Below are 44953 nucleotides of genomic sequence, written 5' to 3' on the forward strand. Positions count from 1 at the left end.
AAAGTCCGCGAGAGCGGAGTATGTGAGCAATTCGCCCTTATATGAAAGAGAAGAGTGAATAGTTGTTTTTCACGCTTCTCTTTTTGTTTTTCATTTAATTGTCTTCACTTATATAAAGTTTGCTACCTCGCTCACTACGTGGGCGGTAGCATGGGTAGAAGGGGAAGGCTTGTCGGTAAATTCAGCAATGATGGCCTCACGGAGTTTTTGAGCATCACCAATGGACTCATCAGTAGCGATGCGATGGATAATCTGTAGGGTCGTGTTCTTACTGATAAGAATCACATTCCACAGGTTGCCACTTACGTAGATTTGCTGCGTGATGTTATGCTCATACTCGGCATTGATATGCTCAATGAGCAACAGTTCGTAAGCCATTTTGTCCTGAGAAGTAGGGGCGATTCGCAAGGCAAGTTTCTGAGGGCTGGTACGATCAAGCAGTAAGGTTAGGCGCTCATAAGCCTGTAGGCGCAAGGGAAGCGCCTCTTTTCGCAGGTCTTTTTGAAGAAGCCATTGCCTAGTGCTAGCCTCATTCTTAAAATGCTGTTGAAACAACAAGTAAGCTATCACGGCCACTATGACCGATGGTAAGCAGTAAGAGAGAATTTGTAATAACATTTTTTATAATAGGGTTTTAGGGGTTTAGCATGAAAGGATTATAGCTCCTATAATAACATTTTCTTAGGTTAAGCACGAGCAACAAGCTCACACCAAAGATGATGTATTAGTCACTAGTCATTACTCACTAGTCATTAGTCACTAGTCACTAGTCGTTGGTCACTAGTCACTAATTCGTGTATCCGAATCGTCTGAGCTGTTTCAGATCGGAGCGCCAGTTTTTATTGACTTTGACATAGAGTTCCAAGTGGATTTGCTTACCAAAGAATTTCTCCAAATCATAGCGGGCTTGTATCCCTACCTTTTTGAGGGCTTCGCCACGGTGACCTATGATGATACCCTTTTGGCTCTCACGCTCAACCATGATGATGCTACGAATGCGAATGATCTCTTCCGTCTCACTGAATGTCTCTGTCTCTACCTCTACTGAATAAGGAACTTCCTTCTTGTAATTGAGCAGGATTTTCTCACGGATAGTTTCATTGACAAAGAAGCGTTCAGGCTTATCAGTCAGCTGGTCTTTCGGATAGAAGGCAGGGGATTCAGGCAATAACTCCAAAATGCGATGGAAAAGCGGCTCCACATTGAAGTTCTCCAAAGCAGAAATGGCATAAATCTCTCCCTTGGGCACTTTCTCCTGCCAATAGGCCAAGGCTTCCTTGACGGTAGCCTCATCGGAGCGGTCTATCTTATTGATTAACACAAGCACAGGCACCTTAGCTTGATTGATTTTCTTGAAAAATTCCTCATCCTTGAGATCTTTCTCACCGATCTCTATCATATAGATAAGAATATCAGCGTCCTCAAAGGCATCTTTGACAAAGTCCATCATCGACGCTTGCAACTGGTAAGCAGGCTTGATGATTCCTGGGGTATCGGAGAAGATTACTTGAAAGTCTTCCCCGCTGACGATTCCAAAGATACGATGCCGTGTGGTCTGTGCCTTAGAGGTGATAATAGAAAGCCGTTCGCCTACCAAGGCGTTCAGTAAAGTGGATTTCCCTACATTGGGGTTTCCTATAATATTTACAAATCCTGATTTGTGCATTTTTTAGTTGTTAGTTATTAGTGGTTAGTCTCTTTTGTAGTGAATGGAGCATTTTCCCTACTTCTTCTACTAATGACATTGCTTTTTCTATTTCTAATTCTTTTAGATAATTAATTCTCATACAAAGTAATAATTGGGTTTCTAATTCTGCCTTTGAGCCTTTTGCAATGGATAAGAAATGAATAAATTCTTTGGAAGAGTTCCTTCCTTGTCCTTCAGCAATATTGCTTGGAATAGAGATTACAGCACGTCTTATATGATCACTTAAAGCAAAAAGTTCTTCTTTTGGGAGTTTTTTTACTAAATCATATACCTCAACAACAAGATCCATAGCTCGTTGCCAAAGAAAAAGATCTTTAAAATCTTTAATATTCTCCATAGTATATTTTTCTATTTTTAATTGTTATTCTCTACTAACCACTGACCACTAACCACTAACCACTAACCACTAACCACTGACCACTAACCACTGACTACTACCCCCTCACAAACACCATCTCATTTTCATTAGAGAGATCCTCCGCATACTGATACCCTCCAAGGTGAAAGCCTTTGAGGTCTTCGGGGTCGGTGATTTGCTCTTGGACAATGTAGCGCGTCATAAGGCCTCGCCCTTGCTTGGTATAGAGAACTATGGTCTTGAGAGTGTCGCCGCGCCAGCTCTTAAAAGCCACATGTATGACTTTCGCCTTGAGCGCTTGGGTGTCTATCACCTTGAAGTACTCATCGCTGGCTAAGTGTACCAGAGTTTCCCCTTCCTCAAGTTCTTCATTCAGGGCGTGGGTGATTTTCTTACGCCAAAAATCATACAGGTTAGCCTGTCCTGCTACAGCGAGCTTGATGCCCATCTCCAACCGATAAGGGGCGATAAGGTCTAAGGGCTTTAGAATGCCATAAAGTCCTGAGAGAATACGCAAAGAACCTTGTAGCCTAAGTACCTCCTCTTGGCTCAAGGACGAAACATCTAAGCCCTCATATACATCACCATGATAGGTATAGATAGCAGGGCGTGCATTCTTCTGGGTAAAGGGAAGGGAAAGAGCTTGGTGATATTGCCAGCTAACGTCCGCCAGGCGGGGCGAAATATCCATCAGCTCCGCTAGTGTGGAAGGGGGTAGCTCCTTTAGCACCTTATATACCTGAAGGATTTCCGATTGGAAAATCGCTTGGCTGGGCACTATAGCAGGGTAAGGCGAGTGGCAGTCCATTCGCTTGGCAGGTGAAATAACTATCTTCACAAGAGTTTATTTAAAAAAGGTTTGCAAGTCGCTTAGAATGCTCTGTCCTTTGTCTTGGTTATACCACTTTTGGAGATCTTCCTTGAACTCTGGGGTGAGTTTGCCATGCTCCTTCTTGTAGGCTTCTACCATCTGAGTAGCTACCTTAGGGCGTGGCCCCCATACATGGAGCACCTCAAGGCTTTGGGCATCGGCGATGATAAGAATTGGGATCGCTTTACCGCCATTGGTCAGATACTGGTTCATCAGATCAGGGTTCTCATCGCGAAGAACAATCTTAAGGTCAATAAGCGGGTTGCTTTGGGCGATTTTAGCCAGTACGGGAACAATCTGCGCTCCATCGGCGCACCACGCCTCGGAAATCACCAGCCATAATTGGCCTTTGGCAATTTGTTTAAAAGGAGCAAGCTGCTCAGGGGTAAACTCCAAGGTGTTATCAATACGTTTCATACGTTGGCGATTGAGTTTGGTAAGAGATACCATGAACTCACTCTGATCCTCGCCTGTTGTTTTTCCTTCTAGGAGAAGACGGTCTATAAGGTGTTCAAACCCCTCATAGGATATAGCTTTGGGAAGACTATTTTTTATCATGATAGTTTTTATTTTAGCGTACAGTGAATAACAACTGACTATTGAAAGGCAAAAGTACGATATTCTAAGAGAAAAGTCAAGAAAATAATTAGCTAATTTGTTCATGAGCTAATCAGTGTAGCAGAAGTGGAATTGGCACTGGTTTAATTCAAGTATTTTTTTGCTTGATGTTACCAAGAAAAGATGTATCTTTGCAAGGACAAATGAAGAATGACAAATAAAGATATCAGTATGAAAAGTAGAAGAGCAGCACAACCTATACAACGCCTTACACGGCCTAAGAAGCTGATAGCTTTTGGTTGGTATGGAGGTAAGTTTTCACATTTAGGATGGCTTTTGCCTCAGCTTCCTAATTGTCTGCATTATTGCGAACCTTTTGCAGGTTCTGGTGCAGTGTTGCTCAATAGAGACCCCTCACCTGTGGAAACTTATAATGATATAGATGGAGAGGTTGTTAATTTCTTTAAAGTGCTTAGGGAAGAAAAAGAATCTCTAATAGAGCAAATAGCATTAACTCCTTTCTCAAGGGAAGAATTTGGGGTGGCTTGTCAGTTAGATCCTAATCTCTCTAATCTTGAGAGAGCTAGGCGCTTTTACATTCGTGCGCGACAGGTAAGGACAGGGCTGGCTCAGACAGCCTCTATCGGCCGTTGGGCAAATTGTAAAAACACAAGTAGGGCAGGCATGAGCGGGGTGGTAAGTCGTTGGCTTGGTGGGGTAGAACAGTTGGACTTCATTGCCGAAAGACTCCTGCGGGTGCAAATAGAAAATCGTCCAGCCATAGATGCTATTACACTCTATGATAGCAAGCAAACTTTATTCTATTGTGATCCGCCTTACCTACATGAGACTCGTGGTGATACCAAGGCTTATAGTTATGAGATGGATAATTATGATCATATAGAATTGGCCAAGGTTCTTAACACTATTGAAGGACTTGCTGCTATTTCCAACTACGAATGTGAACTCATGGAGGAATTATATCCTTCCAGCAAATGGACAAAAATTTATAGTCCTGAAAGAACCATTCATTCAACCAAGGATACCAGACAGGAAGTGCTTTGGGTGAATTATAATATAGAAGAATTGAAATCTAAAAATACCTATCCTCTTTCAGGCAATGAATAATATGACTCCTTTAGAGATTTTAGAAAAGATATACCGAAGTGCCAAAGAACACCCAGAAGAAAGCTTCCTTCAAGAAACTATAAGAGATAAGGTTGAGTTTGTTTGTAGATGCCATTCTAACAAAGCTCCTATTCGCTTTCTGATGTCATGCCTGCTTGCCAAGCTTGACCAACCTTCTATTGATATTCGTAAACCATATACAGAGATTGAAGGCAAAGACACCTATTCAGGTCGCTTCTATGATGAGAAATTTGTTGAACTATTAGTTCATAAATACAAATTGCCTTGCAACCCAACCACAGCTTATCTGACCCCTGCCTTTAGAAATCTGAACAGACCACTGACAACAGATCTTATACTTGTAGGCAGACCTAAAGAGGTGTATACCTACACCCTTGAAATCCTAAATATAATCCACTCAAGGGAAGAAAGCCCTGAGAATGTGCTACAGGAAATTATTCGTCTTCTACTCCTTATCAAATCGGAAGATGAAAGGCGAATGAAACAATTAATAGCAGACCTGAAACAAACCGAAGATTCTTTACCCCTGGCCAGTGAAGAAATTGTAACGCTACTAACACAACATTTAAGCTGCAAGGGAACCAGTCGCCTACCTGTTCTAATGGTTGCTTCTGCTTATCAAACCATTAAAGAACAAATAGGAGAAGAAAACAAACCCTTAGAGGATCACCATGCGGCTGATAAGCAATCAGGCTCCATCGGAGATGTTGAAATCCTACTAACTAGTGATAATAGGATGGTAACTTGTTATGAGATGAAAGATAAGTGTGTCACTAAAACGGATCTTGATATTGCTTTACAGAAACTTTCAACATCAGAACACAAGATTGATAACTATATCTTTATTACGACAGACACTATAACTCTTGAAGTGGCAGAATATGCAAAATCACTCTATGAAAGAACGCAGATCGAATTTGTTATTTTAGATTGTATAGGTTTTATACGTCACTTCTTACATTTCTTTCATCGTCAGCGGAATGATTTTCTCAACATATACCAGTCCATGGTTTTGGCCGAGCCTATCAGTTCTGTTTCTCAGCCATTGAAAGAGGCCTTCTTAGCTCTAAGACGAGCCGCAACAATAACAAATGACAATGACCTTTAAAAAATCAACCCTTGAGTATAAAACGATTATTTAAGCATACAGCGATTTATGGGCTGGCTACAGTGATGCCACGGGTATTGAACCTGGTTCTGACACCATTGCATACCAGCGCACAGACCCTTTCTCAGGCGCAATATGGCCTCTATCAGGGACTTTTTGCCTATATGATACTGGGCAATGTACTGCTGACCTATGGCATGGAAACGGCCTTTTTCAGGTTTATGAATAAGGGAGCGGACGCCCAAAAGGTCGCCTCCACGAGCCTTTTCTCCTTGACAGTGAGTTCGTTGGGTTTCTTGCTGGTGGGCTTGCTCTGTAGTGAGTATATCGCACAGTGGCTCAGCTATCCTGCTGCCTATATCCGCTATGCGATATGGATTTTAGCCTTGGACGCTCTGGTGGCTATTCCTTTTGCTTGGTTGCGCAATGCAGGACAGTCGCTACGCTATTCGCTGATCAAGATAGGCAATGTGGTGGTCAATCTGGGGCTTAACTTGCTTTTCCTGCTTTACCTGCCCTACTTAGAGCGACAAGGGTATGAGCTGCCTACCTTTACCTTTATCGCTGACAAGACCCAATACATCTTCATAGCCAATCTTATAGCTAGCTTGCTGACCTTCCTCTATATGCTACCGCTCTATAGGCGGGTAGGCTTGCAGTGGGATCGAGCACTGTGGCGAGAAATGATTGCTTACGCCTTTCCTGTATTGATAGCGGGGATTGCTTTCTCGGTCAATGAGGCTTTTGACCGCGTTTTTATCCGTATGCTCTACCCCGCCGATCAGGCCGATGCTGTGGTAGGTCTATATGCGGGTTGTTATAAGATGGGGGTCTTTATGACACTCTTTATTACCGCTTATAAGCTAGGAGTAGAGCCGTTTTTCTTTTCCAATGCCGCTGATAAGAATGCTCCTGCGACCTATGCAAAGGTAACTGAGTATTTTTCTATCTTTGCGGGGGGGATACTGCTGTTTGTTTGCGTATATATAGACCAACTCAAGTGGTTGCTGATTCCTAACAAAGCCTATTGGGAGGGACTCAAGATTGTCCCTTTTGTACTGATGGCCAATCTATGCTTAGGGCTATACCATAGCATGTCGGTTTGGTACAAGGTAACCGACCGTACCTATTGGGGGGCGCTGATTTCCGTAGTAGGTGGGGTGATTACAGTGGTGGCCAACCTTAGCCTTATTCCGCTGTGGGGCTATATGGGAGCCGCCGTAGCAACCTTCTTGGCCTATGGGGGTATGATGTGCCTATCGGGCTGGCTTGGGCAACGCCAATACCCTGTTCCTTATAATTGGACACGCATCGGTGGCTTCCTAGGGCTATCGGTAGCCTTTTCGCTCTTGTATTTCTATGTGTTGAACAGAAATATATGGATAGGAAGTGGCCTTTTCATTCTTTATACCATTGTAGCTGTCAAATTAATGATGAACTCTAAACTAGCCACTAACCACTAACCACTAATCACTAACAACTAAAAACTAAAAAAACAATCTAAATGAAAAATGAATAGTGAAAAGTGCCATGATTCGTTCGCTATTCACTTTTCACTATTCACTCTTAATTTAAAAGATATGGAAATAAAAATCATCAACCGTTCAGGGCATGCATTGCCCGCGTATCAGACCGTAGGGTCGGCAGGGGTCGACTTAAGGGCGCACCTTGAACAAACCGTTATTCTTGAGCCTATGCAGCGCAAGCTCATTCCCACAGGGCTTTATATAGAACTGCCAGAGGGTTATGAGGCACAGGTGCGTCCGCGTAGTGGATTGGCGCTCAAGCATGGGATTACCGTACTGAACTCACCAGGAACTATAGATGCCGATTATAGGGGGGAGATTTCTGTCTTGCTGATTAATCTCTCAGCGGAGCGCTTTGAAGTGGCCAACGGAGAGCGTATCGCTCAAATGGTCATCGCCAAGCATGAAGTAGCGCAATTCGTCCTCGTAGAGGAACTTTCCCAAACAGAACGTGGCACAGGAGGCTATGGAAGTACCGGAAAAAAATAAGAAAAGACTGTTCTACCACTTTTAGAAACAGCCCTTTCCCCTTTCTTGTATGAAAAAATGCACTTAATTTTCTTTGAAGATCTTTCTTTAGTGAATAGTATTACCTTTCATTTACTATCTCCTTGGGAGATAAAAGTTATATATGATTGTTTAGTTGTCTTATGAATGTTTAGAGAGATAAAGAAATAAAATCTAGTTGCTTGTTTCACGAAAATCCTTGCTAAGGCGACTGACTCCTAAAAGACAATAAATAAAAGGTAATGGTTCACTATTTCATTCTACTGGTATATTGGTTAATCTGAGAATTGCCAAATGTGTGTTTCATCATTTCTTTGCTTTTCAATTAGAGAGGAGAGAGATAAGCCTCTTTTGTGGGAGACTTATCTCCTTACTCTAATCTAAAATAAAAACACAAAAAATCTAATTACTATATAAAGAGATGAAAACTTTCTTTTCTATATGGTTGCGCTTACAGCAAAGAACTAAGCACCTTGTCCTATAATTAGGTATGGGCTTTTAGGTTTAGTTTCTTTTCCTTGGGGGCGAAGGTGCTTTATTCCTCACTGTCTAAAATAAAAAACGCAAAAAAATCTATTCTTTAGAACATAAAAGAAATGTGTCTTAAAACTTATAAAACTACTCTTTCTTTCTGTTTGACATTGCAAAGGTAGTGCTTTTTTTGTACTTGTCAAGAACAAAGCGCGTTTTCGTGCATGAAGTGTAAATATTTGTGCACGAAAGGTAATATGGGGGTGTTTTTAGCTTTCTGAAGTGAGCAAAGGCCACTGTTCGCGAGATACTTGAATACGCAAGCCGCCTTCGAGCCATAAGAACGGACGGTTCATGCGCAGTATGTATTCACGGTTGACAATCGCCTTTCGGGTATTGGCGACAAAGATAGAGAGCTGGTGCTCCACACAGAAGCGATGAATTTCCTCCCAGGTTTGTTTCAGCTGTATGGTCTGCCCAGATAAGCAGTGGAGTACCTTCAGGCGTGGGTTTTCCTCGTCCTGCAAAATACAAAGAATCTGCTTGGGGAAGATACGTACTTGTTGCTTGAGGTAGTTTTCTATGAAAACAGGGGTCTCCTGCTCTCCCTCGGCTAAGGCTTCTGCCTCGGCTATATACTGGGTGAGGTTCTCGGTAAGTTGCTGAAAAATAGGCTTAACGAGGTATTTCTTGACCAAAGGAAATTCGTTAAAGACGATTTGTGGGATTTCGGGGTTCTCCCCTTGGTAGCCTGTGAAAAAGATAATATAAGGGGTATAGCCCGAACTCTGGTGAATATGGGTAAGGATAGGGTAGGCATTGCCCCCGCGAATACTCCAGTCGGAGAAGATAAGGTCAGGGCGATGGGTGTCTATTAGGGTGATGGCCTCCTCTAGGCTGTCTGTAAAGGGAACAGCCTTCCACTGGAGAAACTTCTGCATACGGGCTGAGATGTTCTTCCAGATGCTTTTGTCATCTTCTATAACGAGGTACTTAAAGGTTGATTTTTTCATAATTAATTGATTTCTTGAGTTGTATTATAGTTACAGTGCCTGGGTACTTAGGGTCGTCTTTGTCCTTGTCAGTCATGGAGATGGTGATGGCATCATCAAAATGCTTATCCAAGATTCTAAGAATACGCTGTATGTTTTTCAGTCCTGTGCCATGTCGCTGTACCCCGGCATATTTCTTGGAGGCTGCCACTCCTACGCCATTGTCGGAGATACTGATGCCGTATATATTGACACGTTCCCAGAAGGCAATACGCAGTAGCTGAGGAGGCTCTGTCCTGTGTCTGAGTCCATGTAGTAGGGAGTTTTCCACGATCACTTGTAGGATTCCCATAGGCATACGATAGTCGGAGGGGATAGCCTCTATATTCTCAATCTGTACTTGCAAGTCGGGCAGGAAGATCTCCCGCTGTATGGCAATGGTATTCTCGGTGAGCTTCCATTCCTGACTAAAAGGAATGAAAGGGGTTTGCTCTTGGGAATAGCGGTGCATGATCGAGATATTTTCTCCTATATGGGAGATGATACGCTCTGCATGTGGGTTGTCATAGAGTTCTGCCCCAAGGCTATTGAGGGCATTGAGCATAAAGTGCGGGCGGAATTGCTTACCGAGGTTGCCTATGGTAAGCAGTGCGATTTCCCTGTCCTGCCTATCCATACGCCTCATGTTGTAGAGCAGATACAGTCCAGTGGAGGCAGGAATGAGGATCATCACTAGCCAAAAATAGCTGTTTTGCCAGATGGAACGCTTCACACGGATAGGATATTTCAGCTCCGTATAAGTTCCATCGTTTTGGCAAACGGTTAGTGAGAAGATATAATCGCCTGCCGAGAGGTTTTGATAGCGGTATTCGGTTTCGGTCGTAAGGCTTCCTTGCGCTATGGCTTCCTCTCGACTATCCCTATAGAGGGCTGGAATCACATAGCGAGGCAGATTGTCCTTGCTCTGGTAATGAAGTCGTATCTCAAAGGAGTTCTCATTGACTTCCAATGAGATAGGGTCATCTACACGAGACTTATAGATGTTCTTACCTGTGTTGATAGTCAGGGTAGGCTCTACCTTGAAATCAGCCAAAGAGAGCCATTGGGCAATATCCCAACGAAAAAGCATATTGGAGGAGGCAAACCAGATATGGTCATCCTTGGGGTTACTGGCCACACAGGTACGCTCCAAGGGGTCTTGCAGATTCATTGCATAGGGGTTCAGGTAGCGCACATTGGCTTTGCCTCTGGCAAATTCGCTCAGGGAGACAACAAAGAGCTTATTGGTTACCCCTACGATGAGGTAGTCCCGCCACTGGTGCAGAAACATAATAGGACGGTCATTGCCCAGCAAAAGGGGGTGTTCCAGAAGGTGAAAGTCCGTCTTATCCACTTGTTCCCGATCAGAAGGGGTGTAGTAATAGAGTTGGCCTTTTTCACTGCCCAGCCACAATATACCATGAGAGTCCGCCAGTAGGGTATAGCCCCTAAGGGGGGATTGTTGCTTGTCATACAGAAGTGTCTGCGCCCTATTGGTGCGTGGGTCATAACGGGCAACCCCCTGCATAGAAATTGTCCAAATGTGCCCCCTGCTATCTTGAGCAATACCCTGACAGTGGTTAAGGGTCAGGCCTTGCTTCTTGCCTATAGATTTCCAAGGGATTTGCCGCTGCTCTAGCTGTGCCAAAGGCTTGTAGGCCAGTCCATAATCTTGCACATCGGTATAGAGAACTTGCTCGGCAGAGAGAAAGTTGAAATGAGAGACAATGGTGTCGCTCACCTTGGTATAACTCGTTGGCGACTCAAAGAGGAATAACCCCTTATGAGCACTGCTAAAGAGTACTTTTTCTCCTATGGGAAGCGCTCCATAATTTATCTGTAAGGTCTTAAGTGGACTCTTAATAAGTTTGTCCTGATCAATCACCGAGAAACCGCCATTGTAGCTACCCGCCCATAGCTTGCCCGAAGGGGTCAGCGCAAGACCAAAAAGACGGTCAGTATTGGTGTCATTATACAACCTCGGATAGGTTTTCAAGTAGGTAAATAGGCGCGTAAGCTGGTTGTTACTGCCTAGGTATAGGCTTTTGGAGTCCTCCGAAAAGGCCTTATAGTAGGCCGACTTGATAGTGGTGGTAACCGATATGGGTTCTAGATCTTTTTCTAAATCATACAATATCAGCTCGTTGCCGTCATTGTAGAGGTAATAGCGGCCAAAGTTCTTGTTCTCATTCCTATTCGGTGGCAAAACTTTGGTCGTTAGCGTACGAGCATAGCGAAAAAGCCCATTGTTTTCGGGTTTGATAAAATAGAAATCTCCTATCGAACGCATATAGATAGGGGTAAAAGCCCATGGGAATACCTGAGCCTCTCCCCCTGGCTCTAAGCACTTGATATCGGTATAGTTCTCCCCTAATATGCAGCGATAAGGGACACTATTGACAGAGAGCACATACACATAGTGGTGGTGTTCCTCTAATTCCTGAAAATAACGCCCATCATAGCTCATCAGCTTAAACGATGCTTCTGATGGGGCAATAGCGGTGAAGTAGATCAGCTTATCTATCAGTACAAAATGGGAATAGCGTGCCCCTACATACCCTACCTTTTGCGGTAAGAGCTGTTCATAAGTACTCCCCGTATAGATGCTCTTGCTAAAGCCGAAAAAGAGCCTATCTTGTAGCTTATATTTCTTGAGAAACACCCCCACATCTTCTCCTTTGAAATACTCCTCTACCTCGGTATTGTGCAGGGCATACAATAGGTTCTCCTCAGGGGAGAAAAGCAGTTCCCCCTCATCGCTTACTTGCAAGGGTTGGTTGATGTTGAAGAAGTCTTTACCGATACTATATTGATTATACTGCAAAGCTCTATGCTCCCACAGCGGTTGCGCCAAAGCGAGAGACGTGCAAAATAAGAAACATAGTGATAAGAAACACTTCATAAAAAAGGGTGTAATTTTTTGGTTTTTAATAAGTTAGATATAAAGATGTTTTTTGCTAAAAAACACAAGCCTTGTGGCAAAAATACAAATTTAATTGTTAATTATTAATTGTTTATTGTTAATTATTTTCTTTGTTAGCCATTGGTAAATACACTCACTTGCTAATTGACAAATTATCATTACTTTTGCCCCCTGGTTAGAAGATGTCGACAAAACCGAAGAATGGCTACTGGAAGAACTCCAAAAGCAAAGCTATAACAGCGCCTCCGAAATCTTCTTAGCAGAATACCACAACGGAGAAATATGGGTTGTAAGCTGATTGGTTAAAGAACAAAAAGCGCTGCGCTGATTACGTAAAGTACAAAAAAAGCCAATTAGGTAAAGTACAAAAAAAGATAACGAGGTAAAGGGCAAAATGCTCATCGGCTCATTATTCCCTTGACTTTTCCTCCAAAATGTTGTATCTTTGCCCCTCATTAGTCATTAGTCACTCGTCATTAGTCACTTGTCATTAGTCACTCGTCATTAGTCACTCGTCATTAGTCACTCGTCATTAGTCACTCGTCACTCGTCGTTAGTCACTCGTCACTCGTCATTAGAATTATGGTTATCATAGATTTTGCCCTTGAAAAATATCCCTTTATTGTTGCTACAGGGGTAACGCTTATTGTCTATTTCGTGGTTAAGCGCTTTGCCGATTCCTTAGTGACGAAAATGGGAGCCAAGTCAGAATTCCCCAAAGCACGTACCCAGCTGGTCAAAAAGTATATTGATGTCCTACTCGCGGCTCTGCTCCTTTTGGTGCTCATCTCCATTTGGGGGGTAAAGCCCGACCAGATATTCCTCTTCATCTCCTCTATACTTACCGTAGTAGGGGTAGGCTTCTTTGCCCAATGGTCTATACTGAGCAATGTAACGGCAGGAATCATTCTCTTCTTCTCTTTTCCTTTCAAAATAGGTGACAGAATCCGTGTTATGGACAAGGATTTTCCTATAGAGGCCGAGATCAAGGACATCAGCTCTTTCTATACGCTGCTCAAAACCGATTCAGGAGCGCAAATCTCCATACCTAACAACCTTTTATTGCAGAAAGCCATTGAGATTATAAAATGAAACTACAGATACAATACACAGCCAACCCCGCCATTATCAAGCTCGAAGCCCCAGAGGTCTTAGTCAAGGGCAATTACCAATATGAGTGCGACACACCTGTCACAGACTCACCTCTGGCTCAGGAGCTCCTACAACTGCCCTTTGTCAAGACGGTTTATTTCTCGGCCAATTTTATTGCCTTGGAGGCCTTGCCGATCATCAAGTGGGAGGACGTGGCTCAGGAGGTTACCCAAGAGGTAGAGAACTATCTTTCGACAGGTCGCCCTATTATAGCCCAAGAGACAACCCCTACCCAGGAGCCTGCACCAGCCAAGCGTATTCCTATCACAATCTATGTGGAGAGTACTCCCAACCCTATGGCTATGAAGTTTGTAGCCAACAAGAAGCTCGTCAGCCGTGTGTACGAATATAAGTCCCCCGAAGAAGCGGCAGAGTCGCCTTTGGCTACCGAACTCTTTAAGCTGCCTTATATCAAGGAAGTGTTTTTTGATAGTAATTACATTTCTATCATTCGCCAACCCAGAGTATTATGGGAAGATATCATGATGGAACTAAGGGAGTTTTTGCGCTTGTATCTTATGGAAGGAAAACCAGTGGTGAAAGTCTCCGTAACAGAGCAGGATAGGCCTAAGGGCTTACCGTCCTTGGGCGATGTGTATTCGAGGAAGATTGTCGCTATTTTAGACCAATACGTAAAGCCTGCGGTCTCCAGCGACGGCGGTAATATACAGTTTGTCAGCTATGACAAGCAAAACCAAGTAGTTAAGGTACTTCTCCAAGGTGCCTGCAATGGCTGTCCCTCCTCCAAGCGTACCCTCAAGCAAGGCATAGAAACCATTCTACGCGAGATGATGAAGAACGAACAAATCACCGTAGAAGCAGTTAATTAGTGACTAATGACAAGTGACTAGTGACTAATCCATTATGGTATTAATCACTAGTCACTGTCGTTAGTCACTAATCATTAGTCACTAGTCATTAGTCACTATTTAATGGATGCCTCATAGATACCCTCTATAGAATCAGCGAGGGTTTTATTGAACTCAGCATCGGATTGTTGTGCAGAAAGGCCTTCGGAGAGTGCGCGGGAGAAGCTGGCGATCACACCATGGTTCTTAGCGAGGATCTCATTGGCTTTTTCGCGAGAATAACCTCCAGAAAGGGCTACAACACGTACCACCCTAGGGTGCTTAGTAAGAGGTTCGTAGAAGTTAGCTACAGTAGGGAGGGTGAGCTTAAGCATCACATCGGAAGTGGCAGGAAGTTTGTCTAAGTGTTTGAGGATTTCCTCACGAAGAATAGCCTCTGCTTCGGCTTTGTCAGGAATATTGATATCTACTTCAGGCTCGATAATAGGCACCAATCCAGCAGCGATGATTTGAGCAGCTACTTCGAACTGTTGGTCTACGATGCGGGCGATACCTGCTTTAGAAGCTTTCTTTACTACCGAACGCATCTTGGTACCAAATACATGGTGTTCGTTGGCTCTTTTGAGTAGGTCAGCTAGGTTGCTGATAGGCTTCATTAGCTGTACACCATCTTCGTCTAAGTTTTCAAGCCCTTTATCTACTTTTAGGAAAGGAAGGATATGTTTTTCTTCCCAAAGATATTCGGCGGTGTATTTGCCGTCAATCTTGTTATCCATAGTTTGTTCAAAGAGGATAGCCCCAAGGATTTTCTGGTCATTGAAGGCAGGACTCTTGATAATGCGGGTACGCATCTGGTGGATAAGGTCAAACATTTCGGCATCGTTCTTGTAGGCGCTTTCCTCTATACCGTAGAGTTTCAAGGCTTTAGGAGTACTTCCTCCACTTTGGTCAAGGGCAGCGATGAAGCCTTTGCCGTTTCTCATTTTTTCTATTTTTTCTTTCATGATAAGTAAATATTTAAAAAGAACTTATTGGCACCGACCAACAAGCATTAGGTTTATGATGACACAAAAATACGATTTTTTTCGCTAAAAACCAAAGAATTTTTTACTTTTCACCCACATACCCAGTTCCAAGTATTCGCTGGCTTTACTTTTCACTTTTCATTCTTCACTTTTCACTTTTCACTCTATTGCATACGTCCTTCTCTTCGCTGACAAGCGAGAGCTTCTTATCTGTATATTTGTAGCAGTACTTCCGATTTTTGTCCTTGAAGTAGTAATAGGTAGGAGCTGCTTTGTAGGAGAGGTATAGGGTCATATCCTTAGTAGCACCAACAAAGCTAAGGCTTTGGTAGTCTGTGTGGTTCTTGATACAATGCTCACCTAAGATAAGCCAATCTTGGGTAACATATCCGACCCCTATATCCCTCAAAGGGGAGCTAAGGGGTAGCTCACGAGTGACTTTAATAGGGCAAAAAGGGTGGTTTTTGAACCCTTTTATGTCTTCTATCCACCGAAGGTAATAGAAAACCATTTTACCATCTATGAGAACAAACTCTTCGCCTGGATGAGTGGTGTTATACCTTTCACTTGCTGAGAGTATCTTTTCCTGCAATGGACTGATTTCCATAGGAAAAAACCGATTCTCATACACTACATAATAGGCAAGACCATCGTAATAAAAGAGATATTTGGCCAAAAAGGATTTTTTAGGCATCTCGATAATATGCAATTGCTGAGGATTCTTTACGGCTGAGAGGTCTATCGGACGATTATAACCATCAAGGTCTCGGTGGTAATAATGGGAATAGTCTCTGTAGTACTTTCCGTCCTTTTGGAGCAAATCCAGCGACGCCTCGTAGGTTATATCTTCTCTGGGAATGATAGCAAAGCCTTCACAGAACCACAAGCGCCCCTCATGGAAATCCCAAAAAGCGCCCTTGTGGTGTGTCTTCTGTCCATAACGAACAAGCGTTCCTTCGGTGAATTTTTGGGTGAATCCTTCGCGAGTAAATTCCTCTGTATAATCATTTAACCGAGGAAAGTCATACATAGTTATATAGAAAGTATCCTCGTCATATAGATAATCACATAGGTAACCATAAGAGCCATAACCGCCCTCTACCCAACATACCTTTTGGGCGTCCAATCCCTCTACAACCTCGATACTTCTCTCCATATAGCTCTCCTCTCGGTACATATATACCTTATGGGTGTCCTTTAGGAGTGTTTTTGTCTCAGAGGTATGTAGGACAACCACATCTTGGGTAGGAAAGTCGGTGAGGACTTCTTTAGTAATCTCAATAGGATCTTCGTATGATGAGCGCTTAGCATAGTCAAGATAATACCAAGTTCCTTGGGTGAAATAGATGTGTCCTCTCGCGATTACCTCACTCACTTCTCGGGTGGGAAATAGTGGGATTACTTTCGCTTCCTCACTGTGGTATCCCCAGATGTAGTAGTGATAATCCTCATTGGCAACTATAAGCCAATCTTCATCATAGTTAATCATTTGTACCCCACCAGGACTGATAGGCACCGGTGTCTTAGTACAAGACAAAGAAGTAACCCCATCACCTATGGTATATTGAGTAATTAGATATACCTTTTCTCCCTCTACCTCCACCGAGGCTTCCCAAAAGAGCGGAGGACTTTCTCCCCCTACCTCCGCAAGGGGCTTTCCATATACCCACCCAATGGTGAGGAAGCTAAGAAAATAGAAGAGTTTCATGTTAATCAATGATTAATGCCAATAATGATTAATATACCAGCAGGGGATTTATAATATAGTTAGTGACTTCTTTGTAGGTCTGATTCTTCCCACTTAAATAGCGTGGTTTTATGAAATAGGGTCGTATCAATATTTTGAAAATGAAAGCATTCTGATGCTGAATTTTCTGACTTTATGGTATAAATATACTTGTTATAGGCGTTAAAAATTTCATCTTTATGCTGTGCAAAATCGTCTTCTTTGAAATCATTATTCCAACAACAACTTGTACTTACCACTAATTCAACTTTTTGAAGCAAACTATCCTTAAATAGAAATCTTTTTTGAGATAATACCTTTATAAAACCTTCTTTTTCCTCAATCTTAGTGATATAAAGACTATCATTATTGGGAAAGATTTCTAAATCTTTGTAAGCATTGAATCTTTTTTGAATATCCTTAATCGTAGATGCGCCTAATACAAACGATTTTTCATTGATAAATCCCTTACATAAACCTTTATGACGCATTCCTATACATGATAAAAATGTAAATGGAATCAATATACATATGACTATAATTATTTTTCTACTTGAAATCTCCATTTTACGTTTTTTCTAGGTTGTACAACTCCTCTGCTGGCGCGTTTCTTGCAGCTCGTGCCAGCAAGGGCATGGCATTAATCATTAATGGCATTAACCATTAACCATTAACCACTATTATGGCTGAATTTGTTCCGCCAAAGCCAAAGGAATTAGATAGAAAAGCGCGTATAGGCTGTTGGGTAGTTTGGGTGATGATATGGAGCTTTTGGGAGTCTTCATCAAGTGCTTCTATATTGATGTTCGGGGCGATAAAGTCGTTTTGCATCATCAGGATAGAATACACCAGTTCACTGGCGCCTGCCATCCAGCACTCGTGCCCTGTCATGGACTTGGTAGAGCTTATGGGAGTCTGGCTGCCAAATAGTTGGTAGATAGCCTTTGCCTCATTGGCATCGCCCACAAGGGTGGAGGTGGCATGGGCATTGATGTAGTCTATGTCCTTGGCTTGCAGATGCGCATTGGCCAAGGCTCGTGCCATAGCGGTGGCAGGTCCCTCTACATTGGGGGTGGAGATATGCCCGCCATTGGAGGAGAAGCCGTAGCCCACAATCTCGGCTAAGATAGGCACGCCACGTCGCTGCGCACTCTCATAAGTCTCTAAAACAAGAGTGGCAGCCCCTCCGCTGGGTACCAGTCCGTCACGCCTTGCATCAAACGGGCGGGAGGCCTGCTGGGGGGTGTCCTCGCGAGTGGAGAAAACCCCTAAGCCATCAAAGCTGCCCATACTGTATTTGTTAGTCTCCTGTGCTCCTCCGCATAGGACGATTTCCTGCATGCCACTTTGCAAGAGCAGATAGCCCAAGCCTACCGCATGGGAGCCGCTGGCACAGGCCGCACTGATGCTCATATTAACCCCTCTAAGACCAAAAAGGGTGGAGAGGTTCATCGTTACGGTAGAGTTCATTGTACGGAAGACCGCCCCAGAGCCTACAAGGGTGGTATCGCCCTTCTCGCGTATCTTGTCATTGGTAAGGATCACCGATTCGGCTACACTGTCATTCCCGTAGAGGATACCCACTTCTTGAGCTTTGAGAAAGTCAGGGTCTATACGAGCCTGAGAGAGGGCTTCCACGGTAGCCATATAAGCATATTCGCTCTCTTCTCCCATGGAGATTCGCTCCCGCCGCCCCAATACGCCCTTGAGCTGGGGGGCAGGCACATAGCCAGTCAAGGCAGAACGATAACCGTATGCCTTGCGCTCAGGATCAAAGATGATCCCCGATTTCCCTTCATATAAGGCGTCTCTTACCGCCTCTACAGATGTACCTATACAGGAATAAATCCCCATACCAGTAACCACAACACGATGACTCATAATAAGTGAAAAGTGAAAAGTGAAGAATGAAAAGTGAATAGTGAAAGGAGAGTTATTCACTATTCACTTTTCACTATTCACTTAATAAATTCTTCAATCTGGCTTTTTACCTTTTTCCAAAGTTTGTCAAGGGCATATTCGCTAGCCCATGCCACATGGGGGGTGAGCAGCACTCTGGGGTGAGCGGCTAGTTTCAGTAGGGGATCACCAGCCACAGGGGGTTCGCTCTCGAATACATCGGTGGCAAAGCCCAGTAGTTGCCCTGCTTCTAGCGCCTCATACACGGCTTGAGGATCTACCACTGCGCCACGGGCAACGTTGATTACTAGTGGCTTGCGCTTCATTTTGGCAATAGTACGAGCCGAGATAAGGTGGCGAGTCTCTTCTGTCAAGGGGGTGTTGAGCGAGATGACATCACTCTGAGCCAAGACGGTGTCAAAGTCGGTATATTCTGCGTTGCGTGGCGCTTTTCCCTCACGCTCCGCCCAAAGTACGCGCATACCAAAGGCTTTAGCACGCTCGGTAATGGCTTTGCCAATATTTCCAACCCCTATGATTCCCAAGGTACGAGTGTGTAAGTCCAGAATAGAGGGTTCAGTAAGGCAAAAACGCCCATCGGCCTGCCAAGAGCCGTCGGCTACGGCGGTATGGTAAGGTTTTAGCCCTCGCATAGCGGCCAAAAGAAGCATAAAGAAGTGCTCTGCTACACTCTCGGTGGAGTAGCCCACTACGTTCCTGACTTCTATACCACGCTCCCCAGCGGCAGCCTTGTCTATATTGTCGGTGCCGGTGGCAGTAAGTTGGATAAGCTTTAGCTGTGGGAGCTGCTCCATATGTTCTTTGCCTATTTTCACCTTGTTGGTGATGGCAATATCCGCCCCTTCCAAGTGGCTCACCACTTGGTCGGGACGGGTACTTTCATATACTACCCATTGGGTAACCCCTTCTGGAACAGTTAGTTCCATTTGGGAAGATAGTGTATTTCTATCTAATATAACTGCTTTCATTAGTTCAATACGATATGATATTGTAAGATAAAGTCGCCCCTGCGGCTATCTACTTCTTTTTGTAGGTTGTATATAGGACGGTTTTGGTAACAGAAGCTGAGCTTGTTACTGTGCCCCTTGAAGAAGACATTCACACCAAGGTCGTATGTTACCATAGGATCTTTGAGACCGTCAAATTTGGAATATTGGATACCAAAGTTTGGTTGTATACGAGTATTACAATTTTCGCTCTTACCAAAGAGATATCCTCCTAAGAGGCAAAAAGTACTTCCTGTTCCCATCATAGGATAAGTATTACCTCCTCCGTTGAAATAACCAGTAGCACCTGTATCAGCTACGTTGTTATAGCCTACATTTCTTACATAATCACGACCAAAATCGGTGAAATAGTAACCAGCATTCACGGTAATAGCATCATTGCGCTCGGAAAGAGGGGTGTCTAGGAAGGCTTCAGCAGAGAAGTTTTTGTAATCATAGTACTTAGGTACACCTCCTTGTAGTTCGCTCATCATATCCTTTTGATATACACCGCCCAAGGAGAGGTTCAGTACCTTTTTAGCACCTACATAAGTACCTACTGTATAAGGAGTTTTGTTACTTTCTTTCTCCCAAAAATCGTATTTGAGGTGAGCGGAATACTGCTTGTGAGGAGCATTCTTGGCATAACCTACTACGCCTTCTTTCTCAGCAGTGGTAACAGCATAGGGACTTTTGATGGTAAATACATAACTTAGGTTCTGAATTTGTCCTTTGGCAAATCCCCCAAAACTACGTACGACATCGTCGTTCATACTTACGGTAAAGAGTGGAAAAGCAGGTCCATCTAACCCCATCATGCTACCACTGGCTTTCATAGCGTTACGGCTACCATTCCATCCAAACTTACCCAAACCAACGGTGAACTCAGGGGCAAATTGGTAGTCTGCATAGAGGTCAAGGATGCCGATTTTGTCTTTAGCTTTGCTGGTAAAGTTGTAGTTGTTACCTCCGAAAAGTCCATATACATAGACCCTTGGGGTGAGTTGACCTTGCACGCCTATACGCAAGCGGCGGATAGAGACATCGGTAATACGGCTTACCCCAGATCCATTGACCATGGTGTTGGGGTTGGCATCTATGTATCTTGCCCAAAGGGTAGCCGATACATTGGCCTTGATGTAGGTCTTGCCGTCCTCGCTAAGGTTTTTTCTGAGGTTCTCTTGGCTCCACATCAGTGAGGGAGCAAGCGCTAAAAGTAGAAATAATCTTTTCATATGTGTTTTATTTAGGGTTATAGATTCAGCCGCCAGTTATCAGTAGTCAGTGGCCAGTAGTCTGTTATCAGTTGTCAGCTCTGATTTCTGACTTCTGACCACTGAGGTTTACTGATTAGAAAGTAAGATCAGCAGCACTTTCGTACACGATTTGTCTAATATCAGTTTTTGTACCTGTTTTCTTGTCGGTTTTTGTATAGGTTTTGAATGTACCTTTTACGGTAACTTCTTGTCCTTCTGTCTCAAGTTTGGTTCTGACTTCTTGAGAGAGGGTTTTTTCGTAATCCCTTACATAGAATTGGATAAGGGTACCGTCGGAGAATTTGAAATAAGATCTCTTATGTTTATTTTCTACTTGTACAGTAATCGTACCATGGACTTTCACTACTTTTTCTTCTTGAAAGTCATTCACAGTAGCTGTGGAGGCTTCCAAAGTGACTACAGGTTGCTCTGGTTTGGGTTCAGGTTTTGCTTCGGGAGTTTTACCAAAAGTAAGGTCTGCCTCTTTTTCATAAACAATCTCTTTTACATCATTGTAATTAGTGAAAGTACCTACTACAGTGAGTTCTTGACCTGCGATTTTGAGTTTGTTTTTTGCCTCTTCAGTAAGAGCATCAAAAGTTTTCTTAGGAGCAAAGATTTGGATGAGTGTATTGTCAGAGAATTTGAAATAGGACTTATTTCCTTCGATGACAATATTACCATGAAGTTTTACCGTTTTTCCTGCTTGATAGTCATTTACAGTAGCGGTGGAGGCTTCCAAAGTTACTACAGGTTGCTCTGGTTTGGGTTCAGGTTTTACCTCAGGAGTTTTACCAAAGGTAAGGTCAGCTTCGCTTTTGTAGAGGATTTCCTTAACAACCGTTCCATTTTTGAGGGGGTAATCAGTGAAAGTACCTACTACAGTAAGCTCTTGTCCCACTGTTTTAAGTTTTTTGGTAGTCTCTTCTTTCAAATCTTTGAATGTAGGAGTAAAGATTTGCACCAAAGTTCCGTCACTGAGCTTAAAGTAAGATCTATCATTGTTTACTTCGGCGATTTCTCCATGGAGTCTTACTTTCTCCTTTTTGTCTCGGTAGCTCTCATAGTCGGCTACTTTTAGGTCTTTTGCCTCTAGGGCAGTTGCAGGCTTATCCTCTGGCTTGTCTGTCGGTTTGCTGGGATCCACAGGCGGAATGCCATTCTTATCATCCTTACTACAGGATGCTAATAGCCCAAAAGAAAGGGCTAATAAAAGTAACTTTTTCATGTCGTTATAGTATTTAAATTGTTGTTTATTGTTAGTGTGAATCATACATACCCAGCTCTCAGTATTTGCTGGCTTTGCTATTCACTTTTCATTTTTCATTCTTCACTGTTCACTATTCACTATTCACTTTTTTCTATTCCCTTTATATCATTGATATAGAACTGTGGGTTGTTGTTGTACATGGTCAGTACCCCTGTGATACGCAAGCGACCAGCGGGCACATGGTCTTTGATATAAGCGGCGTAGTTACTGGTAAGGAAGGGGAGTGTACCTCCTGCCTTATCGGTGAGTGTGTAAGTGGTATTATACTGATTATCGGAGGTGTGGAAGGTCTTTCCTACATCTTCGGTTTTGAAATATACCCCATCGAGTACCAGGAGCTTATTGGCTTGTGTACGTGCTTCAAATCGCAAATTGGTAAAAGTAGTAGCCAATTGGCTTATGGAAGCCTTCTCTCCTGTGAGGAGCAATACTTCGGGATACATAGCAGGGGTCAGGTGACCTATCTTGAGGTTACCCCCTGCGGTCTTGCCATAGCCATAGCCTACCTCCAAAAGGGAGTAACGGCTGGCATACCATACAGTGGTGCCTTTGAGCCGTACTTGTACTTTCGCTCCTACAGGGTACTCTCCGTAGAGTCCTTTTTTATCAATGGAAACGGCAATAGTGCCCGACTTATCAGCGGCTTGCACATATATTTTCTTATAGAAATTTCCCCCTTCATCGCTGGAGATTACATAGCCTTCGAAGGCATCGTTTTCCTCATAGGTAGCAAAGGAGGTAGTCGCCTTTGCTCTAAGGGCTTCATAGCTTATGGTACGTCCACTGAAAGCCTTGGCCTTGGCAACTTGCTCAGCGGCAAGGGCTGCCGTATCGGGAGTATCAAAACCTGAAACCTTGCTACAGGAAACACTTAGTGCGATAGGTAGGATAGCAAGTAATATCTTTTTCATGTCATTTACGTTTTAGCATTACAAACTTAAGGTTACATTTAGGTAAAAAGAGGTGCCATATCCTGTGAAATACTTATTGCCAAAGGTAGGATAGCCACTCTTGCGGTCTTTGATCATAGCCTGGTAATCACCCTTGCGTGCTTGCTCGAAGCCGTTGCTCTTGTATTGGGTATTTAGTAGGTTATTGACACTGGCAAAGACGTTGAGGAAATTCCCCTTGATACGCCAAGACTTGCCGGCGGTAGCATTGAGTAAAAACAATCCTGGTAGGCGTTCTTGGTGCAAAAGATTACGTACGGTATCCTCATCAATATTGGTATAACGGCTACCTGTATTGGGATCAAGGTAGATGTTCTCCGTACGCAAGCTAGGGGCGATATCTATGTAATTCTTATCAAAATAATTGGCCGTAAGGGCTACCCACCAGTAGTGAGGGCTTTGGTACTCTATGCCTAAGGAATACACGTGCTCAGGGGCTTGGCCTGCATGGTAGTCCTTGAGATAGCTCACGATAGGCTCACTCACCAAGCGCTTGTCGGAGGACTGGAACAAGAGCGGATTGTTGGTATAGGTGTATTGGTTGAGTGATACTACCGCAGAGGCTTTCCAAGAGGCGGTAAGGTCGTATTCGGCACCTAATTCCATACCAAAATGGAGCTTTTCAGCATCTAGCATGGTCTGGGTAAGAAAACCAGCTGACTCATCACCTAAGCGGGATTGAGTAAAGAAATAGCTCTTTTCGCTGCTGTGCTTTATCTGTGTGGCATAGCCTGTAAGTCGTGCCTTGAATGATGGAATACGAATGATGTAACTACCATCCCATGTAAGTTGGTTCTCAGGTTGTATACGAGCGGGGAGTATGGAGTTAGAGTTACGAATATTTACAAAAACGTTGTTAAGCGGTTGGGCTTCTTCAAAATACCCTGTGTTGAACTGGAGGATATGCCTACCTGTGATGCTGTACGTAAGGCCTGCCTTAGTACTTATCGTATTGAAATAGCGTTGTCCACTCATTCCTTTGGAATCGGTATAGACAGAGTTGTCGGCAAACATACCTTCGCGCTCATAATCCGTATGGGCAACACGCCCTGCTACATAGAAGTCGGCACGGCCATACTTGAAGCGCAACTGTCCGAAGACATGAGCACGCTGAGTGCGGGTCTTGTAGTAGTATTGGTATTTGTCGCCTACCCCAAGGCGTAGGTTTTCTGCCGTATCATAGTTATCTCCTGAGAAATAACTCTTGTTGAGGAAATATTGTCCCCCCAATAGGTCATTAATTTGTGCGTAGTTCTCGGTACCAATATGCTGATAGGAGACACCACCATTAAGGGTGATATTGGGGGTGAGCTTAGTGCTTCCCAATATGTTGGCTGTAAGAGTTTGAGTGTCAATAATATCTTCGCTGAGGGCAAACATGCTTTCTCCGCCTGCAAGACTATTGGCTAAATAGAGTTTGTCCCATTCCAATTGCTTATGAGAATAGAAATAATCAATCTGCTGAGCAGTTTTGTTCCATGCCAAGGGGTCACCTTCGCCTGTTTGGGCGTCATACATATTATAAAAATAAGTAGGCATATTGGTATAATAGGTAGGCTCAGGATTTTGAGATTTCACATATTGCAAACGGGTATCTCCTACTTGCCCAAACTGATAACCCAAGTGAGCAGTGAGCTTGGTGTTCCCCTTTTGGTAGGTATTGGAGAGGACAAAGAGTGGTTCGGCGATACGCTTCATCTTGGCATTGCGCAATTCTCCTGCCTGATAGCCCCAATTGGGGTTGTAGTTCCTACCGCCCAAAGCGATGGCCTCTTGAGTTAGAGGAGCAGACTTGCCACGGTTGTTATAGGAGAAGATCCCCATCAGGTTGGTCTTGAAGTAAGGACTGGCCTTATATTCTACCGCTGCTGCAGCTCCATAGGCCTGATAGACCATACCTTCGGTGTTGGGGACAAGGAATGTTTTGCCATTGCCTCCACGATAAGAGCCTGAAACCATATAGCCCCAGCCACTGGGGAGGGTTCCTGTATTGTAGGTAACCATACCACGCCCAAAGTAGTTGCGATTGGTAGCAGTTCCTGTGATACGTAGGCCATTGCGCAGCTCCGAGGGTGCAATTGTATAGGAAGTATTACCGAATACCCCTCCGAAATCACTCTCTGAGGCTCCTACTCCTGTGGTAATCACTTGGCCACGCATGGCATCGTTAAGTCCGCCCCAGTTACTCCATTGAGGGCGGCCGGTCTCTACCTTGTTCATCGTAACCCCATTGACTAAGACCGTAGCGGCATTGCTCTGATAGCCACGAGGGCGGTAGAACACCGAACTAAAGTCATAGGCCGCACGACGAAAATACAAGTCTTGAGAGGATTGTAGAAAGCCAGATATCATCTCAGGATTACCTTCCTCATCGTCCAACTGTTCGTCGGAGATACTTATGGTGTTATCTATCTGTTGGGCTCCTTGCGTATGGTTTTCCTTTTCCAATACAATAGTGGGTAGCTCCATAGCCGAGAGCAACTCCACAGGCATCTTCTTCGTTAGATAGCCCTTAGCTGCGACTTCCAAGGTATAGAGTCCTTTGGGAAGGAGCAGTTCAAACTCCCCCCTGAAATCACTCACGGTATGCTGTTCTTGTCCTTCTACCACGATACGAGCCTCTGGCAAAGCTGTTTTTCCGTCACTAACGCTTCCTTTTAGAGGAACATGCTGCGAGAAGGCAAGGCTACAAGTGAGCATAAAGAAAGAAAAAATCAATGATTTCATTACGTTTTTTATTAAAAATGAGAACATTAAAAGTATATAAATTTGCTTGTACAAAATTACTCTTTTTTTTTCTTAATAAACTATTTTAAAGTGTTAAAAATCAAATATTCTTTTTCACCTACAAATCAATAAGAGTAAAGCCAACTCCCACAACGGTTTGCTTATAGTTATAGTCAATTAAAGAGTCTCCATAACCATGAGAGGCTTGTAGGAAAAGGCGTAGATCTCGGTTAAGAGGTACGACCCAAGAAGCCTCTATATGTGCACGATTATGCTTGAAATTGAGGTTGTTACGCATAGAGATAGAAAGGGCTGTTTTGCCAATAGGAATAATGGAGGTAAGTCGGCAACGGCCAATGTAGTCCTCTATTTGGGGATTATCGTCTTCTACTGTGGTTTCAGTAAATCGTTTCCAGAGTTGGAAATTGAAAGTTACCCTCTCCCACTTGCCCAAGGCTGTTAGGATAAAGCGGTTCCAACTTCGCGAAAGAGACGCTTCCTTGCCATTGGACTGGTGATTGATAGAAAGACCAAGCATTTTGAGCTTGAGATTACCTGCGGAAAAGTTGATCGGATAGGTAAAAATGAGTTCGGGTTCGTAGTTTAGTTCCCTAAAAGGGCGTGAAAGACCTCCGTTGTACATCTGCCAGTAGGCCTGTTGGGTAAAGGCTACCCATACATCGCCTTTGGCAAAAGCATCTTGTAGGATCTTGGTTTTGAGGCTTACTTGGAATTTGAGTTCTACATTTTGGTATTTACGAGACTCAGGGATAGGGCGCTCAGGGTTGAGGCTTTGTGGCTGTTTGGTAGGACAATCAGTAAAGCGCATGGGCATGATATACATGGGTTGGTACTCCATGATATGGAATGTACCCCGCTGATCCTGACGATCCAGCTCCCAGCTTTTGGACAAAGCGCGTTCTATATTGGCATCCGTAGCGGCAGTGCTAATGGAGTAGGGTAGCGGTAGGATCGTATCTATGATTGCTGTCTTTTGGATCGTATCTGTTGCCGTTTCTTGGCATAGCCCCATAAAAGGGAAAAAGGAAAAGATAATAGGTAAAGAAAGTTTCATTAATAGTGTTGAGTTTTTAATTTTGAGTTGTCACTCTGAGCACAGACTACCGCCTGCTGACTACTGACTACAGAAAATATTTTGTCAGTTTCAAAAAAAGTTGTATCTTTGCCCCCGCAAATGGCGATGGTCTATGGTGTAATGGTAACACGACAGATTCTGGCTCTGTAATTCAAGGTTCGAGTCCTTGTAGACCAACAAATTAAGTGAAAAGTGAATAGTGAAAAACTATTCACTTTTTCACTTTTTACTTACTATGATACTTCTTGGTATAAAGAAATATTCTTGATGAGTTTGAAATGTTTTGTATTGTGGGTATATACAGGAATATTATAATACACTCCCGTTACTCCTATAAGAATATCAGCGGGTTCGAGACTATCATGTTTGGTAACGGCTTCCATTGCCAAAAGAGAAATTTCTTCATTGAGATAGAGCATCTTAAAATCATTGAGAGTTCTTTTATACAGTAGTCTTTGGGGCTTGTCAATGCCCTTATAGAGGCTTAACCATCTGTATATTTCTATGAAAATAATAGGAGTTATAGCAATATTCTCTACACCTATGTTGTTGATATACCTTACAACATCAGGGTTTTTCTGAAGTAATTTACTAATGATATTCGTATCACAAATTACCATAGAGATCTTTTCTATTAAAAGGTTTTAGTTTGCCTTCTTCTATTAGGCGAACAGTTAGCTCTTGTAATTGAGGAATAGCTTCCTTTAAGCGTTGTATTCTCTCAGCTTCTTCTGTCTCTATAGGAGCAGTGGTGTCTTGCTCAGCAACAGAATGAAGTGAATTTTGCCCAGAGGAAATAGTAGTTTTCCTCTTGGTTTTTTTCTGTGGTGTTAATGTAGCAGACATAAGACTTTGTTTTTTGCAAAGTTACAATTAATTTTTGTATGATGCTTTATCTTTACTTAAAACACAGATATCTGTGTTTGCATAGTAAAACCTTCTAAGAACTTCACTCCGCGGTAGGAGTTGCCTTTTTCGTTCAGGCGCGGACTCCATACAGCTATGGCGTAGTGCCCAGGCATGATAGCGACGATACCCCCACCGACACCACTCTTACCAGGGAGACCTACACGGAAGGCAAACTCGCCCGATTCGTCATAGAACCCACAAGTCTGCATGATGGCATTGATACGCTTGGTATAGACATGGGGAAGGATACGCTGCTGGTCATGTAGGGTAATACCATCATTGGCCAAGAAAGTAAATACATAGGCCAAGGACTCACAAGTAAGCTCTATCGAACAGAGCTTAAAGTAGAAATCCAACACTCGCTCTGGCTCATTCTCTATATTCCCTAACGATTTTATATAATAACACAACGCAAAATTGCGGTAACCTACTTCCTTTTCCGAAGCTGCAATCTCCTCAGAATAGTTGATGGTAGGATCATTGGCCAATTGGCGAACGAACTTGATAAACTCTTCTTCGGCATTCTTGAAATGGGATAGCAGTATATCACAAATGACAATCGCCCCTGCGTTGATCAGTGGGTTACGGGGGATTCCATTGTTGGCCTCCAGCTGCAAAAGCGAGTTAAACGAAGTTCCTGAAGGCTCCACCGATACCCGTTCCCAAATACTATCTCCAAAGATATCGTACGCCATAGAGAGTGACAGCACTTTGGCTATACTCTGTATAGAAAATTTTTCTTGATAATCCCCAATACCAAAGGTTTTCCCGCTGAGGGTATGGATGGCAATGCCAAACTTATCAGGGCTGACATTGAGCAATTCGGGAATATAGGTAGGTATTTTCCCTATGTTTTTCCCCTGATACACTTTGTTATAGATACCTGTGATGGTTTTGGCATAAGCCGTTTGCTCGTTCATGATGATAGTAATTAGTTGGTATAGTGTGTTTTTACTTAAAAGTGTTGATTGTCTGTCGGATAGCCACCAGTCGGGTCAAGAGGCCTTCGAGTAGGTCAAGGTGAAGCATATTTGCCCCATCGCTTTTGGCGTTGGCAGGGTCAAAATGGGTCTCTATGAAGATGCCATCTACTCCATTGACCACTCCAGCACGGGCGATGGTCTCAATCATTTCAGGACGCCCCCCCGTTACTCCTGAACTTTGGTTGGGCTGTTGCAGAGAGTGGGTAACGTCCAGAATGACAGGGGCATATTGTTTCATAGTCGGGATACCGCGGAAATCCACGATCATATCCTGATAGCCGAACATGGTTCCCCTATCGGTGATATACACCTTATCATTGCCGCTGTCCAAGACCTTCTGTACGGCATGCTTCATACTCTCAGGACTCATAAACTGTCCTTTTTTGAGATTGACTGTTTTGCCTGTTTTGGCCGCTGCTACCACAAGGTCGGTTTGTCTGACTAAGAAAGCTGGAATCTGTAGGACATCTACATACTCGGCCGCCATAGCAGCATCGCTCACCTCGTGAATATCGGTTACAGTAGGCACACCAAAGGTTTGGGAGACCTTTTGGAGTATTTTTAGTGCTTTTTCGTCACCTATACCCGTAAAAGAGTCTATACGGCTGCGATTGGCCTTTTTGAAACTACCCTTGAAGATATAGGGGATATCCAGTTTCTGAGTGATTTTTACAATTTTATCGGCTATACGCATAGCCATTTCCTCACCTTCTATGGCACAAGGGCCAGCCATGAGGAGAAAGTTATCTTTCATAGTTTTGAGTTTTGAGTTTTGAGTTGTTGGTGATTAGTTGTTAACATCTAATCACTAACCACTAATCACTAATCACTTTTCTATTCGTCTCTGCTGCTTCCCATGAGTCTAAAGACCCAGTAAAGGAGTTGGGCGAGGGAGCCAAGGGCAGCTACCACATAGGTACGGGCAGCCCACTTGAGGGAGTCTTCTGCACCGGCGTATTCCTCACGGGTAACCATGTTCTTGCTCTTAAGCCAAGCCAAAGCGCGATTGCTGGCATCATACTCCACTGGGAGGGTGATGAGGGTAAAGAGCGTGGTAATAGCGAAAAGGGCTACCCCTGCCACAGCTACCCAATAGCCAAATCCTACCTTAGCCGCAGCTCCTAAGAGAAACCCTACAATAATGAGTATATTGGAGAGGTTGGAGGAGATATTGACCGCTGGGACGAGCTTAGAACGAAGGTTTAGCCAAGCGTAGGCCTGGGCATGTTGTACCGCATGGCCACACTCATGAGCCGCTACAGCGGCAGCAGCGGCATTACGCTGGTTGTATACTGCCTCGCTTAGGTTTACTGTTTTGTCTAAAGGATTATAGTGGTCAGTAAGCTGACCAGGAACATGGGTTACTTTCACATCGTAGATACCATTGTCATGGAGCATCTTCTCGGCGATTTCCTTACCGCTCATTCCATTGCGTAGTTGCACTTGAGAGTAGTGTGCAAACTTACTTTGTAGGCGGTTACTCACCAACCAACTGGCCAAAAATATGGCGCCTAAAATTACGTAGTATAAAATCATATTTAATTGTTAATCATTAGAAATAGCCTCCTTTTTTCCTATCCTCCATGGCGGCTTCGGTAACTCGGTCGTCAATGCGGGTTTCGCCACGTTCGGAGATGCGGGAGGCGGATATTTCTCTTACTACTTCCTCAAGGGTAGCGGCGTTGCTCTCCACGGCAGCCGTACAGGTCATATCACCTACGGTACGGTAGCGGACACGTTTGTTGAGGATTTGGTCGTTTTCGTCAATCTGGATAAAAGGAGAAACAGCAATCAGGCGACCTTCGTGCTCAATCACGTCCCTATTGTGCGCAAAGTAGATAGAAGGCAGTGCGATGTTTTCCTGTTGGATATAGCTCCATACGTCTAACTCTGTCCAGTTGGAGATAGGGAATACACGTACGTTTTCTCCCTTATGGATACGTCCGTTGTAGATGTTCCACAGTTCGGGGCGTTGTAGCTTGGGATCCCATTGGCCAAACTCGTCACGTACCGAGAAGAAGCGCTCTTTGGCACGTGCTTTTTCCTCATCGCGGCGGGCACCCCCTATACAAGCGTCAAACTGGAACTCCTCAATGGTATCCAAAAGGGTGTGGGTTTGTAGCCAGTTGCGAGAGGCAAACTTGCCCTTAGGTTCGGTCAGTCCCTTCGCCTTGATAGTATCTTCCACTTGGCGAACAATAAGCTCCGCCCCGATGCGCTTAGCTAAGGCATCACGATAGGCAATCGCTTCAGGGAAGTTGTGGCCTGTGTCGATATGCACCAAAGGAAAAGGAATCTTCATAGGGGCAAAGGCCTTGATAGCCAAATGTACCAAGGTAATAGAGTCCTTGCCGCCACTAAAGAGGAGGGCAGGACGCTCGAACTGCGCGGCTACTTCGCGCATGATATAAATGCTTTCTGCTTCTAATTGCTTGAGATGTTCGTTCATAAAATACACTTATTTTAGTGAATCATTTCTGAGAGATCATGGAAAAATCTGAAATAATAAGCACTATCCTCAATCCTTCCTAAAGGAAATAGGATACTGGTAAAAGGTCACTACAGGTTTCCCTCGCTGTTCAGCTGGAGCCAGTTGAGGGAATCCTTCAAATACCTCTCGGGCTGCTTTTTCTAAAATAGGATCTCCTTCTGCTTTTTCTATAGAAAGAATACCTTTCTTATCTATCTTAAGAGTAAGTATCACTCTACCTTGTATTTTCTTTTTCAAGGCTTCTTCAGGATATTGAAAATTTTTTATCACCCATTGGTCTAAAAAATATTTGAAAGGTATTTCTTTTGTTTCTCCTGTAATGGTATCTATTTGTAAGTAATAAGGGTGTTTTTCTATCAGGACAAAAGGAATATCCTCCTCTTCCTGTGCTTGCAAGGGAAAAGAACTAAAAATAATAGCTATAAGATATAGAATTCTACTTACTTTCATAATATTTTTAAGAAATAAAATTACAATTTATTTTCTACATATACAAGTCAGTGGTCAGTTGTCAAGTCTGAATACGATAAGATAGTTATAGACAACATTTATAGGCTTGCCTCTTAGTAAGGCTAGGGAGAGCTGAGGGAATCCGTCAAATATCCTACAGGCTTCTTCTTCCAAGAGGGGATTACGTCCGTATATCTTTTTTATAGAAAGATGACCTTCTTTATCTATCCTAAGGGCTACTATTACTCTGCCTTGTATCTTTTTTTCTACAGCTTGCTGAGGGTACCTAAAATTCTTCATTACCCATTGGTCTAAAAAATTCTTGATAGGTATTTCCTTTGTTTCTCCTGTAAGGGTGTCTGTTTGTACGTAATAAGGGTGTTTCTCTATTAGGATAAAAGAAACCTCCTCCTCTTCTTGGGCATATAAGGAGAAAGCCCCCAAGAGCATTCCTATAAGAAATAAGTTCCTAATAGCTGTCATATTTTCTGTATTGAAAGGCAAAAGTACAATTTATTTTCTACATACACAAGTTAAGGAAGTGAAGAGTAAATAGTGAATAGTGAAAAGCGTTCTTCACTCTTCACTATTCGTTTTTCACTTATTTAGCTTGCGTATTTCCCTTTTTTGGAGAGTTCCCAGGAGTTGATGATATTCTGCCAGAGGATATAGCAGCCTGGCCCTACGGTGGAAAGGGGGTGGAGGTAGGTGGCGGCAATCCATATAGCAAAGGCGGTGTTCTTCTGTCCTAAGGACTGGCCGGCCTCAATGGTACAGCCAAGATGGCGACCTATCTTCCAACCTACCGCGTATTGTAACAGGCATAATACCAAGCCCGATAATCCGATAACAGCCAAGAAGCCAAGGCTCGTCTGGGCATTCATGATGTTCTTCAGGGTGGTACCTGTAACAATCATCAGCGAACAGCCCCATAGGTAAAAGGACAGATCGGGTATGTGTATGAGCCATTGGTGGTACCTCCTTAGCGGTGGCAGGCTCTTGGTGAGTAAGGCGAGCAGCATGGGGACGACCAAGACGAGGAAGACCTTGTTGAGTATCAGAAGGAAAGCACTCCAAAAGGTGATGCCCGAAGCTGGCTCTATCAGTGGGAAGCAGATAGGAATCAGCAATACACACACGAGGTTGGAGAGGAAGGTGTAGGTAGTCATTTGTTCGAGATTGCCGCCAAGCTTGAGCGTTACTACCGCAGCGGCTGCCGCACAAGGGCTGATGGCACAGACCAATACACTCTCCGAGAGGATTAGTGCATCCCCCGTGAGTCTTAGCAGCAGGATCATTCCCATGAGTAAACCTACAAAAAGTATTTGGAAGGCACTTGTCCAAATATGCCATCTGACCACTGCGATTTTTTTGAAATCTACCTTACAGAAAGTAACATAGAGAATCAGGAACATGAATAGCGGCAGTATGGCGTCAAAAATAGGTGCCAACTGCTGGGAAAGCCCTTCCAAGGCTTCCACATAATAAAAGATGAGATATACGATAGCTCCTATCCCCATAGAGACAGGCAGCGTCCATTCTTTGATAAAACGAAGCAAGAGAATAATTATTAATTGTTAATTGTCAATTGTCAATGACTGCTGTCTACTGACCACTGCCTGCTGGTCACTGACCACTGATATAGGGTACAAATGTACGAAAAAAATATGGTTTTGAATTTTGAATTTTTAGTTTCTGACTACTAATTCGAATCAATAGTTAAAATATTATTTACTAACTTTCTAAGACGCAATAAATTGCGTCTCTACCCTAACGCTGGCTAAGACAACTCCTAATGAGCGTAGTCATCCGTAGAGACGCAATTTATTGCGTCTTAACGAATTAGATTATACAGATGTTTTTAACTATTGATTCGCATTACTAACCACTGACCACTAACCACTAACCACTGACCACTAAAATAAAAGTATTGTTAAAAATAAGCGACTTTGCTATTAAAAATGTAACTTTGTGTCCTTATTCCAAAATGTATCTTTTATGACTACCAACAACCCCAAAATTATTAGCGAAGGGCTTACTTATGATGATGTGCTCTTGGTGCCACATTACTCAGAGGTACTCCCACGGGAGGTTTCTACACAGTCCTATTTTAGTAGGAATATTCCGCTGAATGTGCCCATTGTCTCTGCGGCGATGGATACAGTAACCGAATCGGCTATGGCCATAGCAATTGCTCGCGAGGGGGGCATAGGGGTGCTCCACAAGAATATGACCATAGAGGAGCAAGCCCTACAAGTGAGAAAGGTCAAGCGTGCCGAAAGTGGTATGATCATAGACCCTGTGACACTTTCACTCATCTCTACAGTAGGTGATGCGAAACTCTGTATGAAAGAACATAGCATAGGGGGTATCCCTATCGTGGATGACGCAGGTATCCTCAAGGGGATTGTTACGAACCGAGATCTGCGTTTTGAACGCGATAAAAACCGCCCTATTACCCAGGTGATGACAGGGGAAAACCTCATTACTGCACCTGAGGGTATCTCCATGAAAGATGCAGAAAAGATATTGGAAAGCCATAAGATAGAGAAACTTCCTGTAGTGAATAAGGACTACAAACTGGTGGGGCTGATTACCTTCCGCGATATAGCCAATCTGCAAAGCAAATCCGTTTCCAACAAAGATAGTATCGGTCGCCTACGTGTAGCGGCTGCCCTTGGGGTTACCCTCGATGCAGTAGAACGCGCCGAAGCCCTTGTACATGCTGGGGTGGATGCCGTGGTGATTGATACCGCTCATGGTCATACCCGCGGGGTGGTGGCTGTGCTCAAGAAAGTCAAAGAACATTTTCCTCACTTGGATGTGGTGGTGGGTAATATAGCTACCGCAGAGGCTGCCATCTACTTAGCTGAGGCAGGAGCCGATGCGGTGAAAGTGGGTATAGGCCCTGGTTCTATTTGTACCACTCGTGTGGTGGCCGGGGTAGGCTATCCACAGCTCTCAGCAGTGATGCAAGTGGCTGCGGCACTAAAAGAAAACAACTTACAGATACCTGTAATTGCCGACGGGGGTATCCGCTATACAGGGGATATCGTCAAGGCTATTGCCGCAGGGGCAGACTGTGTGATGCTTGGTTCGCTCTTGGCGGGTATCAAGGAATCCCCAGGGGAAACCATTATCTTTGAAGGTAGGAAGTTCAAGTCCTACCGTGGTATGGGTTCCGTGGAGGCTATGCAACATGGTAGTAAAGACCGTTATTTCCAAGATGTGGAGGACGATATCAAAAAGCTCGTACCTGAAGGTATCGTAGGGCGTGTGCCTTATAAGGGTGAACTACAAGAGAGCATGCACCAGTTTATTGGGGGCTTACGTGCTGGTATGGGCTATTGCGGCGCTAAGGATATTGCGACGCTTAAGGAAACAGGTCGCTTTGTGCGTATCACCGCCAGTGGTATTGCTGAAAGTCACCCACATAATGTCACCATTACTAAAGAAGCACCGAACTATTCAAGATAATGAATAGTGACAAGTGACAAATGACTAATAGAGAGTGAAAAGTGAAGAGTGTTTTTCGCTTTTCACTCTTCACTTTTTGTTATTTATTTAATTAGTACTTATATTCAGTAATTTCTTCAAGTACTCTATTACCATTTCTTTCTTGAAATTCTCTTACAGTAGTAGGATAGTCACCATTGTAGACGTATTCGTAAGAACTTCTCTTAACCTCAGTTTTACCATTTTTCGTGATAGTTTCTGTAATAGTTAGTATGTTATTTTTACTAAGATTTTTATTTGTAAAATAATCAGGGTACAATATTTTCTGGAGGTTAATTGATTTTGGATTCTTTTTGTTGTCGTAGGTGTATTGGGTAACTACCTTATGAGAAGGACTAATAGTTACTTCTTCCTTAGCAAGATTTCCGTTTTCTACGGTGTAAGTAACAGTACTTACCTCTTGATTTAGTTTAGTTTTGTCAGCCAATTCATCATAGCCTGTTTTATTTACAACAATAAGATTTCCATTGTATTGGAAATTAGACTCTTCGAAAGAAGTAGCTTCAACTAAATTGTTATTCCAATAAACTTTTGAAGCTTTCTTTTCTATAATTTTAGAGATATTATTTCCTTCATAAGTATAAGTAGTCTCTGTTTTTCTAATACTTCCTTCACGCTCTCTTTCTTCTATCTTTTTTATAAGTTTGTTACCCTCATAAGTATAGGTCTCTGTTTGCCCTGGGCTTAGCTCTTTTTCAGGGAGATCTCCTTTGTAATTAATAATAGTTTTCTCAGATTTTACTTGTTCATCTTCGTATGAAGTCCAAGTCCAACCTGCTATTTTTCCTCCTACGATAGTATAAACACTCTTCATTATGATATTTCCATTTTTGTCTTTATAGGTAATTTCCTTAGGGAAAGTCTCTTGTTCAATAGTAGGATCTCCATTGTTGTTGAGCCCACCATTACTATTGGAATTATCATTACCATTGTCTTTACTGCAAGCGACAAGGGCTGCAATGGCTGCTAAGCCGAGAATTACTTTTTTCATTTTTTATCTAATTTTTGATGTTTGTTTAATTGTTTAGTGATTTGTATTTTTTACTTATCTGGCAGCAAAAATACAATATATTTTTTAAATATCAATAGTTAAAGTGAAGAGTGAAAAAACACTTCATTTTTCACTCTTCTTTAATTTTTTTGTTAGTATTGGAACTCGATAGAACCAGCAGGTTTCTTTTGTGCATTTTCTTCTATAAAGTGTTTCTGAGAAGTAGGGTAGTCTTTGTCATTGTACACATACTCATAATATTGTTTAGTGACAAAAGTTTGATTATTTCTCACTTGGGTAATTGTAGCGGTAAGCAAATTATTTCTACCCCTACTTTTTTTTATAAAATAATCAGGTGAAATTATCTTAGTAAGATTGTTCACCATAGGGTTATTTTTAGTGTCATAGGTATACTCAATCGTTTCTTTAGCAGAGGGGCTATAAGTAACCTCTTCCTTAACTACATTGCCACCTACTACTGTGTAGATTTTAAAAGAAGTATTTTCATCTGTTATAAATCCACTTGGTTTTTTTGTATAGGTTTTCTCCTTTACTGTAATACGATCACCATTATAGGTAAAATTGGTCTCTGTATATTTGGTACCTTCTACACGCTGGCCATTTTCTGTGGTTTGTATAGGTTCTGTTTTTACCATGTTAGTGAGTTTGTCGCCATCATAAGAGTAGGTAGTGGTTATAGTTTTGACAATTTTCTTGTAATCAGTGACACTCTTTACAAGTTTGGTTCCGTCATAAGAAAAGGTCTCTGTAAAAGAATTATAGTTAGGATCATCACCTGTTCCTGTAGTTTCTCTCTTTTTGATAAGGTTACCTTCATAAGTAATAATGTCTTTCTGAGTTCTTATAGGAGTGCCATTCTCATTATAGATCTCCATTTCAGAGGAAAGAATTTTTCCTCCTTCTATAAGGGAGACAAGTTTCGATGCGACTTTCCCATTTTCATTTTTGTAGGTAACTTCCTTAGGAAAAGTTCCTTCCTGAATGGTAGAGTCGTTTCCGTTATCTTCTTTCTTACAGCTAACAAGCGCTGCAATGGCCACAAGGCCGAGGATTACTTTTTTCATCTTTATTTGGTTTTTGATGTTCTTTAATTGTTTGGTGATTGATATGCTTCACCTATTTTGGAGCAAATGTACAATATATTTTTTAAATATCAATAGTTAGAAAAATGAAAAGTGAAAAACTTTTCACTTCATTAGAATTTTATTCCAAGTCCTACTGACAGAACAGCATTCTTAAAGTTGTTGTCGTTGCTGATAAGAGAGGTCTTGAAGAGGTTATCATTAGGGTCAAAGACATTGGTTAAGGAGTGGGTGTAGCGTGCTTCTACAAAGAGGCGACGGTTAAGGTTGAATCCCAATCCCACACCTACTCCAAAGTCAAAGGAGTTATAAGAATCCTTGTCCAAGAGGGTGCCCATACGCACATTGGTAATATAACGACCCACTTCGGGTTTGCCCACAAGGAAACCAAACTGTACTCCGCCTTGTAGGAAGAGCGGGCCGAGATTCACTTTGGCCATTACAGGGATATTAAGGTAATCGAGCCTAATGTCAGCATTATTGATACTAACATTAAAACCAAAGCCTTTGAGTTCTTGTCTCAAAGCAACCCCTTGTCGGGAGAAAATAAGCTCTGGTTGTATGGAAAGCACATTGCTTATAGGCAGTTCTACCAAGCCGCCTATATAGAAACCACTAAGTCCCTCAATGGTAGAGATGGAGGACGTTTCCCCGCTGAATGTGCTATAGTTGTACCCTGCTTTGACTCCAAAGTCTTGGCCGCGAACTTGTGAAAGCCCGCATACGGCCATGATGATTAAAAGCGCAATTTTTTTCATTTTTTTAGTGTTTTATGGTCAATATTCTATTGATGTAAATGTGTATAAGCACAAGAATTACACCAGTTTTTGTAAGAAAAGTGAAGAGATTTTCACTTTTCACTTTTCACTTTTCACTTACATTAGAACTTTACTCCAAGTCCTAAAGAGAGTACAGCATTCTTGAAGTTATTATCATCGCTGATATGTGCATTCTTTAGAGAGTTGTTGTTAGGGTCAAGGGCATTGGTAAGGGAGTGGGTGTAGCGGGCTTCTACAAAGAAGTGCTGACTGAGATTGACGCCCAATCCTGCGCCTACTCCAAAATCAAAAGAGGCATAAGCGTCTTTGTCCACTTGTTCTGTTACACGTAGGCCATTGACAGTGCTGCTTGTCTCAGGCTTGCCTACCAAGAAACCAAACTGTACGCCTCCTTGTAGGAAGAGTGGGCCGAGATTCACTTTGGCCATTACAGGGATATTAAGATAGTCCAATCTTAGGTCATTCTTTATAGTTACTTTGCCCAAGATAGGCACCTTGTTGTAATCTTTTTCCCAAACGGCACCTTGTCGGGAGTAAATCACCTCTGGTTGGAGGGAAATGACATCGCCTAAGGGTAGTTCCAAAAGGGCACCAACATAGAAGCCACTAAGCCCTTTGAGTGTGTTGTCTTTGGCGACATCGCCATTGAAGCTACTGTAATTATACCCTCCTTTGAAACCAAAGTTTTGGGCATTTGCTTGTGTGAGACCGAAAATGGTCAGGGCAATTAAAAGTGCAATTTTTCTCATGTTTTTAAGTGTTTTGCAGTCAATATACTATTGATGCTGTTAATTCATTGAGAGTGTTGCAAAAACTATGCCAAGTCTTTGAGTGAAGAGTGAAAAGTGAATAGTGAAAAACATTTTTCACTTTTCATTATTCACTCTTCACTATTTAGAGGTTTCCTTTAAACTCATTGTTGATAAAGAACAGTAGTTTGTATTGGCCGCCTATTTGGTTTACGCGTATCCAGCTACCGGTGGGGGCGAGGTGGCCTGTTTTGCCCTCGTAGCGGCCATCGGGGTACTGTATAGACCAATAATTTTCGTCGCTATCTACCTTGTCCAAGGGGAGGAGTTCGCCTATATGCTTTTCACTAAGCTCAAAAGTAAAGGCGTTGTCCATGTTCTTGGGATCCGAGAGCGATATTACCAAGCGCTGGTTTGCAAGTGTATAGCCTACTCTTGGCTCAATCTTCGTACCCTTATAGTATAAGCCAGAGGAGACATGCTCTACAAAGGTGAGTGTCTCATTGCCTTGGGCAGTATGTCCTTTGTAGGTAATGCGGTAGGCAATCACAAAGCGCTTACCTGGGCTTACGGCACCTCCTTCTTTGATTTGCAGGTAGCTACCTGCCTCGGCGGTATGGCCTTCCTCTCCATAGATACGCCAAGAGGGCGCCCTGAACTCCCACGGTTGACCAGGAGGCACGATACCTTTTTCGGGTTGGCTTAGGTCTATTTTTTTGCCCAAGTGAGCCATATCCATTTGTATATACAACTCTTTTCCCTCTTTGCTGGTGAGGTAGAGTTGCAAGTCACTCCTTGAAAAAGCGCCTGCATCATAGGTAGTCGTGGCAGGGTAGAATGGAGCCTTGTCCAAACTAAAACCACGAGGGGGGATCTCAGGTAGCCCAGGTTCCTCTGGATCTTCTTTGGCGCAGGCACCCACTAAGAGCGCACTTAGCGCGAAAATAATTGTCTTTTTCATAAAGATTAATATTAATGCCAACAATGATTAATGCCACTAATGATTAATGCCAACAATGATTAATGATTAATGCCAACAATGATTAATGATTAATGCCACTAATGATTAACGCCAACAATGATGAACATTAATCATTAACCATTAACCATTAATCATTAACCATTAATCGTTAATCATTGTTTTGAGTTCTCCTATATGTATAGAGCGTTTAAGGATTTTGCCGTCCTTGTCCAGAAGGATAGCGGTAGGAATCCAGCGAAGGGCATAGGTCTGGGCGGCGTTGGACTTCCATACTCCCTTGGCTAAGGCCTGTGGCCAGGTGTATTGGTCTTTGCTGATGGCCGCTTGCCAAGCATTGGTATCTTCGTCTAAGGATACGCTAAGGATTTCCAAACCTTTGTCCTTGTATTCTTTGTATAAGGCAACCAGCTCAGGACTTGCCTTGCGGCAGTCAGGACACCAAGATGCCCAAAAGTCTATCAAGAGTTTTTTGCCGCGGAAGTCTTTAAGGGACACCTTTTTGCCCTGTGCATCTACTAAGTCTATTTCAGGGGCTTCTGCTCCTGGTTGTATTTTGGCCAACTGGGCTATGGCGGCATCTAATTCCTTCAAGTAAGGGTTGTCTTTGAGGGAGGCATCTAAGCCTTTGCGAAGCGTTACCAAGGTATCATAGTCGTATTTGTAGGCGTTGCGTGCCAAGAAATAAGCCAAGTGTGGGGAGGTAGGCGCTTCTTTGATTTCTTTGTTTAGGTCTAAGGCATTATTGATAGCCATGCGGTTATAGCGTTCGAAAAGCTGAGCAGCATCGCTGGAGCGGAGAAACTCAAAATTCCAGTTAGGATTGAGAATCAGCTCCACGGGGGAGTTGTCCAAATATAGGTGAGCACGTGTACCACTGCCGTTCAAGCGTAGCGCATAGACCAAGGGTTCCTCTGTTTTTCCCTCAAAGCGGAAATGCCCTTGTGCATCAATAGCAGTTGAATCTACAGGGGTGTAAGCTCTATCTTTGTATCGGTATAGAAAGATACGTGCCCCTTCAGGATAAACAGGAGTGGTTCCTTCAATCACATAGTGGTCGCCCGCCAAAGCGGCAGTTTCGGTAGTGCTGGCAGCAGTACCTGCTTGCTGTTGGGTGTTCTGACACCCTATAAGCCCTAAGGCTAAAAGACTTATCAATTTCTTCATTACTTGATATTTTATTTAGCAGCAAAATTAGAAAAAAATGATAATACAGCAATGAATTTTAGTATATTTTTTTATTTTATTAATTGCTAGTCACTAGCCACTAGTCATTAGTCATTAGTCATTAGTCATTGGTCACTAGTAATCGGATCATTGAATATAGTTTTCGTGTCTATTTCCAAGGCGGGGAAAGTGGCTGAGTGCACCCATTCGCCTTCTACTACAGGGCGAGAAGCACTATAGAGACCGTCTTTTAGGACATAGATGGTGATGCTTCGCTCTTCGGGGCGGACGATCCAGTATTCAGGTACGCCTGCTTCTTGGTAGAGTTCGTATTTGTCCTTTAGGTCTCGCTGGGAATTACTGGGAGAGAGAATCTCTATAACCAAGTCAGGCGCCCCTAAGCAACCCCGACTGTCCAATTTCTCAGGATCACAGACTACACAGATGTCGGGTTGTAATACTGTGTATATCTGCTCATCAGCCTTCCCCTTCTGTGGCAAACGTACATCAAAGGGAGCGGCGAAGAGACGACATTTCTTATCTCTAAAGGCTACATATAACTCTCCAAAGAGTCTGCCAGATATACTTTGATGACGCATATTTGGAGCGGGACTCATTTTAAAAATTTTCCCGCGCAGCAATTCTATACGCTCAGAAAACTGCCAAAGCAGATAATCGGCATAGGTGTATAACTTGTTTAGATTCAGTTGGTTGATATTGGTTACCATAAAAGAGAATTAATTATTAGTCACTAATCACTGGTCACTAGTCATTAGTCATTGGTCACTAGTCATTATTTTAGTCCATTTCTTCTGTCAGTTTTTGGAAGGTCTCGCGGGCGGGGTGATGCAGGTAGAGCACCTTATAGACAGCATCGAGTATAGGGGTATAGGCAGGGGGGGATTGGCGTTGGTTGATCTTATAGGCATTTTCCACAGCGTAGTAGCCCTCGGCTACCATATTCATCTCCATAAAGGCGCTTCTAACGGAATAGCCCTTACCTATCATGCTACCAAAGAGGCGGTTACGGCTAAAAGCAGAATACCCCGTAACGAGTAAATCGCCCAAGTAGGCCGATTGGTTGATGTCGCGGGCGATGGGGTGAATAGCGTCCACATAGCGCTGCATCTCGCGGATAGCATTGCTCATCAGCACACTCTGGAAGTTGTCCCCATAGCCCAAACCATGGGCGATCCCTGCGGCGATGGCATAGATGTTCTTGAGCATAGCCCCATACTCTACTCCTATGATGTCCTCACTGATTTTGGTACGGATAAAAGGGCCGCGTAGTGCCTTGGCCATTTCCTCTGCCTTGAGAAGATCTTCGCAGGCTACCGTTAGGTAAGAGAGGCGTTCGAGCGCTACCTCCTCAGCATGGCAAGGGCCAGTGATCACCCCAATATTCATGGGGTTGATGCCGTAAGCCTCCATAAGGTGTTCGCCTACCACCAAGCCGGATTCGGGGACGATCCCTTTGATAGCCGAGAAGATGACCTTGTCCTTGAGTGGTATCGTGAGTTTGGAAAGCTCCGAAACCAAAAAAGCCGAAGGAATTACGAAAATCACATAATCCGCCCACGCCACGGCCTCATTGATGTTGCTGGTCAGATGGATTTTGTTCGTATGTAGTTCCACCGAGGAGAGGTAGTTAGGGTTATGTTTGTATTTTTTGATATGCGAGATAGCCAGATCGTTGCGCATATACCAAGTAATCTCAGGGAGGTTCTCACTGAGAATCTTTACGATAGCCGTCGCCCAGCTACCACCACCAAGTACTGTATATTTCATCATATTAGGTAAAAGGTAAAAAGTAATGAGGTAAAAGGTTTTGCCTGTTTTCAGTTATCAGATTCTAATCCCTAATTATTTACCTCTATTTTTTGTTGACAATTTTTACTACGGCCATAATCAGTGCGCCCATAGCCACGAAGCTCAAGAGGGTAGCCCACCAATATTGTAGGAATAAGTCCTTGAGTACCACGGCAAAGACGATAGCAAAGAGCAATAGGGTCGCCACTTCATTGGCCATACGTAGCTTGACCGAGCTGTAGCGGGTCTCTCCGCGTTGTAACTCCTTGAGTGTGCGCCAGCTCCAGTAATGATAAGCCAAGAGCAGGACGATGCCAAGGAGCTTGATATGCATCCACCCTTGGGTTAGGAACACCCACTGGAACGCCCATAATAGGTAGATGCCTGAAACCAGTATAATAACCAAGGCAGGCACGGTGATGATATTCCACAAACGCTCTTCCATAAACGAGTATTGCTTGTGTAGGATGTCGCGCTCTTGTCCCTCCTTGCCTTGTAAGGCCTCGGTATGATAAATGAGCAGGCGTACTATATAGAAAATCCCTGCAAAATAACTCACCACAAAGATGATGTGTATGGATTTAATAATGAGATACAAAATAATATCAGTTTTTAGTTTTAAGTTGTTCTAGGGGTAAATGGTAATTTATCCGATATTTGTTAGTGATTCGTTTAGTTATTTGTCTTCAAGGTCCTTTAATTCTTCTAGAAGGATTTGAATATAAGATTTGTATTTTTCATTATAAATAAAGGAAAAATAGTGATTTCCATGTATCTCGTCAATTATTACTTGATTCTCAATTAGTAAAGAAGTGTTTGCCTTTTTAAATAGAGTATTAAAAAATACACTTCTAAAATGTTGAGGAGAAGTAAATTTTCGTTTGTTATTGCTACGATAATATAGATCTCCACCATCACAGTAATAGAAGAGAATCACATCGTGATTAGACAAATATGTTCGTATTTTCTCAATGATATAGTTGAAAACTTTAAAAGAATTAGTGTTAGTAGTACGTTTCTCTAAAATTATAGAGATTTCAACTATGGGTATAGGAATGGATACATCGGGGATATCTTTATTTATAGCAAATTCTAATGTGTATTCATTTCCCTGTTCTGTAATAAAAGGAATTTTTACCTCTAAATTTCCCAAAATTAAATCTTTATACGTGATGTAACTTCCTTAGTATTCTTTAAAATTTCCTCTTTGCGCTCCATTTTGCGATAACGCATTTTGCGACAAATAGCTAAGAGTTTGTCGCTTGGATTTTCAATAACAGTCTCCATTATATTGGGAGCAATCTCTTTTCTAATCATAGGTTGTTAGGTTTTAGTTGTTAGCACTCCTTACATTTTAATTACTTCAGCGTGCAAATTTACGAAATTATCAATCAAAAGTCAAGAAAAGTTTTGAGTCTTGAGTTTTTAATTTTGAGTTACAATAGACTGACCATTGGCCACTGACTTCTGATCACTGTTAAATACTTAACACCATTTTTTATTGTATAAATTCTTACTTCTCACCCTTCTTTTTCTTGACTTCCCCGTCCTAAATGTTGTAATTTTGCTTCGTCTTAGTAGTTGTTAATCGTTGGCGCTAATCAATAGTAGAAAACGATTTTATAATCCGACTGGTTAAGGCGTATTTGTTAAGGCGTATTTGTTAAGACGCAATAAATTGCGTCTCTACAAGGGACTACGCTCATCTGGAATTGTCTTAGCCAGCGTTAGGGTAGAGACGTGAGTTTATTGCGTCTTACAAAGATTAGCAAATAATTTACTTTTTACTTTTTACCTTTTACTTTTTACTTTTTACTTTTTACTTTGAAATCATGGAAGAGGCTTTAGAAATTCTTTGGACATACGCTCGTCGTGAGCCTTTGGATAGCAATGGAGAGAC

General features: G+C 42.9%; 44 protein-coding genes, 1 tRNA gene and 1 pseudogene. 9 read left to right on the forward strand and 37 right to left on the reverse strand.

What is annotated here, in order from left to right; genetic code table 11:
- Positions 1-108 precede the first annotated feature (108 nt).
- The 5 genes from HMPREF1154_RS07000 to HMPREF1154_RS07020 all read right to left on the reverse strand — a co-directional run bounded on the left by HMPREF1154_RS07000 (position 109) and on the right by HMPREF1154_RS07020 (position 3495).
- Complete coding sequence (locus HMPREF1154_RS07000; RefSeq protein WP_009641893.1) at positions 109-618, reverse strand: DUF7935 family protein; 510 nt, start codon at positions 616-618, stop codon at positions 109-111.
- A 169-nt stretch (positions 619-787) separates the two neighbouring features.
- A complete protein-coding gene (era, locus tag HMPREF1154_RS07005) occupies positions 788-1666 on the reverse strand; it encodes a GTPase Era (protein ID WP_009641895.1) in 879 nt (292 codons plus the stop codon).
- A 10-nt stretch (positions 1667-1676) separates the two neighbouring features.
- Positions 1677-2045 (reverse strand): four helix bundle protein, encoded by a 369-nt coding sequence (locus HMPREF1154_RS07010; RefSeq protein ID WP_009641921.1) that lies wholly within the window; start codon positions 2043-2045, stop codon positions 1677-1679.
- Positions 2046-2142: 97 nt separating this feature from the next.
- Positions 2143-2904: a peroxide stress protein YaaA gene (gene yaaA, locus HMPREF1154_RS07015; RefSeq protein ID WP_009641886.1), complete on the reverse strand. Its 762-nt coding sequence runs from the start codon at positions 2902-2904 to the stop codon at positions 2143-2145.
- A 6-nt stretch (positions 2905-2910) separates the two neighbouring features.
- Entirely contained in the window at positions 2911-3495 is a 585-nt protein-coding gene (locus tag HMPREF1154_RS07020) for a thioredoxin family protein (RefSeq protein ID WP_009641908.1), read from the reverse strand.
- A 231-nt stretch (positions 3496-3726) separates the two neighbouring features.
- Here HMPREF1154_RS07020 and HMPREF1154_RS07025 point away from each other — a divergent pair, with 231 nt between their 5' ends.
- The 4 genes from HMPREF1154_RS07025 (at position 3727) to dut (ending at position 7767) form a co-directional block, all read left to right on the forward strand.
- Positions 3727-4623, forward strand: coding sequence for a DNA adenine methylase (locus HMPREF1154_RS07025; RefSeq protein ID WP_050999708.1), 897 nt, complete (start codon positions 3727-3729; stop codon positions 4621-4623).
- Between the two features lies 1 nt (position 4624).
- Positions 4625-5752: a restriction endonuclease, SacI family gene (locus HMPREF1154_RS07030; RefSeq protein WP_009641919.1), complete on the forward strand. Its 1128-nt coding sequence runs from the start codon at positions 4625-4627 to the stop codon at positions 5750-5752.
- An 11-nt stretch (positions 5753-5763) separates the two neighbouring features.
- A complete protein-coding gene (locus tag HMPREF1154_RS07035) occupies positions 5764-7215 on the forward strand; it encodes an oligosaccharide flippase family protein (protein WP_009641911.1) in 1452 nt (483 codons plus the stop codon).
- A gap of 117 nt (positions 7216-7332) precedes the next feature.
- Positions 7333-7767 carry a dUTP diphosphatase gene (gene dut, locus HMPREF1154_RS07040; protein WP_034567081.1) on the forward strand — a complete coding sequence of 145 codons (435 nt, stop codon included), beginning with the start codon at positions 7333-7335 and terminating at the stop codon, positions 7765-7767.
- Between the two features lie 758 nt (positions 7768-8525).
- On the opposite strand, the gene HMPREF1154_RS07045 is transcribed toward dut, so the two are convergent.
- Positions 8526-9269 (reverse strand): response regulator, encoded by a 744-nt coding sequence (locus tag HMPREF1154_RS07045; protein WP_009641887.1) that lies wholly within the window; start codon positions 9267-9269, stop codon positions 8526-8528.
- Positions 9250-12189: a histidine kinase gene (locus HMPREF1154_RS07050; protein WP_050999707.1), complete on the reverse strand. Its 2940-nt coding sequence runs from the start codon at positions 12187-12189 to the stop codon at positions 9250-9252. Before HMPREF1154_RS07050 ends, HMPREF1154_RS07045 begins: the two co-directional genes overlap by 20 nt.
- Before the next feature lie 196 nt (positions 12190-12385).
- Between HMPREF1154_RS07050 and HMPREF1154_RS13875 the strand changes: the two are divergent.
- From HMPREF1154_RS13875 to HMPREF1154_RS07060, 3 genes and pseudogenes are all read left to right on the forward strand, one after another.
- A pseudogene (locus HMPREF1154_RS13875) lies at positions 12386-12508 on the forward strand (YetF domain-containing protein); the annotation flags it as partial.
- Positions 12509-12792: 284 nt separating this feature from the next.
- Complete coding sequence (locus HMPREF1154_RS07055) at positions 12793-13302, forward strand: mechanosensitive ion channel domain-containing protein (RefSeq protein ID WP_009641917.1); 510 nt, start codon at positions 12793-12795, stop codon at positions 13300-13302.
- The gene (locus HMPREF1154_RS07060) at positions 13299-14192 is read left to right on the forward strand and encodes a NifU family protein (RefSeq protein WP_009641892.1); all 894 of its coding nucleotides are present in this window, start codon (positions 13299-13301) and stop codon (positions 14190-14192) included. The genes HMPREF1154_RS07055 and HMPREF1154_RS07060 overlap by 4 nt, the downstream gene beginning before the upstream one ends.
- A gap of 95 nt (positions 14193-14287) precedes the next feature.
- Here HMPREF1154_RS07060 and HMPREF1154_RS07065 read toward each other — a convergent pair whose 3' ends face one another.
- From HMPREF1154_RS07065 to HMPREF1154_RS07110, 10 genes are all read right to left on the reverse strand, one after another.
- Positions 14288-15175, reverse strand: a complete 888-nt coding sequence (locus HMPREF1154_RS07065; RefSeq protein ID WP_009641901.1) for a fructose bisphosphate aldolase — start codon at positions 15173-15175, stop codon at positions 14288-14290.
- A 166-nt stretch (positions 15176-15341) separates the two neighbouring features.
- Positions 15342-16904 carry a hypothetical protein gene (locus HMPREF1154_RS07070; RefSeq protein ID WP_009641912.1) on the reverse strand — a complete coding sequence of 521 codons (1563 nt, stop codon included), beginning with the start codon at positions 16902-16904 and terminating at the stop codon, positions 15342-15344.
- A gap of 59 nt (positions 16905-16963) precedes the next feature.
- Positions 16964-17413 carry a hypothetical protein gene (locus HMPREF1154_RS07075; RefSeq protein ID WP_232211982.1) on the reverse strand — a complete coding sequence of 150 codons (450 nt, stop codon included), beginning with the start codon at positions 17411-17413 and terminating at the stop codon, positions 16964-16966.
- 172 nt (positions 17414-17585) lie between these two features.
- Positions 17586-18803, reverse strand: a complete 1218-nt coding sequence (locus HMPREF1154_RS07080) for a beta-ketoacyl-[acyl-carrier-protein] synthase family protein (protein WP_034567083.1) — start codon at positions 18801-18803, stop codon at positions 17586-17588.
- Between the two features lie 77 nt (positions 18804-18880).
- Positions 18881-19810 carry a D-2-hydroxyacid dehydrogenase gene (locus HMPREF1154_RS07085; protein WP_009641924.1) on the reverse strand — a complete coding sequence of 310 codons (930 nt, stop codon included), beginning with the start codon at positions 19808-19810 and terminating at the stop codon, positions 18881-18883.
- On the reverse strand, positions 19810-21063 hold the full coding sequence (locus HMPREF1154_RS07090; protein WP_009641918.1) for a porin: 1254 nt from the start codon (positions 21061-21063) through the stop codon (positions 19810-19812). The genes HMPREF1154_RS07085 and HMPREF1154_RS07090 overlap by 1 nt, the downstream gene beginning before the upstream one ends.
- Before the next feature lie 115 nt (positions 21064-21178).
- Positions 21179-22312: a lipoprotein gene (locus tag HMPREF1154_RS07095; RefSeq protein ID WP_009641915.1), complete on the reverse strand. Its 1134-nt coding sequence runs from the start codon at positions 22310-22312 to the stop codon at positions 21179-21181.
- Between the two features lie 119 nt (positions 22313-22431).
- Complete coding sequence (locus HMPREF1154_RS07100; RefSeq protein WP_009641905.1) at positions 22432-23265, reverse strand: DUF5689 domain-containing protein; 834 nt, start codon at positions 23263-23265, stop codon at positions 22432-22434.
- An 18-nt stretch (positions 23266-23283) separates the two neighbouring features.
- Positions 23284-26031, reverse strand: coding sequence for a carboxypeptidase-like regulatory domain-containing protein (locus HMPREF1154_RS07105; protein ID WP_009641888.1), 2748 nt, complete (start codon positions 26029-26031; stop codon positions 23284-23286).
- Between the two features lie 118 nt (positions 26032-26149).
- Complete coding sequence (locus HMPREF1154_RS07110) at positions 26150-27106, reverse strand: phospholipase A (RefSeq protein ID WP_009641885.1); 957 nt, start codon at positions 27104-27106, stop codon at positions 26150-26152.
- Positions 27107-27233: 127 nt separating this feature from the next.
- Here HMPREF1154_RS07110 and HMPREF1154_RS07115 point away from each other — a divergent pair.
- A tRNA-Gln gene (locus HMPREF1154_RS07115) sits at positions 27234-27304 on the forward strand.
- 56 nt (positions 27305-27360) lie between these two features.
- Here HMPREF1154_RS07115 and HMPREF1154_RS07120 read toward each other — a convergent pair.
- The 9 genes from HMPREF1154_RS07120 to HMPREF1154_RS07160 form a co-directional block, all read right to left on the reverse strand.
- Positions 27361-27747 (reverse strand): type II toxin-antitoxin system VapC family toxin, encoded by a 387-nt coding sequence (locus HMPREF1154_RS07120; RefSeq protein ID WP_009641909.1) that lies wholly within the window; start codon positions 27745-27747, stop codon positions 27361-27363.
- The gene (locus HMPREF1154_RS07125) at positions 27734-27973 is read right to left on the reverse strand and encodes a hypothetical protein (protein ID WP_009641894.1); all 240 of its coding nucleotides are present in this window, start codon (positions 27971-27973) and stop codon (positions 27734-27736) included. The genes HMPREF1154_RS07120 and HMPREF1154_RS07125 overlap by 14 nt, the downstream gene beginning before the upstream one ends.
- A 56-nt stretch (positions 27974-28029) precedes the next feature.
- On the reverse strand, positions 28030-28956 hold the full coding sequence (locus HMPREF1154_RS07130; protein WP_009641884.1) for a glutaminase: 927 nt from the start codon (positions 28954-28956) through the stop codon (positions 28030-28032).
- A 31-nt stretch (positions 28957-28987) separates the two neighbouring features.
- Positions 28988-29773, reverse strand: coding sequence for a 3-deoxy-8-phosphooctulonate synthase (kdsA, locus tag HMPREF1154_RS07135; protein WP_034567085.1), 786 nt, complete (start codon positions 29771-29773; stop codon positions 28988-28990).
- Positions 29774-29853: 80 nt separating this feature from the next.
- Positions 29854-30555 carry a zinc metallopeptidase gene (locus tag HMPREF1154_RS07140; RefSeq protein WP_009641920.1) on the reverse strand — a complete coding sequence of 234 codons (702 nt, stop codon included), beginning with the start codon at positions 30553-30555 and terminating at the stop codon, positions 29854-29856.
- A 16-nt stretch (positions 30556-30571) separates the two neighbouring features.
- Positions 30572-31468 carry a sulfate adenylyltransferase subunit CysD gene (gene cysD, locus HMPREF1154_RS07145; RefSeq protein ID WP_009641925.1) on the reverse strand — a complete coding sequence of 299 codons (897 nt, stop codon included), beginning with the start codon at positions 31466-31468 and terminating at the stop codon, positions 30572-30574.
- Positions 31469-31537: 69 nt separating this feature from the next.
- A complete protein-coding gene (locus tag HMPREF1154_RS07150; protein WP_009641906.1) occupies positions 31538-31960 on the reverse strand; it encodes an energy transducer TonB in 423 nt (140 codons plus the stop codon).
- 54 nt (positions 31961-32014) lie between these two features.
- Positions 32015-32443 carry an energy transducer TonB gene (locus HMPREF1154_RS07155; protein ID WP_034567086.1) on the reverse strand — a complete coding sequence of 143 codons (429 nt, stop codon included), beginning with the start codon at positions 32441-32443 and terminating at the stop codon, positions 32015-32017.
- A 122-nt stretch (positions 32444-32565) separates the two neighbouring features.
- Positions 32566-33528 (reverse strand): transporter, encoded by a 963-nt coding sequence (locus HMPREF1154_RS07160; RefSeq protein WP_198004481.1) that lies wholly within the window; start codon positions 33526-33528, stop codon positions 32566-32568.
- Between the two features lie 430 nt (positions 33529-33958).
- On the opposite strand from HMPREF1154_RS07160, the gene guaB reads away from it, so the two are divergent.
- Positions 33959-35437 (forward strand): IMP dehydrogenase, encoded by a 1479-nt coding sequence (gene guaB, locus HMPREF1154_RS07165; protein WP_034567090.1) that lies wholly within the window; start codon positions 33959-33961, stop codon positions 35435-35437.
- A 91-nt stretch (positions 35438-35528) separates the two neighbouring features.
- Here the strand turns inward: guaB and HMPREF1154_RS07170 are convergent, their stop codons facing one another.
- From HMPREF1154_RS07170 to HMPREF1154_RS13340, 11 genes are all read right to left on the reverse strand, one after another.
- Complete coding sequence (locus HMPREF1154_RS07170; RefSeq protein ID WP_009641897.1) at positions 35529-36467, reverse strand: hypothetical protein; 939 nt, start codon at positions 36465-36467, stop codon at positions 35529-35531.
- Positions 36468-36619: 152 nt separating this feature from the next.
- Positions 36620-37552: a hypothetical protein gene (locus HMPREF1154_RS07175; RefSeq protein WP_009641903.1), complete on the reverse strand. Its 933-nt coding sequence runs from the start codon at positions 37550-37552 to the stop codon at positions 36620-36622.
- 131 nt (positions 37553-37683) lie between these two features.
- Complete coding sequence (locus HMPREF1154_RS07180) at positions 37684-38328, reverse strand: porin family protein (protein WP_009641890.1); 645 nt, start codon at positions 38326-38328, stop codon at positions 37684-37686.
- Between the two features lie 122 nt (positions 38329-38450).
- Entirely contained in the window at positions 38451-39098 is a 648-nt protein-coding gene (locus HMPREF1154_RS07185) for a porin family protein (protein WP_009641922.1), read from the reverse strand.
- Positions 39099-39243: 145 nt separating this feature from the next.
- Complete coding sequence (locus HMPREF1154_RS07190; RefSeq protein WP_009641907.1) at positions 39244-40059, reverse strand: hypothetical protein; 816 nt, start codon at positions 40057-40059, stop codon at positions 39244-39246.
- A 162-nt stretch (positions 40060-40221) separates the two neighbouring features.
- A complete protein-coding gene (locus HMPREF1154_RS07195; protein ID WP_009641904.1) occupies positions 40222-41244 on the reverse strand; it encodes a TlpA disulfide reductase family protein in 1023 nt (340 codons plus the stop codon).
- Positions 41245-41369: 125 nt separating this feature from the next.
- Entirely contained in the window at positions 41370-41972 is a 603-nt protein-coding gene (locus HMPREF1154_RS07200; RefSeq protein ID WP_009641902.1) for a Uma2 family endonuclease, read from the reverse strand.
- 70 nt (positions 41973-42042) lie between these two features.
- Positions 42043-43035: an NAD(P)H-dependent glycerol-3-phosphate dehydrogenase gene (locus tag HMPREF1154_RS07205; RefSeq protein WP_009641891.1), complete on the reverse strand. Its 993-nt coding sequence runs from the start codon at positions 43033-43035 to the stop codon at positions 42043-42045.
- Between the two features lie 82 nt (positions 43036-43117).
- The gene (locus tag HMPREF1154_RS07210; RefSeq protein ID WP_009641896.1) at positions 43118-43651 is read right to left on the reverse strand and encodes a CopD family protein; all 534 of its coding nucleotides are present in this window, start codon (positions 43649-43651) and stop codon (positions 43118-43120) included.
- A 78-nt stretch (positions 43652-43729) separates the two neighbouring features.
- A complete protein-coding gene (locus tag HMPREF1154_RS07215) occupies positions 43730-44206 on the reverse strand; it encodes a hypothetical protein (protein ID WP_009641899.1) in 477 nt (158 codons plus the stop codon).
- A gap of 2 nt (positions 44207-44208) precedes the next feature.
- Positions 44209-44370: a hypothetical protein gene (locus HMPREF1154_RS13340; protein WP_157231253.1), complete on the reverse strand. Its 162-nt coding sequence runs from the start codon at positions 44368-44370 to the stop codon at positions 44209-44211.
- Positions 44371-44953: the final 583 nt, after the last annotated feature.

It is taken from the genome of Capnocytophaga sp. CM59, from assembly GCF_000293175.1.
GTDB lineage: Bacteria > Bacteroidota > Bacteroidia > Flavobacteriales > Flavobacteriaceae > Capnocytophaga > Capnocytophaga granulosa.

Excerpts from the sequence above, each read along its gene's own strand:
- HMPREF1154_RS07050 (WP_050999707.1), bottom strand. The coding sequence starts at position 12,189 with ATGAAGTGTTTCTTATCACTATGTTTCTTATTTTGCACGTCTCTCGCT.
- cysD (WP_009641925.1), bottom strand. The coding sequence starts at position 31,468 with ATGAACGAACATCTCAAGCAATTAGAAGCAGAAAGCATTTATATCATG.
- HMPREF1154_RS07120 (WP_009641909.1), bottom strand. The coding sequence starts at position 27,747 with ATGGTAATTTGTGATACGAATATCATTAGTAAATTACTTCAGAAAAAC.
- HMPREF1154_RS07010 (WP_009641921.1), bottom strand. The coding sequence starts at position 2,045 with ATGGAGAATATTAAAGATTTTAAAGATCTTTTTCTTTGGCAACGAGCT.
- HMPREF1154_RS07190 (WP_009641907.1), bottom strand. The coding sequence starts at position 40,059 with ATGAAAAAGACAATTATTTTCGCGCTAAGTGCGCTCTTAGTGGGTGCC.
- HMPREF1154_RS07105 (WP_009641888.1), bottom strand. The coding sequence starts at position 26,031 with ATGAAATCATTGATTTTTTCTTTCTTTATGCTCACTTGTAGCCTTGCC.
- HMPREF1154_RS07150 (WP_009641906.1), bottom strand. The coding sequence starts at position 31,960 with ATGAAAGTAAGTAGAATTCTATATCTTATAGCTATTATTTTTAGTTCT.
- HMPREF1154_RS07075 (WP_232211982.1), bottom strand. The coding sequence starts at position 17,413 with ATGCGTCATAAAGGTTTATGTAAGGGATTTATCAATGAAAAATCGTTT.
- HMPREF1154_RS07080 (WP_034567083.1), bottom strand. The coding sequence starts at position 18,803 with ATGAGTCATCGTGTTGTGGTTACTGGTATGGGGATTTATTCCTGTATA.
- era (WP_009641895.1), bottom strand. The coding sequence starts at position 1,666 with ATGCACAAATCAGGATTTGTAAATATTATAGGAAACCCCAATGTAGGG.
- HMPREF1154_RS07180 (WP_009641890.1), bottom strand. The coding sequence starts at position 38,328 with ATGAAAAAAATTGCGCTTTTAATCATCATGGCCGTATGCGGGCTTTCA.
- HMPREF1154_RS07125 (WP_009641894.1), bottom strand. The coding sequence starts at position 27,973 with ATGTCTGCTACATTAACACCACAGAAAAAAACCAAGAGGAAAACTACT.
- HMPREF1154_RS07065 (WP_009641901.1), bottom strand. The coding sequence starts at position 15,175 with ATGAAAGAAAAAATAGAAAAAATGAGAAACGGCAAAGGCTTCATCGCT.
- HMPREF1154_RS07020 (WP_009641908.1), bottom strand. The coding sequence starts at position 3,495 with ATGATAAAAAATAGTCTTCCCAAAGCTATATCCTATGAGGGGTTTGAA.
- HMPREF1154_RS07000 (WP_009641893.1), bottom strand. The coding sequence starts at position 618 with ATGTTATTACAAATTCTCTCTTACTGCTTACCATCGGTCATAGTGGCC.
- guaB (WP_034567090.1), top strand. The coding sequence starts at position 33,959 with ATGACTACCAACAACCCCAAAATTATTAGCGAAGGGCTTACTTATGAT.
- HMPREF1154_RS07030 (WP_009641919.1), top strand. The coding sequence starts at position 4,625 with ATGACTCCTTTAGAGATTTTAGAAAAGATATACCGAAGTGCCAAAGAA.
- HMPREF1154_RS07205 (WP_009641891.1), bottom strand. The coding sequence starts at position 43,035 with ATGATGAAATATACAGTACTTGGTGGTGGTAGCTGGGCGACGGCTATC.
- HMPREF1154_RS07140 (WP_009641920.1), bottom strand. The coding sequence starts at position 30,555 with ATGATTTTATACTACGTAATTTTAGGCGCCATATTTTTGGCCAGTTGG.
- HMPREF1154_RS07185 (WP_009641922.1), bottom strand. The coding sequence starts at position 39,098 with ATGAGAAAAATTGCACTTTTAATTGCCCTGACCATTTTCGGTCTCACA.
- kdsA (WP_034567085.1), bottom strand. The coding sequence starts at position 29,773 with ATGAAAGATAACTTTCTCCTCATGGCTGGCCCTTGTGCCATAGAAGGT.
- HMPREF1154_RS13340 (WP_157231253.1), bottom strand. The coding sequence starts at position 44,370 with ATGATTAGAAAAGAGATTGCTCCCAATATAATGGAGACTGTTATTGAA.
- HMPREF1154_RS07085 (WP_009641924.1), bottom strand. The coding sequence starts at position 19,810 with ATGAAAGCAGTTATATTAGATAGAAATACACTATCTTCCCAAATGGAA.
- HMPREF1154_RS07070 (WP_009641912.1), bottom strand. The coding sequence starts at position 16,904 with ATGAAACTCTTCTATTTTCTTAGCTTCCTCACCATTGGGTGGGTATAT.
- HMPREF1154_RS07100 (WP_009641905.1), bottom strand. The coding sequence starts at position 23,265 with ATGAAAAAGATATTACTTGCTATCCTACCTATCGCACTAAGTGTTTCC.
- HMPREF1154_RS07095 (WP_009641915.1), bottom strand. The coding sequence starts at position 22,312 with ATGAAAAAGTTACTTTTATTAGCCCTTTCTTTTGGGCTATTAGCATCC.
- HMPREF1154_RS07175 (WP_009641903.1), bottom strand. The coding sequence starts at position 37,552 with ATGAAAAAAGTAATCCTCGGCCTTGTGGCCATTGCAGCGCTTGTTAGC.
- HMPREF1154_RS07025 (WP_050999708.1), top strand. The coding sequence starts at position 3,727 with ATGAAAAGTAGAAGAGCAGCACAACCTATACAACGCCTTACACGGCCT.
- HMPREF1154_RS07155 (WP_034567086.1), bottom strand. The coding sequence starts at position 32,443 with ATGACAGCTATTAGGAACTTATTTCTTATAGGAATGCTCTTGGGGGCT.
- HMPREF1154_RS07200 (WP_009641902.1), bottom strand. The coding sequence starts at position 41,972 with ATGGTAACCAATATCAACCAACTGAATCTAAACAAGTTATACACCTAT.
- HMPREF1154_RS07055 (WP_009641917.1), top strand. The coding sequence starts at position 12,793 with ATGGTTATCATAGATTTTGCCCTTGAAAAATATCCCTTTATTGTTGCT.
- HMPREF1154_RS07090 (WP_009641918.1), bottom strand. The coding sequence starts at position 21,063 with ATGAAAAGATTATTTCTACTTTTAGCGCTTGCTCCCTCACTGATGTGG.
- HMPREF1154_RS07110 (WP_009641885.1), bottom strand. The coding sequence starts at position 27,106 with ATGAAACTTTCTTTACCTATTATCTTTTCCTTTTTCCCTTTTATGGGG.
- HMPREF1154_RS07060 (WP_009641892.1), top strand. The coding sequence starts at position 13,299 with ATGAAACTACAGATACAATACACAGCCAACCCCGCCATTATCAAGCTC.
- HMPREF1154_RS07170 (WP_009641897.1), bottom strand. The coding sequence starts at position 36,467 with ATGAAAAAAGTAATTCTCGGCTTAGCAGCCATTGCAGCCCTTGTCGCT.
- HMPREF1154_RS07130 (WP_009641884.1), bottom strand. The coding sequence starts at position 28,956 with ATGAACGAGCAAACGGCTTATGCCAAAACCATCACAGGTATCTATAAC.
- HMPREF1154_RS07045 (WP_009641887.1), bottom strand. The coding sequence starts at position 9,269 with ATGAAAAAATCAACCTTTAAGTACCTCGTTATAGAAGATGACAAAAGC.
- HMPREF1154_RS07195 (WP_009641904.1), bottom strand. The coding sequence starts at position 41,244 with ATGAAGAAATTGATAAGTCTTTTAGCCTTAGGGCTTATAGGGTGTCAG.
- dut (WP_034567081.1), top strand. The coding sequence starts at position 7,333 with ATGGAAATAAAAATCATCAACCGTTCAGGGCATGCATTGCCCGCGTAT.